This is a genomic window from Undibacterium sp. FW305-107, assembly GCF_058788535.1.
Map to the genome: position 1 here is coordinate 491240 of NZ_JBYTAV010000004.1, position 57671 is coordinate 548910.

The 57671-nt window shown below is 51.0% G+C and carries 47 protein-coding genes and 1 tRNA gene (1 of these 48 cut by a window edge); 23 read left to right on the forward strand and 25 right to left on the reverse strand.

Features of this window, described 5'->3' with window-relative positions; translation table 11 throughout:
• Both AC3WQT_RS11685 and AC3WQT_RS11690 read right to left on the reverse strand, forming a co-directional pair.
• On the reverse strand, window positions 1-1730 hold the 5' portion of the coding sequence (locus tag AC3WQT_RS11685) for a TonB-dependent receptor (protein WP_492704055.1). Its footprint begins 1057 nt before the window's first position; 1730 of the gene's 2787 nt are visible here — the first part of the coding sequence; it begins with the start codon at window positions 1728-1730; its stop codon lies beyond the left edge, outside the window.
• Window positions 1731-2315: 585 nt separating this feature from the next.
• A complete protein-coding gene (locus AC3WQT_RS11690) occupies window positions 2316-2861 on the reverse strand; it encodes a c-type cytochrome (RefSeq protein WP_492704057.1) in 546 nt (181 codons plus the stop codon).
• Between the two features lie 580 nt (window positions 2862-3441).
• Here AC3WQT_RS11690 and AC3WQT_RS11695 point away from each other — a divergent pair.
• The 3 genes from AC3WQT_RS11695 (at window position 3442) to AC3WQT_RS11705 (ending at window position 7356) form a co-directional block, all read left to right on the forward strand.
• Window positions 3442-3516, forward strand: a tRNA-Arg gene (locus tag AC3WQT_RS11695).
• Window positions 3517-3975: 459 nt separating this feature from the next.
• Window positions 3976-6750, forward strand: coding sequence for a M16 family metallopeptidase (locus AC3WQT_RS11700; protein WP_492704059.1), 2775 nt, complete (start codon window positions 3976-3978; stop codon window positions 6748-6750).
• A gap of 72 nt (window positions 6751-6822) precedes the next feature.
• On the forward strand, window positions 6823-7356 hold the full coding sequence (locus tag AC3WQT_RS11705; protein ID WP_492704061.1) for an HD domain-containing protein: 534 nt from the start codon (window positions 6823-6825) through the stop codon (window positions 7354-7356).
• Between the two features lie 33 nt (window positions 7357-7389).
• On the opposite strand, the gene AC3WQT_RS11710 is transcribed toward AC3WQT_RS11705, so the two are convergent.
• Window positions 7390-8547 carry a DNA polymerase Y family protein gene (locus AC3WQT_RS11710; RefSeq protein WP_492704063.1) on the reverse strand — a complete coding sequence of 386 codons (1158 nt, stop codon included), beginning with the start codon at window positions 8545-8547 and terminating at the stop codon, window positions 7390-7392.
• Window positions 8548-8834: 287 nt separating this feature from the next.
• Between AC3WQT_RS11710 and AC3WQT_RS11715 the strand changes: the two genes are divergently transcribed.
• Together AC3WQT_RS11715 and AC3WQT_RS11720 are read left to right on the forward strand one after the other, a co-directional pair.
• On the forward strand, window positions 8835-9305 hold the full coding sequence (locus AC3WQT_RS11715) for a thioredoxin family protein (protein ID WP_492704065.1): 471 nt from the start codon (window positions 8835-8837) through the stop codon (window positions 9303-9305).
• A 24-nt stretch (window positions 9306-9329) separates the two neighbouring features.
• A complete protein-coding gene (locus tag AC3WQT_RS11720; protein WP_492704067.1) occupies window positions 9330-11663 on the forward strand; it encodes a PAS domain-containing protein in 2334 nt (777 codons plus the stop codon).
• On the opposite strand, the gene AC3WQT_RS11725 is transcribed toward AC3WQT_RS11720, so the two are convergent.
• Window positions 11664-12683 (reverse strand): helix-turn-helix transcriptional regulator, encoded by a 1020-nt coding sequence (locus AC3WQT_RS11725; protein ID WP_492704069.1) that lies wholly within the window; start codon window positions 12681-12683, stop codon window positions 11664-11666.
• 130 nt (window positions 12684-12813) lie between these two features.
• On the opposite strand from AC3WQT_RS11725, the gene AC3WQT_RS11730 reads away from it, so the two are divergent.
• On the forward strand, window positions 12814-14412 hold the full coding sequence (locus AC3WQT_RS11730) for a GMC family oxidoreductase (RefSeq protein ID WP_492704071.1): 1599 nt from the start codon (window positions 12814-12816) through the stop codon (window positions 14410-14412).
• On the opposite strand, the gene AC3WQT_RS11735 is transcribed toward AC3WQT_RS11730, so the two are convergent.
• Window positions 14396-15970: an amidase gene (locus AC3WQT_RS11735; RefSeq protein WP_492704073.1), complete on the reverse strand. Its 1575-nt coding sequence runs from the start codon at window positions 15968-15970 to the stop codon at window positions 14396-14398. The two genes, AC3WQT_RS11730 and AC3WQT_RS11735, sit on opposite strands and share 17 nt — an antisense overlap.
• Before the next feature lie 26 nt (window positions 15971-15996).
• On the reverse strand, window positions 15997-16380 hold the full coding sequence (locus AC3WQT_RS11740; RefSeq protein ID WP_492704074.1) for a SirB2 family protein: 384 nt from the start codon (window positions 16378-16380) through the stop codon (window positions 15997-15999).
• Window positions 16381-16529: 149 nt separating this feature from the next.
• Here AC3WQT_RS11740 and AC3WQT_RS11745 point away from each other — a divergent pair, with 149 nt between their 5' ends.
• Together AC3WQT_RS11745 and AC3WQT_RS11750 are read left to right on the forward strand one after the other, a co-directional pair.
• Window positions 16530-17354, forward strand: coding sequence for a D-hexose-6-phosphate mutarotase (locus tag AC3WQT_RS11745; protein ID WP_492704076.1), 825 nt, complete (start codon window positions 16530-16532; stop codon window positions 17352-17354).
• Window positions 17355-17535: 181 nt separating this feature from the next.
• The gene (locus tag AC3WQT_RS11750) at window positions 17536-20292 is read left to right on the forward strand and encodes a M16 family metallopeptidase (RefSeq protein ID WP_492704078.1); all 2757 of its coding nucleotides are present in this window, start codon (window positions 17536-17538) and stop codon (window positions 20290-20292) included.
• 61 nt (window positions 20293-20353) lie between these two features.
• Here the strand turns inward: AC3WQT_RS11750 and AC3WQT_RS11755 are convergent, their stop codons facing one another.
• The gene (locus AC3WQT_RS11755; RefSeq protein ID WP_492704079.1) at window positions 20354-20998 is read right to left on the reverse strand and encodes a YcbK family protein; all 645 of its coding nucleotides are present in this window, start codon (window positions 20996-20998) and stop codon (window positions 20354-20356) included.
• A gap of 193 nt (window positions 20999-21191) precedes the next feature.
• Between AC3WQT_RS11755 and AC3WQT_RS11760 the strand changes: the two genes are divergently transcribed.
• Entirely contained in the window at window positions 21192-22400 is a 1209-nt protein-coding gene (locus AC3WQT_RS11760) for a GIN domain-containing protein (protein WP_492704081.1), read from the forward strand.
• A 195-nt stretch (window positions 22401-22595) separates the two neighbouring features.
• The gene (locus tag AC3WQT_RS11765; protein ID WP_492704083.1) at window positions 22596-23378 is read left to right on the forward strand and encodes a substrate-binding periplasmic protein; all 783 of its coding nucleotides are present in this window, start codon (window positions 22596-22598) and stop codon (window positions 23376-23378) included.
• A gap of 35 nt (window positions 23379-23413) precedes the next feature.
• Here the strand turns inward: AC3WQT_RS11765 and AC3WQT_RS11770 are convergent, their stop codons facing one another.
• Together AC3WQT_RS11770 and AC3WQT_RS11775 are read right to left on the reverse strand one after the other, a co-directional pair.
• A complete protein-coding gene (locus AC3WQT_RS11770) occupies window positions 23414-23830 on the reverse strand; it encodes a hypothetical protein (protein ID WP_492704084.1) in 417 nt (138 codons plus the stop codon).
• Window positions 23831-24240: 410 nt separating this feature from the next.
• On the reverse strand, window positions 24241-24579 hold the full coding sequence (locus AC3WQT_RS11775) for a TonB family protein (protein ID WP_492704085.1): 339 nt from the start codon (window positions 24577-24579) through the stop codon (window positions 24241-24243).
• A gap of 712 nt (window positions 24580-25291) precedes the next feature.
• On the opposite strand from AC3WQT_RS11775, the gene AC3WQT_RS11780 reads away from it, so the two are divergent.
• Window positions 25292-26839, forward strand: a complete 1548-nt coding sequence (locus AC3WQT_RS11780; RefSeq protein WP_492704087.1) for a DUF4214 domain-containing protein — start codon at window positions 25292-25294, stop codon at window positions 26837-26839.
• Window positions 26840-26909: 70 nt separating this feature from the next.
• Here AC3WQT_RS11780 and AC3WQT_RS11785 read toward each other — a convergent pair whose 3' ends face one another.
• The 4 genes from AC3WQT_RS11785 to AC3WQT_RS11800 form a co-directional block, all read right to left on the reverse strand.
• A complete protein-coding gene (locus AC3WQT_RS11785; RefSeq protein WP_492704088.1) occupies window positions 26910-27815 on the reverse strand; it encodes a TraB/GumN family protein in 906 nt (301 codons plus the stop codon).
• A 127-nt stretch (window positions 27816-27942) separates the two neighbouring features.
• Window positions 27943-28569: a pyridoxamine 5'-phosphate oxidase family protein gene (locus AC3WQT_RS11790; protein ID WP_492704089.1), complete on the reverse strand. Its 627-nt coding sequence runs from the start codon at window positions 28567-28569 to the stop codon at window positions 27943-27945.
• Between the two features lie 64 nt (window positions 28570-28633).
• Window positions 28634-29422: a substrate-binding periplasmic protein gene (locus AC3WQT_RS11795; RefSeq protein WP_492704090.1), complete on the reverse strand. Its 789-nt coding sequence runs from the start codon at window positions 29420-29422 to the stop codon at window positions 28634-28636.
• A 124-nt stretch (window positions 29423-29546) separates the two neighbouring features.
• Window positions 29547-31577, reverse strand: a complete 2031-nt coding sequence (locus tag AC3WQT_RS11800; RefSeq protein ID WP_492704091.1) for a UvrD-helicase domain-containing protein — start codon at window positions 31575-31577, stop codon at window positions 29547-29549.
• A 258-nt stretch (window positions 31578-31835) separates the two neighbouring features.
• Between AC3WQT_RS11800 and AC3WQT_RS11805 the strand changes: the two genes are divergently transcribed.
• The 6 genes from AC3WQT_RS11805 (at window position 31836) to AC3WQT_RS11830 (ending at window position 39086) form a co-directional block, all read left to right on the forward strand.
• The gene (locus AC3WQT_RS11805) at window positions 31836-32897 is read left to right on the forward strand and encodes a response regulator (RefSeq protein ID WP_492704092.1); all 1062 of its coding nucleotides are present in this window, start codon (window positions 31836-31838) and stop codon (window positions 32895-32897) included.
• Window positions 32884-33687 (forward strand): response regulator, encoded by an 804-nt coding sequence (locus AC3WQT_RS11810; RefSeq protein ID WP_492704094.1) that lies wholly within the window; start codon window positions 32884-32886, stop codon window positions 33685-33687. The genes AC3WQT_RS11805 and AC3WQT_RS11810 overlap by 14 nt, the downstream gene beginning before the upstream one ends.
• 76 nt (window positions 33688-33763) lie before the next feature.
• Window positions 33764-36979, forward strand: coding sequence for a response regulator (locus AC3WQT_RS11815; protein ID WP_492704095.1), 3216 nt, complete (start codon window positions 33764-33766; stop codon window positions 36977-36979).
• A gap of 1 nt (window position 36980) precedes the next feature.
• On the forward strand, window positions 36981-37346 hold the full coding sequence (locus AC3WQT_RS11820; protein WP_492704096.1) for a response regulator: 366 nt from the start codon (window positions 36981-36983) through the stop codon (window positions 37344-37346).
• Between the two features lie 61 nt (window positions 37347-37407).
• The gene (locus AC3WQT_RS11825; protein WP_492704097.1) at window positions 37408-37890 is read left to right on the forward strand and encodes an SRPBCC family protein; all 483 of its coding nucleotides are present in this window, start codon (window positions 37408-37410) and stop codon (window positions 37888-37890) included.
• 101 nt (window positions 37891-37991) lie between these two features.
• Window positions 37992-39086, forward strand: a complete 1095-nt coding sequence (locus AC3WQT_RS11830; protein ID WP_492704098.1) for a hypothetical protein — start codon at window positions 37992-37994, stop codon at window positions 39084-39086.
• Between the two features lie 67 nt (window positions 39087-39153).
• Here AC3WQT_RS11830 and AC3WQT_RS11835 read toward each other — a convergent pair whose 3' ends face one another.
• Complete coding sequence (locus AC3WQT_RS11835) at window positions 39154-39960, reverse strand: CPBP family intramembrane glutamic endopeptidase (protein WP_492704099.1); 807 nt, start codon at window positions 39958-39960, stop codon at window positions 39154-39156.
• A gap of 28 nt (window positions 39961-39988) precedes the next feature.
• Window positions 39989-40186 carry a DUF1737 domain-containing protein gene (locus AC3WQT_RS11840; protein ID WP_492704101.1) on the reverse strand — a complete coding sequence of 66 codons (198 nt, stop codon included), beginning with the start codon at window positions 40184-40186 and terminating at the stop codon, window positions 39989-39991.
• 254 nt (window positions 40187-40440) lie between these two features.
• Between AC3WQT_RS11840 and AC3WQT_RS11845 the strand changes: the two genes are divergently transcribed.
• Together AC3WQT_RS11845 and AC3WQT_RS11850 are read left to right on the forward strand one after the other, a co-directional pair.
• Complete coding sequence (locus tag AC3WQT_RS11845) at window positions 40441-43266, forward strand: bifunctional diguanylate cyclase/phosphodiesterase (protein WP_492704102.1); 2826 nt, start codon at window positions 40441-40443, stop codon at window positions 43264-43266.
• Between the two features lie 38 nt (window positions 43267-43304).
• Complete coding sequence (locus AC3WQT_RS11850; protein ID WP_492704103.1) at window positions 43305-43718, forward strand: GFA family protein; 414 nt, start codon at window positions 43305-43307, stop codon at window positions 43716-43718.
• A 55-nt stretch (window positions 43719-43773) separates the two neighbouring features.
• Here AC3WQT_RS11850 and AC3WQT_RS11855 read toward each other — a convergent pair whose 3' ends face one another.
• A complete protein-coding gene (locus AC3WQT_RS11855) occupies window positions 43774-45909 on the reverse strand; it encodes a S46 family peptidase (protein WP_492704104.1) in 2136 nt (711 codons plus the stop codon).
• A 348-nt stretch (window positions 45910-46257) separates the two neighbouring features.
• Between AC3WQT_RS11855 and AC3WQT_RS11860 the strand changes: the two genes are divergently transcribed.
• The gene (locus AC3WQT_RS11860) at window positions 46258-46839 is read left to right on the forward strand and encodes a pyridoxamine 5'-phosphate oxidase family protein (protein WP_492704105.1); all 582 of its coding nucleotides are present in this window, start codon (window positions 46258-46260) and stop codon (window positions 46837-46839) included.
• 8 nt (window positions 46840-46847) lie between these two features.
• Here AC3WQT_RS11860 and AC3WQT_RS11865 read toward each other — a convergent pair whose 3' ends face one another.
• The 3 genes from AC3WQT_RS11865 to AC3WQT_RS11875 form a co-directional block, all read right to left on the reverse strand.
• Complete coding sequence (locus tag AC3WQT_RS11865; RefSeq protein WP_492704106.1) at window positions 46848-47732, reverse strand: AraC family transcriptional regulator; 885 nt, start codon at window positions 47730-47732, stop codon at window positions 46848-46850.
• A gap of 92 nt (window positions 47733-47824) precedes the next feature.
• Window positions 47825-48115, reverse strand: a complete 291-nt coding sequence (locus AC3WQT_RS11870; RefSeq protein ID WP_492704107.1) for a hypothetical protein — start codon at window positions 48113-48115, stop codon at window positions 47825-47827.
• 53 nt (window positions 48116-48168) lie between these two features.
• Window positions 48169-48693 carry an SRPBCC family protein gene (locus tag AC3WQT_RS11875; RefSeq protein WP_492704108.1) on the reverse strand — a complete coding sequence of 175 codons (525 nt, stop codon included), beginning with the start codon at window positions 48691-48693 and terminating at the stop codon, window positions 48169-48171.
• Between the two features lie 417 nt (window positions 48694-49110).
• On the opposite strand from AC3WQT_RS11875, the gene AC3WQT_RS11880 reads away from it, so the two are divergent.
• Window positions 49111-50727 carry a DUF4214 domain-containing protein gene (locus AC3WQT_RS11880; RefSeq protein ID WP_492704109.1) on the forward strand — a complete coding sequence of 539 codons (1617 nt, stop codon included), beginning with the start codon at window positions 49111-49113 and terminating at the stop codon, window positions 50725-50727.
• 144 nt (window positions 50728-50871) lie between these two features.
• On the forward strand, window positions 50872-52257 hold the full coding sequence (dbpA, locus tag AC3WQT_RS11885) for an ATP-dependent RNA helicase DbpA (RefSeq protein ID WP_492704110.1): 1386 nt from the start codon (window positions 50872-50874) through the stop codon (window positions 52255-52257).
• Between the two features lie 234 nt (window positions 52258-52491).
• Here dbpA and AC3WQT_RS11890 read toward each other — a convergent pair whose 3' ends face one another.
• The 3 genes from AC3WQT_RS11890 to AC3WQT_RS11900 all read right to left on the reverse strand — a co-directional run bounded on the left by AC3WQT_RS11890 (window position 52492) and on the right by AC3WQT_RS11900 (window position 54301).
• Window positions 52492-53289 carry an arylamine N-acetyltransferase family protein gene (locus tag AC3WQT_RS11890; RefSeq protein WP_492704111.1) on the reverse strand — a complete coding sequence of 266 codons (798 nt, stop codon included), beginning with the start codon at window positions 53287-53289 and terminating at the stop codon, window positions 52492-52494.
• Complete coding sequence (locus AC3WQT_RS11895) at window positions 53279-53794, reverse strand: flavodoxin family protein (protein WP_492704112.1); 516 nt, start codon at window positions 53792-53794, stop codon at window positions 53279-53281. Before AC3WQT_RS11895 ends, AC3WQT_RS11890 begins: the two co-directional genes overlap by 11 nt.
• Before the next feature lie 75 nt (window positions 53795-53869).
• Window positions 53870-54301, reverse strand: a complete 432-nt coding sequence (locus AC3WQT_RS11900) for a PaaI family thioesterase (protein ID WP_492704113.1) — start codon at window positions 54299-54301, stop codon at window positions 53870-53872.
• Window positions 54302-54483: 182 nt separating this feature from the next.
• On the opposite strand from AC3WQT_RS11900, the gene AC3WQT_RS11905 reads away from it, so the two are divergent.
• Window positions 54484-55407, forward strand: a complete 924-nt coding sequence (locus AC3WQT_RS11905) for a LysR family transcriptional regulator (RefSeq protein ID WP_492704114.1) — start codon at window positions 54484-54486, stop codon at window positions 55405-55407.
• Here the strand turns inward: AC3WQT_RS11905 and AC3WQT_RS11910 are convergent.
• The 3 genes from AC3WQT_RS11910 to AC3WQT_RS11920 are packed head-to-tail and all read right to left on the reverse strand — an operon-like array spanning window position 55404 to window position 57634.
• Complete coding sequence (locus AC3WQT_RS11910; protein ID WP_492704115.1) at window positions 55404-56804, reverse strand: hypothetical protein; 1401 nt, start codon at window positions 56802-56804, stop codon at window positions 55404-55406. The genes AC3WQT_RS11905 and AC3WQT_RS11910 overlap by 4 nt on opposite strands.
• 7 nt (window positions 56805-56811) lie before the next feature.
• A complete protein-coding gene (locus tag AC3WQT_RS11915; RefSeq protein ID WP_492704116.1) occupies window positions 56812-57132 on the reverse strand; it encodes a hypothetical protein in 321 nt (106 codons plus the stop codon).
• Window positions 57133-57166: 34 nt separating this feature from the next.
• A complete protein-coding gene (locus AC3WQT_RS11920) occupies window positions 57167-57634 on the reverse strand; it encodes a GNAT family N-acetyltransferase (RefSeq protein ID WP_492704117.1) in 468 nt (155 codons plus the stop codon).
• Between the last annotated feature and the right edge of the window lie 37 nt (window positions 57635-57671).

The window sequence follows — 57671 nt, forward strand, 5'->3', positions numbered from 1 at the left end:
AATTGGAATTCCAGGGATTTCAATACCGGGATAGCCAATTCTGTGTAGATCGCTGTTACATTGCGTGAACCTTTAGCAGCAGAGTAACCCAGGCCAGCGATATCATTCGTGTTAGTGAATGGTGTTGCTTCGCTGTTGGTTTCTTCTTTACGGTACTCGGCACCAACCGCGATAGCCATTGCACCACCGGCCAATTGCGTCAATTCACGAGTTGCTTTGAAGTCTACCGATGTGCTCTTGGTCACGCCGGAGTTTTTCAAAGTTGGAGAAACCAGGGCCAGAACTTCAGGTGTATTCACACGGCCTTGACCGATACGGAATGTACCATTTGCTACTGCTGCTTTCAAAGCAGATTGACGATAGTAGCCATTTTGAGTCTTGTCTGTTTTGCTTTCAGCATACAGGAAGCCAGCATCGTAATCCCACTCAGCAACTGTACCTTTTACGCCAGCCAGGAAACGGGTAACTGTAGTTTCCAGATCAGCAGTGCGAGGACGTGCAGCATCAGCCCAACGTGGACGTGCGCGTGAGTCAGCAAATGGATTGTCTGGATGACCGATAGGCAGCAGCAACTGGTCAGGGCCTGTGCTTGTATTGTTAACACGGGCGTTCACCAGATCAAAACCAGCGCCGGTCAGGCCGGATGGTGTTGTTTGTGTTTTTGCCTTGCTGTTGAACAAGCCCAATTCTGTGTACGCTGTGGTTTTGTCATTGATGGCAAAAGTACCACGTGCATACAAATTCAGGTTTTGAGTTTCTGGCTGAATAGTTTGGTATGCCACTGGATCGAACAAGCAACCACCGCCGCCGTTGTCGAGTGATGTACCGCCAACTGGATCCAGATTTGCTGCAGAGCAAGTGCCTGGCAATTGTTTTACGTTACCCGCTGCACCAGCAATTGTGCCGCCAGCAGCGTTCACTGGACGTACTGTGCCCAGGAAGTTGGAACCGCCGCCGTTACCGGAAGTGATGAAGCCAGCGCGTTGATCGCGACCACCCCATGGACGTGCATCAGCTTGGCCAATGTAGTCGCTACGGTCTTTTTGCCAGATTTTTTCTTGCTTCTTGGCATCAATCGTCATGAAGAGATTGTATTTGTCTGTTTGCAGATTACCGAAACCGATCGCTGCGGAAGCGCTCAGGTTGCGGCCATCGCCACGGGAAGACTGGCCGATATTGGCGGCAACAGATTGACCTACATAGTTTTGACGCAGGATAACGTTAACCACGCCAGCGATAGCGTCAGAACCGTAAATCGCAGATGCGCCATCTTTCAGGATTTCGATACGATCAACTGCATCCAGTGGGATGGAGTTCAAATCGACGAAGCTGCGTTGACCGTCATCACCGAAACCATACGGTGCTGTACGGCGACCATTGATCAGAACGAGAGTCGAGCTAACGCTCAGACCACGCAGGGAAACACCCGAAGCGCTACCGGCAAAGCCGTTAGTGAAAGAACCACTGATACTGCCGTTATTGTCAGCAGAGATACTGCGGACTACGTCAGCAATGGAAGTTTTGCCTGTTTGTTCGATGTCTTTACGGCTCAGGATTTGAGTCGTTGCAACACCCTCTGTTTCAGTACGTTTAATACTGGAACCGGTAATTTCAACTTTCTGTACACCTTCTTGTGCGAAAGTCGGTTGAGCCAGCATACCCATGCCCAACAACAAACCACTTGAACAGATCAGTCGTACCGATCTCGAAATTGTTTTTTCTTTTATCACTATTGCGCTCCGTTCTTTATATGTTCTAAACAAAATCTGGCGAAAACCAAACAAACTTTGCCAAATTGCAAAACTGCCAAATAATATGGAAATTTTTTTTTACGCGTGGGAAATTTTGAGAAATTACTTTCAAAAAATTTGCCTCAGCATGAGAACATCTAAGAGATTCCATTGTCAATATTGATAGAATGCATGCGGCGGAAAAACAACAATATGCAGATATGACAACGAATAGACAGAGCAGAGCATCTGCTTTTGACTATGAAACTATAGAAAAGTTTCAAATAGAAGGGAGTTTTTTGTATCAATAATTCCAAATGGAAACATTAATACAAAAGAAATAATTTGCACCTGATTAATCCGGATTGAAAACCAGTTGCTGCGAGAAATTTTGCACCAAAATGTATCTAAATAAAACAGTTTGTATCGCTTAAAACCTTATTTTCACTATATTTAACTGAAATTTTGGTCTACTTTTAGCGTAATTTGCATCGAAATGCAGAAAAAACCAACAAAAAACCCCGGCGTACCGGGGTTTTTTGTTTACCTGAGTCTCGTGGAGACCCATATGAGTACAGCAAAGGCTTATTTTGCAGATGCCTCAGCAGAAGCTGCTGCCGGTGCCTTGACTTCAGGCTCCTTGAATTTGGCGCCACCTGCATTGGCCAGATGCACGACTGCGCGTGCAACTTCAATATCATCCAGATCAGGATTACCGCCTTTGGCTGGCATCCCACGCAAACCACCTATCGCATTGGCAACTACCTTGTCATAGCCTTGTGCAATGCGTGGTCCCCAGGCAGCAGCATCGCCGAATTTAGGGGCATTGGCTGCGCCAGTGTCATGGCAAGCTGAACAGATAGTTTTATAAACTGTTTCGCCAGATTGCAAAGTCTTTGGGCCATTGGCATCCTTGAAATTAAAACCTTGATCAGCTACCGGGCTGATACGGGCGGCAACCGCTTCTGGTGTCAATGCAGAAGAACCTGCGCCGACTTTTTTGTCATTCGATACAAACTGTACCAGCAAGACAATGGCGATAATGGGGACCAGGAATCCAGCGAGAACTGCAACGATAAGTTGCTTAGGGGTCTTGATCGCTGATTCGTGTTCGTCGTGCGCGTCGCTCATGGTTTCCTCAATGCAAATAAATTAGGTACAGAAAATTCTTAGTCTATGCTTGCAGGCAACTTTAACCGCAAGTGCCAAAGCTTGGGATTATAGTGCGAAAGCGCTTTGTTTGGAACGAAAAGCAAGCTCTGCGGCCCAAGAATCCGGGAAATCTATCCGGTTTAACGACAATTTCCCTTCTTTGATACGCAAGACCTTCCTAAAATTGAGGCTGTATATTGCTCGAACATTACTTATGCTACTCATGCATATCAGAGATAGGTTCCAAGTCCTCAAAATGGCAGTGTTCTTCTGCATACGCCTATGCAAGGTCCCTTGGCATTCAGGCTGAATTATCGACACCAGGATTTTTAAGACTCAAGTCAATTAATATGACTTCAAAGTTTGCATAAAATGCATTGTTCTTCCCACGGGTTTTACAAGTTTCTGACTTTTTTGCTCAAAACCCAAGTCGTCATCTGAATATAAATGTCATGACGGAGTAAAGAAGTCGCAAATCATTTATATGCGGAATTTGCCCGTTTCTTGCAGACATATTTGTAGCTAAACAGCTACAATAGCGGTCTGCAAATATTTGCACGTGACCGTCTTCCAACGGATAGGATGCTAGCCTCCGAAGCTGGCGATACAGGTTCGATTCCTGTCGGTCACACCAGTTTGCATCAAAAACTGCTTCAAATTCAATGCGAAAACCTGCGCCAGTTGTCGCTGCCTGCTTTTTGTCATATTTAAATCAGTGGATTAGGTTTATTACCAGAACTCATTTCATATGAATTCTGGCCAGGTATGGGCTATGTGGCAGCCCCCAGAGGGCTGGGGTGGCACGTTCGATTCCTGTCTGGCGCACTAAGATTTCATCCCGGTTCTCTTCTTGAATTTCTTTCCGATCTTCCTTCTCCCATTCTCGTTTCTTCCCATCGTTAGCATCTTTGCACGTTCTGGTTGCTTTTCTTGATATATTTGTACTAAGCTAGCCCGCTTTAGTTGACCAGAAGTTGAACCAGACTTCATCTTTACTGGTCTGAGCCCCAGCTCGTCCGTGACTTGTCGCGGCTGCACTGCTGACTAATTTGTCTTCATTACTTTGTATTTATTAATCCATAAAGGTCGCTACATGAAATCATCGCGCATGCAACTCAGCAGCTTGAGTCTGTCCCTGGCATTGGCTTTTACTACTCTGGTGCATATCCCGCCAGCCATCGCGGCTGAGAATGCAGCGGTGGCTAAAACCGCCCTGCCTGCCGGTGTGCAGTTCGTGCGCCAGGTCGAGGGTATAGATGAATACCAGTTGGCGAATGGCATGCGCGTCTTGCTGGTACAAGATGCCAGCAAACCGACGACGACTGTTAACATTACTTACCGGGTCGGCTCGCGTCATGAGAATTATGGCGAAACCGGCATGGCGCATTTGCTCGAGCATCTGATGTTCAAGGGTAGCAAGGCCCATCCGCGCCTGTGGGAAGAAATGTCACAGCGCGGCGTGCAATTCAATGGCACAACCTGGCTCGACCGCACCAATTACTATGAAACCTTTGCCGCCAAGCCTGAAACCCTGACCTGGGCCATCAGCATGGAAGCTGACCGCATGGTCAATTCCCGCATCTCTGGCGAAGACTTGAAGACAGAGTTCTCCGTCGTGCGCAATGAAATGGAAAAGAATGAGAATTCCGGTGTCGGCATCCTCATACAACGCATCATGTCCAGTGCCCATCAATGGCATAACTATGGCAAAGACACCATAGGCGCGCGCACTGACGTGGAAAACGTCAACATCCCGCACCTGCAAGCTTTCTGGCGTAAATACTACCAGCCTGACAATGCCACCCTGATCGTGGCCGGTGCCTTTGATGCCAAACAGGCTCTGCAACTGATCGCCACCCAGTTTGGCAAAATCCCCAAGCCCAAGCGTGCGCTGGAACCTACGTATACATTAGATCCTGTGCAAGATGGCGAGCGTGATGTCATCGTGCGCCGTGTTGGTGACTCTCAAGCCATCGCCGCCTTGTATCACACCGTGCCCGCGGCCCATCCCGATTACGCCGCGACTGAAGCACTGGCCCTGATCCTCGGTGATACACCGAATGGCCGCCTGTACAAGGCCCTGGTTGAAACCAAGAAAACTGCCGATGTTTTCCCATGGGCGGCGAATCTGGAAGAACCTGGCTTTTTGATGCTGGGGGCAAACTTGCGCACTGAGCAAAACCTGCCGGAAGCCAAGAAGATATTACTGGACACCATAGAAGGCTTTGACAAGGCCCCGGTGACGGAAGCAGAACTCGCGCGTGCCAAGGCCAAGCTGGATTCGGATATCGCCCAGGTTTTCAATGATCCAGAAAAATTTGCCGTGTCCCTGTCTGAAAGCATAGCCTCAGGCGACTGGCGTTTGTTTTTCCTGTTCCGCGACCGCGTCAAGGCACTCAAGGTGGAAGATGTACAGCGCGTCGCTACTACCTGGCTAAAATCCAGCAACCGTACAGCAGGCAGCTTTATCCCTACTGAAAAACCAGACCGTACACCGGCCCCAGCCAAGGTCGCCGTGGATGAACAAATCAAGCAATTCAAACCTGGCGCGGCCATCGCCCAGGCAGAGAATTTTGTCGCCTCGGCTGATAATATCGACAAACGTACACAGACTGGTGCGCTCAGCAATGGCATGAAGTATGCGCTGTTGCCCAAGACCACACGCGGCAATACCGTTGTGCTGTCCATGCATATCAATCTGGGTGATGAGAACAGTCTGAAAGGCAAAGCCGGAGCCGCCGAGCTGGCAGCCGCCATGCTCAGCCGTGGCACAGAAAAACTCAGTCACCAGCAATTTACTGAAGAACTGGACAAGCTCAAGGCCAAGTTGCAGATCAATGGCAATGTGACTTCTGCCAATATCCAGGTAGAAACCATACGCGATAATCTGCCACGGGTATTGGAACTGGTGCGCGATGCCCTGCGCCAACCGGCTTTCAATGAAGCCGAATTCACTCAGTTGTTGAACTCGCAACTGGCACAACTGGAAGAATCGCGCAAGGAGCCGCAATCCGTTGCCATCGACGCGGGCAAAAAAGCCCTGAATACCTGGACCGCAGATGATCCACGCTACTATCGCGGTATCGATGAGCAGATAGCTTATTTAAAAATCGCCAAACTGGCTGAGGTCAAGGCTTTCTGGAAAGAGTTCTACGGCGCCAACCAGGCAAACCAGGCGCAAATTGCCGTGGTTGGTGAGTTTGATGCCAACAAGCTGAAAACGGAATTGCAAGCTGCCTTTGGCGACTGGAATGCCCAGCAAAAATTCAGCCGTGTTGCCAAGCCTTACCATGCTACCAAAGCGGATGACAAACAAATCATCACACCGGACAAGGCCAATGCCTTCTTCTACGCTGGCATGCAACTGCCGCTGGGTATCAAGCATCCTGATTATCCTGCCCTGGTGATGGGCAACTACCTGCTGGGTGGCAGCGCCAACTCACGCATATTGAACCGCATCCGTCAAAAAGATGGTGTCAGCTATGGTGGCGGCTCGGGTTTCAATGCATCTCCTCTGGACGAAGTCGCCAGCTTTTCCATAGGTGCGATTTATGCGCCGCAAAACCGTAGCAAACTGGAAACCGGCATACGAGAAGAAATCACCCGCGCACTGACTGAGGGTTTCACAGCTGCTGAACTGGAAGACGGCAAGAAAAGCCTGATCCAGCAATACCAGCTGGAACGCAGCCAGGACGCCGTGCTGGCATCGACACTAGCAACCAACCTCTACCTGGGCCGCAATATGCAATACCGTGCTGAAGTAGAGAAAAAAATCCAGGCACTGACCGTGGCACAAGTAAAAGAAGCCATGGCCAAACACCTGGGCTATGAAAAAACCGTGCGCGTGTTTGCGGGTGACTTCAAGTAAATAACGCTACAAGGAAGGGCTTGCACACAAAGCTGTGCAAGCCCTTTTTATTTGGTTTTCTGATTGTTCACTATGATTACTACGACCACTGAAGCTTACCAACTGCTGTTGCAACTTGGCGCATCAGAACGCTTGCTTACCCATGTCAGACTGGTTGGCGAAGCGGCTGAAATGCTGATCGTCAGGCTTGAAGAGATGGGCTTGCAGTTCGATGTGAATCTGATACGTCTTGGTGCCGCCATCCATGACGCGGGAAAAATCCTGCACCCCAATGAACTGGATGGCCCTGGTTCCTTGCATGAGCCTGCTGGTGAAAAAATGCTGCTGGACCATGGCGTACAAAAGACCATCGCCCGGTGCTGCGTCACCCATGCACAATGGCAGGGAGATGGCCTGAGCCTGGAAGAATTAACTGTCGCCACAGCAGACAAGTTATGGAAGGGCAAACGCGAGGCCGAGCTGGAATTAAAACTCATCCACACCATCGCACAGCAAAAGCAAGTTGATCATTGGGATATCTTTACTTCACTGGACGATCTATTTGAAAGAATTGCCGCTGGGGGCAGCGAAAGACTGGAACGTAGCAGGTATGTAACTGGCTCTTAAAATTGCCTGGCCCTGAATTACTCTTCCCAAATATCAAGGATCATCAAACAGCATGCCCTGGCTGACCTGACGCTCGTTGCTGACATCTGCCTCTCTCATCAGGGCGCTGGCCCTGACACCCAGCAAGCGAAACCGGTTTTCCAGTGCCACTCTGCGCAGGCATTCTCCGGCAGCCCTGCGTATGATGGCTGGGTCAGCCGTTGCGACAGGAATGGTAATGTCGCGTGTCGATATGCGGAAATCCGTGTAACGTATCTTGATGCCCACAGTTTTGCAACGGTAACCCTTGACGGTTAAATCCCTTGCCAGACGAGTGCAGAGATCAGTGAAAATGTCGGTCAATACCGCCCTGTCGTGAACTGCATGCAAGTCGCGGTCAAATGTGGTCTCCCTGCTGATCACCTTGGGTTCTGACTCTGTAGAAATCTCCCTGTCATCAATGCCACGTGCAGTGTTATACAGCCAACCGGCATAATTGCTGCCGAAGGTATTTTGCAGCAGCCCTAAATCTGCATTTGCCAGCTCGCCCACTGTGTTGATACCCAGGCTTGCCAGGCGCTCGGTTGATTTTGGGCCTATCCCATTCACTTTTTTTACTGGCAGCGGCCATATACGGGTTGGCACGTCTTCCATCTCCAGGATGGTCAGACCATCAGGTTTATCCAGATCAGACCCGATTTTTGCCAGCAGCTTATTGGGGGCAACACAAATGGAGCAGGTAAGACCCGTTGCCTCGGAGACAGCCTGTTTCAAACTGCCTGCCAGGGCGCGCGTTTCTTGCGGATGGTCGGTCAGGTCGATATAGATTTCATCTATGCCGCGATTTTCAATTTTGGGGGCAATCTTGCCCACTGCTTCTTTAAAAAGACGCGAGTAATGGCGATAGGAGTCAAAATCGGTGGGAAGCAAAAAAACATCGGGGGCCAGCTTCGCCGCCTTCATGATGCCCATCGCGGAGAATATGCCAAGTGCCCGTGCTGCATAGGTCGAAGTGGTCGCGACACCACGCCCGACATAGTCCTTTATCCGTGAAAATTCATGCGTGCCATCGCCTTTTGGAATCGGGCGATGTGAAGAGCCGCCACCTATAAGCACTGCCTGCCCCCGCAGTTCTGGATAGCGCAAGAGTTCAACAGATGCATAAAAAGCATCCATGTCCAGATGAGCAATCCTACGTGGTTTATTACTCATGGCAATCAACCAGCACTTTGCAATAAATCATGATTCGCATGATGCATCTCATCATCGCATGCCGCCAGGGTAGCAAGCTGGATAAACATTTTCAAAAACTGACCCACTTAAAGGAATAAGATTAAAAGCTGGAATAAGCTATTTTATCCTGAATCCGGGAAATAACTGAATATACATACAGCAAAATAAAGTTTACGCAAAACAAGGAATTACAGCAACATGCTGTTTAAGCTAAGATAGACTCATCCTGCATCTCTTGCTTTTTTCCTGAATTCCCTGATGGATCAATGATGAAAAAACTGCTTTCCCTGATTTTTGCTCTCAGCCTGGCATGCGTTATCAACCCGGCCAGCGCCACGGCACCCCAGGCTTATGATGAAACTGCCGATGCCCAGGCGGCAATCAACAAGGCTCTGGCGGAAGCTAAAAAGACAGATAAAAAAGTCCTGGTCATCTTTGGTGCCAACTGGTGCAAGGATTGTCTGGAACTTGACAAATCCATGCATGGCAAGAACGAACCTCTGCTCGCCACCAAGTTCATCACAGTGAAAGTGAATGTAGGCCAGTTTGATAAAAACAAGGAGCTGGTGGATTTCTATGGCAATCCTACCAAGAAAGGCATCCCTGCGGCAGTCTTGCTGAGACCGGACAACAGCGTGCTGTTCGCTTCCAAAGGTGGCGAGCTATCGAATGCACGCAAGATGAGCGAGCAAGGCGTATTCGATTTTTTTGACGAAATCACCGCGCTGTACCGCTGACCAGCATGAAAAAGATCTTTGGGCATGTCTGAATTACCTGCAATGCCAGCCAATCAAACACCGTGTGAAACGGAGCTGGAAATATTGCAGCGCAGTCATGCCCTGTTATCCAATTTCTCACGCTGCCTGCCAGGCATGTTTTACCAATTCCGGCGCTACCCTGATGCCCGTTTTTGCCTGCCTTATGCCAGTGATGCCGTAGAAACTTTTTTTGGCGTCAAGGCAGAACAATTACGTGAAGATGCCAGCTTCATGTTTGCCAAAATCCATCCCGACGATCTGCCAAAAATGATCGCGGCAGTGCGCAAATCCTTTGCCGAACTCAGCCCCTGGCATCAGGAATACCGCATCATTTCTACCGGACAGCCAGACCGCTGGGTAGTCGGTGACGCCACCCCTGAACAACTGCCGGATGGCAGTGTGCTCTGGCATGGCTTTCTCAGTGACAATACCGAACGCAAACTGACCGAGCAAAGATTGCTGGCTGCTGAACGCCAGCGCAGCCTGGTCATGAAGGCCTCGAACCAGGGTCTGTATGACATCAATCTGCAAACTGGCGAAGGCAGCTTCAGCCCTGAATATTTGCAGATGCTGGGTTACGAACCTGGTGACTTTGGTCACCCCCAGCAATTCTGGGATTATTTTTGGGGCACGGGTGTCCATCCTGATGATGTGGTAAACCTGAAGCGCGCCTATAAGGCTCATGCAGCGGCACAAGGCGGCGCAGATTACCATGCCGAATTCAGGCAAAAAAACAAGACCGGTGAATGGCGCTGGATCATGTCACTCGGCAGTATTGTCGAGTGGGATAGCAAGGGCAAGCCTTTGCGCATGGTTGGTACCCATATCGATATCACCGAGCGCAAGCAAACCGAGGAAATGCTGAGGCACAATCAGGAACTGCTCAAGTCCAACAAGAACCGCTACAAGGAACTGGCCAGGGAACTGGAGATCCTGATCACCAATGCGCCGGTAGGCATCATGTTTGTCAGCGATGGTGTCATCGTCAGGGCCAACAAGGCACTGGCAGAATTATGCCGCTTCCCCAATGCTCAGGCCATGATAGGGGTGAAGACCAGCTTTCTGTATCAAGGGCCGGACGATTATGAGGCGTTCAGTGCCAAAGTTGCACCTGGCCTGCAGGCCGATGAACTGGTCGGGCTGGAATGGCAGTTACGCCGATTTAATGGTGAGTCTTTTACCGGCCGTGTGGCCGGACGCGCCTTGCCAACAGAAAGCTATGTGCGCGGTGCTGTCTGGATGATAGAAGATGTGACCGAGCAGAGAACGACGCTGGATGCCTTGCGCACCAGTGAACAACGCCTGCAAAGATTGATGAATTCCAGCCTGATCGGGATTATCCAGGGCAATGAAGCAGGCCAGATACTGGATGTGAATGATGTGTTTACCCAGTTCAGCGGCTATGACCGCGACTATCTGCTGACCCGCGATAATTTGTGGGACACCCTGTTATCACCGCAGGATTTGAAGATTTGCCAGCAAGCCTATAGAGACCTGATACAGACCGGCACCACCGCACCTTTCGAGATCATGTTATTGCAAGGCGGGAATATAGGCCTGCCTATTCTGGTCGGCCTCAGCCATCTGGAAAATTCAGAACGCGGCTGGGTTGCGTTTGCCATGGATATCAGCGACAGGTTGCGCATGAACCGCTTGAAGACGGAATTTATTTCCGTCGTCAGCCATGAGTTGCGTACCCCGCTGACTTCGATACGTGGTTCGCTGAGTTTGCTGGAATCCGGCGTCAGCGGCGTATTGCCCAAGCAGGCTGAGCACTTGATACGCATCGCCCACAACAACAGCAAACGCCTGATCACCCTGGTCAACGATATTCTGGACATGGACAAACTGGCCAGCGGCAAGATGATCTTCCGCTCAGAAGCACTGGATCTGGTGGCGCTGGTACAGAATGCGCTGGAGTTGCATATGTCGTATGCCAGCTCGCTCAAGGTCAGCCTGGTACTTGACCATCATCCACAACAAGCCTGGATACTGGCCGACCATGACAGGCTCATGCAGGTGATGGCAAACCTGATTTCCAATGCGGCCAAATTCTCGCGTGAAGGTGAGACTGTTTTATTGCGCGTGTTTGGCAAAGGCCCGCGGTATCGTGTCGAAGTCAGGGACAGGGGCGTAGGCATAGCACCAGAATTCCAGGAACATTTGTTTGAACCATTTACCCAGGCCGACGGCACGGATACACGACAAAAGGGCGGCACAGGTCTGGGCTTATCCATCACCAAGGCCATGCTGGAAAAAATGCATGGGCAAATCGGTTTTGTCAGCACGCCGGGTCAGGGTTCGACTTTCTGGTTTGAATTTGATGTGTATCGCTGACTAGACAAAATATTGCAGTCTGTATTCTGAAGGTGTCAGATTCACCGCCCGTTTGAATGCGCGGCGAAAACTGCGGCTGTCTGAATAATGTAATTGGGCAGCGATATCATCCAGACTCATGCTGGTCGTGCGTAAATAATGTCTGGCTTTTTCCATGCGCAGGCTTTCGGCAATTTGAAAGTAAGAACAACCTTCGCGCACCAGCAAGCGGTGCAGGGAGCGTTCACTGATGCCCAGTGCCTGTGCCAGTTCTGGCACGCTGCGGTAATCACATTGCAGGCTGACCAGTTTGTGCAAGAGGCTTTGCCTGCCCGTCAAACCGACTGACGCCAATTCTGCATCACAGCGCATTTTGCTGCTGGCTGCCAGGTCGGGATCGGGGTTGATCAATAAGGTATTGAGTGCGCTGTTATTGACGATGATGCAGCTGACATCGGCACCATAGACGACAGGGCAACCAAAAAAATCTTCGGCCACAGACCGGCTGGCCTGCCGGTTGCCACGCAACTCCACCCTTTCGATTTGCAGGGCAGCACCACACAGGGCACGGCTGACATTGATGGCGGTTGCCAGGTGATCTGCATCAAGAAAATCCTGCAGCTCAACATCATCAAACAGAGGGCGGGCTGTCAGCACCGATGTGCGTTCCCCAGGTTCCAGCTGCAATTGCACCATGGCACCGGCGATCAACTGGTATTCCAGACCAAAATGCATGGCATCTGACAATGTTGCCTGCGCCAGCATGCCGCTCGCCATCGCACCCAGTGCAGGCAGGGACTTGCGTGCACCGGACAATATCCCAAGGTCTGCGCCGCCGTGATAACGCGCCTGCAACAAACTTTCCCTTGCTTGTAGGTAGCTGATACGCACATCTTCAGGTGGGCGACCATCTGCATTCAGGCTCAATGCCGGGAACATATCCTGCAGATGCCAGTCACGCTCGCGGCCTATCGCCAGCAAACCCGAGAAAGGGTGAGCCGGGAATACTGCATCCTGTACTGAGAGCACTTTGTTGTTCATCTGCGCATTCGCTGCAAGGTGGCAGGATTTGTCCTTACGTTCCGGAGTCTGAAGATTTAATATCCTAAGCTACACCGAAACATAGAATTCGGCAATACTGTAAAAACCAATAATATTAAAGAGACAATATATGACAACAACTGTACCCGACTACATCGTCGTGGGTGGCGGTTCCGGCGCTTGTGCCGTTGCTGGCCGTCTGACGGAAGACCCTGCTCTGCACGTGACCTTACTCGAATCTGGTGGCAAGGGCGACAGCTGGGTGGTGAATACGCCGGCGGGTGTGGTCGCCATGTTGCCGACCAAACTGAATAACTGGGCATTTGAAACCGTGCCGCAACCCGGCCTGAATGGCAGGCGCGGTTATCAGCCTCGCGGCAAGATGCTGGGTGGCTCGTCGGGTATCAATGCCATGGTGTATATCCGTGGTCACAGGCAAGATTACGATCAGTGGGCAGCACTCGGCAATACAGGCTGGTCTTTTAATGAAGTCTTGCCCTACTTCAAGAAGTCAGAAAACAACGAGACCCATGGCGGCCATTATCATGGTCAGTCTGGTCCCTTGCATGTCAGTGAATTGCGTAGCGACAATCCCTACCAGCAAATTTATCTGGAAGCGGCCCGTCAGGCTGGCTTTAATATCAATACCGATTTCAACGGCGAAGAGCAGGAAGGTGTGGGCATCTACCAGGTCACCCAGCACAATGGCGAACGCTGGACAGCAGCACGCGGCTACCTGCATCCGCATATGGGTAAGCGCAATAATCTGCAGGTGGAAACCGGCTGTCATGTAACGCGCATATTGTTTGAAGGCAAACGCGCCATCGGTGTTGAATACAGGCAAGGCGGACAGTTGAAAACCCTGAAAGCAGGCAAGGAAGTTTTATTGGCAGCAGGTGCTTTCCAGACCCCGCAATTGCTGATGCTGTCTGGTGTGGGTGATGGTAAGGCCTTGCAGGCCATGGGTATACCGGTAGTACACGACTTGCCTGGCGTAGGCCAGAATTTGCAGGACCATCCTGACTTTGTTTTCAAATACCGTGCCAAGAGCCTTGATCTGCTAGGTGTATCCGCTGGTGGCAGCCTGCGTATGGTGAAAGAGTTCAGGCGTTATCAAAAGCAGCGGCGTGGCTTGCTGACTTCAAATGGTGCTGAAGGCGGCGGCTTCCTGAAGACCGATCCTGGTCTGAGCGCACCCGACATACAACTGCATTTTGTGCTGGCCATGCTGGACGACCATGCACGCAAGCTGCACCTGGGTCATGGCTATTCCTGCCACATGTGCCTGTTACGGCCTAAGAGTGTCGGTGAAGTGACGCTGGCCAGCAAAGACGCCATGGCGGCCCCCCTGATCAACCCGCGCTTCCTGGAGCACCCGGATGATATAGAAAGCATGGTCAAGGGTTTCAAACTCACGCGCAAACTGATGGATGCACCAGCGCTGGTGGCAGCACGCACCAGTGATTTCCAGACGGCGAATGTACATACTGATGATGAGATACGCGCCGTCTTGCGCCAGACCAGCGACACCGTGTATCACCCAATAGGCACTTGCAAGATGGGCGTGGATGCCATGGCCGTAGTCGATCCGCAATTGCGCGTGCATGGCATGACAGGTTTGCGTATCGTCGATGCCTCCATCATGCCTACCTTGATCGGTGGCAACACCAATGCCCCTACCATGATGATAGGGGAAAAGGCAGCGGATATGATCAGGGCTGCCTTGTAGTTGCAGCTGTCGCCGTTGTCGCCAGGCTGGGCGCTGACAAGGCTGGTCTGGCCTGTTCAAAGGCATAGCCCATGTTCAGCAATTTCGCATCTGACCAGGCACCTGCAAACAATGACAGACCAACAGGCAAACCCCTGACCTGGCCCATGGGCACGGTCAGGTGTGGGTAACCGGCAATCGCTGCCGGGCTGCTGGAACTGCCTTCAAGAACGTCACCGGCCTTATAGTCGATGAGCCAGGCTGTGCTGGTAGTGGGTGCAATCAAGGCATCAAGTTTGTATTTTTTCAGTACAGCATCGATACCTTGCTTGCCAGCCCGCAGCTTGATGCGGGCACTGGCCTGGCGATAGGCAGCATCGCTGAGCTTGCCCTTGGCTTGTGCCTGCTCCATCAATTCTTGCGCAAAATAAGGCATGACGGTATCTGCATGCTGCTTGTTGAAGGAGATCACGTCCGCCATCGTGCGGGTCTTGACTGAGGTTGGCGCCTTCGCCAGATAGGCGTTCAGGCCAGCCTTGAATTCATACAGCAAGACCGTCAATTCATCTTTATCCAGCTCTTCCAGATAAGGCAAATCTATCTGGTCAACGACGGTGGCACCTTGTGCAATCAGGATAGCCAGGCTCTGGTCAAACAAGGCCTTGGTCTCGGTATCGTAGCCATCCACCAGCTTGCGTACTATACCCAGGCGCTTACCCCGCAAGGCCGTGGTTTGCAAGCCCGCCGTATAGTCCTTGCTGCGGTGGCGATTGGCTGTGCGGGTGGCGGGGTCTTGCTCATCGCTGCCAGCCATGACATTCAATAACATGGCGGCATCGCGCACGTTCAGGGTCATGGGACCAGCCGTATCCTGGCTATGGCTGAGGGGGACTATGCCGGTGCGACTGACCAGGCCTATGGTGGGTTTCAAACCCACCAGGCCATTCACGGATGCGGGGCAAACGATGGAGCCATCGGTTTCTGTACCTATGGCGGCCGGTATCAGACGTGCGGCCACGGCGACTCCTGAGCCAGAGCTGGAACCGCAAGGGCTGCGCTCAGGTGCGTAGGGATTGCGGGTTTGTCCGGCTACACTGCTCCAGCCACTGGTGGACTGGGATGAACGCAGGTTCGCCCATTCACTGAGATTGGCTTTGCCAAGGATGATGGCACCGGCTGCACGCAGACGTGCGACCACGGGCGCATCCTGCGCTGCCAGGTTGTCTGCCAGTGCCAGCGAACCAGCCGTTGTTACCATGCCCTGCACGGCGATATTGTCTTTCAGGAGCAGGGGCAAACCCGCCAGGCTGCCACGCGGCTTTTGTTTTTGATCTGCGTGATCTGCAGCCAAAGCGTCTGCCCTGGCCTTGGGATTGCGCGTACTCACTGCCTGTAGACCAGGGTTATACATTTGTATGCGCGCATCATAGAGATCAAAGATTTGACTAGCAGTGGTTTTACCTGTCTGCAAATCTTGCGCCAGTTCATGCAGGGTTTCGCTGGCACTGGCGTACTGCCCGTGTAACAAAGGCAGAGCAACAAGAAGACTGAGCTTGCGTTTGCAAAAGTAGATAGCCATGAAAAATATCTCTTATATCTCTAATGTCAGAATGGAATAACTTGCCTGCTCAGGGCAACGCTGATGATATAGGCAAAAACCAGGATGGCGGCGATGAACGCAGCCGTACGTATGGCGGGTGTCTTGCCACGTTTGAGGGCTAACGTGCCGAGCACGATATACAGTATCAGGGCGAATAATTTGGCTGTCAGCCAGTTTTGCTGGAAGGGATACTGTCCGCTCAATACCGCCAGCGTCAGAGCGCTAGCCAGCAAGACCGTATCGATCACGTGCGGCAGGATTTTCACCCAGCGCTTGCCCAACATGGCAGAGTCGCGCATTTTCCAGAAGCCGCGTAGCAGGAACAGGCCGCCACTCAATCCCACGCAAGTCAGGTGCAGGTGTTTAATGGCGAGATAGCTGATGGACATGGTGGATTTCGTTTCCGTGACAGATTTTGTGTCTGCCATACTAACCGAAAGCCGTCTTTTTTGTCGCAGGATGCGGTGGCAAAGCGATACCGTCTGCACAACTATCCATTACACTGATGCATATCAACATTTACTGAAAGAAAGCCTGCATGAATTTCCTCAGCCTTACATCCCAAGATGGTGCCACTGCAAAAATTGCCAGTCAGGGCGCGCATATATGTTCCTGGATACCTGCAGGCGGGGTTGAGCAATTATTCATGAGCGAGACTTCGGCTTTTCAGGATGGGGTTGCCATCCGTGGCGGCGTACCTGTGGTGTTCCCGCAGTTTTCCAATCAGGGGACTTTACCCAAACATGGTTTCGCCCGTACTTCTGAATGGAAACTTTTGCAGTCCGGCCTTCTGGAAAACGGTGCCGCCCAAGCCGTGTATGAACTGAAGGAAAACATTGCCCGTCTGACTATCTGGCCCTATGTATTTCGCGCAGAACTGCGGGTCAGCATACTTGGTAATAGCCTGCAAATAGCGCTGGAAATACACAATACCGGTGACACCAATTTCAGTTTCAGCACCGCCCTGCATACCTACCTGGCCGTGCAGGATATCGCGGATGTCAGCCTGCATGGTCTGCAAGGCCTGCATTATCGCGACACTGTCACGGGCACCGATAATTGTCTGGAAGCTGATCCCTGCCTGCGCATCAGCGGTGAAACCGACCGTATCTATGGCCATGTCCCGGCACTGCTGGAATTACGCCAGCCACAGCAAAACACCCTCATACGCAGCAGCGGCTTTGCCGATGCCGTGGTCTGGAACCCCGGCGCAGGCGCGGTCAAGATCAATGACCTGCACACTGGTGGTGAAAAAAATATGCTGTGTGTAGAGGCGGCGACGATATTGCGCCCCATCATCCTGGCGCCGGGTGATAGCTGGAGCGGCAGCCAGACGCTGACAGTCGCTGCAGTGCACAATTGACAAGCGATTACATTTAACACATAGTTAGAATCGAACAGGTTTACTGTAGTTCGCTTCAAATGTCGCCTATCTTTATTACAAAATAGCTGCAACTTTATCTATTTCCATAAATCATATCCGTCAGGTGTAATCCGCCCGGCGGATTTATTATTTTTGTACCCCGAAATCATAGAAGGATTTTATGCATCAACTACGCTCTGGCATGCAGCTTTCACTCAAACCTGTTTTGCGCGCCTTGATACTGGGGGGTGTCTTCCTGTTCACCGCCCCTGCTGCGCTGGCAGACAATCTGCCGAAAGGCGTCAGCCAGGTCAGCAGCGTGGAAGGGATTACCGAATACCGTTTGCCAAATGGCTTGCGCGTATTGCTGATGCCGGATGCATCCAAGCCTACCGTCACTGTCAATGTCACTTACCTGGTTGGTTCACGTCATGAAAACTATGGCGAAACCGGCATGGCGCATTTGCTGGAACACTTGATGTTCAAGGGCACGCCGACCAACCCCAAAATCACCGATGACTTCAATAAGCGTGGCATGCGCATCAATGGCACCACTTCCCTGGACCGCACGAATTATTTTGAACTGTTCCAGGCCAGCGATGAGAATCTGAAATGGGCGCTGGAAATGGAAGCCGACCGCATGGTTAATTCCAATATCGCCAAAAAAGATCTCGACACCGAGATGACGGTAGTGCGTAATGAATATGAACGTGGTGAAAATTCACCCGGCGCAGTGCTGATGAAACGCATGCAAAGCATCGCCTTTGACTGGCATAACTATGGCAATTCCACCATAGGTAACCGCAGTGACATAGAAAACGTCAAGATAGAAAACCTGCAAGCCTTTTACCGTAACTACTACCAGCCAGACAATGCCGTGCTATTGGTGGCGGGTAAATTTGAAGCTGAAAAAGCCTTGCAATGGATCAATGCATCCTTTGGCAAAATCGCCAAACCTACCCGCAGCCTGCCACAGTTCTGGACCACAGAGCCGACACAGGATGGTGAACGCAGCTTTGTCGTACGCCGCAAAGGTGACAGCCAGATGGTAATGATCGCCTATAAAGTACCAGCCGGCTTGCACCATGACCGCGATGCCCTGAGTTATGCCGGCAGCATACTGGCCAGTGCCCCGCATGGCCGCCTGCACAAGCAACTGGTGGAAACTGGCAAGCTGGTACAAGTATTTTCAAGCAGCATGGGCCAGGTTGAACCTGGTCTGAGCATCATCGGTGCCATCGTCAAGAAAGGTGAATCTGTCGATGCCGCCAGGGATGCGCTGCTGGCCAGCATAGAAGACTTCAAAAACAACCCACCGACCAAGGAAGAGCTGGAGCGCCAGAAACGCGACAATGCCAACTTCTATGAGAAACTGCTGAACAACCATGAATCCATAGGCGTCAGCATGTCTGAATACATCGCTGCGGGTGACTGGCGTTATCTGTTCAAGGACAGGGATGATGCTGGCAAAGTTACCTCTGAAGAAGTCACTGCCGCTGTGAAAAAGTATCTGGTGCGCGACAACCGTACCGTCGGCACGTTTATCCCGGAAGACAATCCACAACGTGCCGAAATACCGGTGGCACCAAGTATGGCTGAAGTCATGAAAGACTTCAAACCCAAGGCCGCGACACTGACTGGTGAAGTATTTGACCCATCGCCAGCAAACATCGACAAGCGCACACAGCTAAGCAATATCGGCAATCTGCAAGTGGCACTACTGCCTAAAAAGACCCGTGGCGAAACGGTGAATGTCTCCCTGAATTTGCATTGGGGTGACGAAAAAACCCTGTTTGGCAAAGCAACGGCCATGGGTTTTACAGGCGGCTTGTTGTCAACCGGCACCAGCAAATATTCACGCGCCCAGTTAACCGATGAAATGTCCAAACTGAAAATGAGTGGTGGCCTGTATTCATTCCAGACCACCAGGGCTAATTTACCAGCGGCACTGGAACTGGTGGCACATGTCTTGAAAGAAGCCAACTTCCCGGAAAGCGAATTCAAACAATTGAAAGAAAGAGCCCTGGTAGGTGCCGAGGCTGCGCGCAATGAGCCTTCCGCCGTTGCCAGCCGCGCCCTGGCGCAGCATTTCAATACCTATCCCAAAGGCGATGTGCGCGCTGCCCTGACACTGGATGAAACACTGGAAGCCATACGCAATGTCAAGCTGGAAGACATCAAGGCTTTCCATAAGGATTTCTATGGCGTCTCCAAAGGTGAATTGTCCATCGTCGGTGATTTTGATGTGGACAGCACCAAACAGACCGTCGCCAAGGTATTTGATGGCTGGACAAGCAAGACTCCTTACAGTCGCCTGGTCAGCAAACGCGAAGAAATACCTGCGGTACGCAAGACTTTCAACACGCCTGACAAGGAAAACGGCGTCTATTCCAGCCGCATGAATCTGAGTCTGCGTGAAGATGATGCTGACTTCGCGGCACTACGCGTGGCCAATTATATTTTTGGTGGCGGCGCTGGCATGAACTCGCGCGTCATGGAACGTATACGTCAAAAAGATGGTCTGTCTTATGGTGGCGGTTCCAGCCTGACTGCAGGTGAAATTGACCCGGTAGGTAGCTTCAGTATCAGCGCCACGGCAGCACCACAGAATCTGGAAAAACTGGAAATCGCCGTCAAGGAAGAACTGACACGCGCCCTCAAGGATGGCTTCACAGCCGACGAACTGGCCAAGGCCAAATCCGGACTCTTGCAACAGCGGGTACAGGGACGCAGCAGCGATGGCGCAGTAGCCAGCGGCTGGAATAGCAATCTGTATCTGAAACGCACCTGGGCCTGGTCACAAGCCATGGACGACAAGATACAGGCGTTGACGGTGGAACAGGTGAACGATGCCTTCCGCCGTTATATAGATCCGGCCAAAATGAGTGTCTTTATTGCTGCGGATGAAGCCAAGGCCAAGGCGGCTGTCGCTAAATAAGTTTTTCTTTGCCTTTCAAGCGGAAGTATTAAATTTCCACTTGAAAGGCCTTTAAGAAAGCTTAGCCCTTCCAGCTTCTTTGCAAGCCAGTATCAGTATGTATCCAGCCGCCCTGTGCGGTCTGGCGGTAATAAAAGCCGACGCCACCCTGGCGGAAACTTTGTATCAGTTCGCCCAGGATTTCTTCATGTAGCTGGGGGATGCGGATGTCGGCAGCTTTACCGTCCATATGCAGGGATTTGCGGGCTGCCGGTACGCCTTGCTCAATCAGACGCGTATTGGAAGCCTGGGTACGGTAGCCAGACAGTATTTCCAATGGCCTGGTCATGCCGAAACGGGCAATATAGGCCTGGGTTGCCCACAGGGTTTCCAGCAGTTTGGGGTCGATAGGGGCAGTTTCCTTGCCATTGACGTCGCGCAACAGGTGGCATAGTTGCTGGTAGGCAGATTCCAGCACTTCGCCGTCTTTCCAGTAAAGTATCTTGCTGCGCTCGCCGGTGGCAGGGCGGATCAGGTCCATGGTGCGGGGTTTGACCCAGAACTCTATGTCCAGCGCCTGTGAATCAAACAAGTCAGGTGGTGGGGTTGGCTGCGCGTGTTTTTCAGTACCGCTGTCGGCTGCATGCAGGACGGTATGCGTGCCGGTCAATCCGGCGGTACCGAGCAAAAGCCCTTTCTTTAATAACTGGCGGCGTGTAAGTGTCATTCTTGGATTCTTGATTGATAAAATAAAAACCAGCTTAGTGCATATCGTCATGATAATCAAAACCTCGCGCTTTATCCGGCAAATTTACGCTTGGTCACACAGAAATTGCATTCTGTCTTTTTGGACAGTGATCTCCATACAAAACAACATTACACTAGAACTCATCCAATAACTCTTATTACAAAACGATATCATGATCAAATCTTTAGGATGTCTGACGCTGTTGGCAGTCTTGCTTGGCGGCTGTGAAGTCAGGGTCAAGGGCGATGCCATCAAGGGCAGTGGCAAGCTGATCACCGAACAACGTGCGGTCACTGAATTCAGTGCCATCGAAAATTCCGGCTTCTTTGATGTCATCGTCACCAATGGTGCGGCTGGTACGGCGGCAGCAGTTGAGGTCAGTGGTGACGACAATCTGGTGCCGGAAATTGAAACTGTGGTCGAGAACAAGGTCCTGATCATACGCAGCAAGCGTAAATCCTACAGTTTTACCTGGACTAACCGTCCGGGAACGATCAGAGTCACCGCCGCTGGTTTGAACCGCATTAATAATAGCGGCAGTGGTGATATGGAAGTACGCGACTTGCAGACAGACAGCCTGGCATTGAACCTGAACGGTTCTGGTGACCTGAAAATCAGTGGCAAGGTCAATTCCTTGAAGCTGATTGCGAATGGCAGTGGCGATATGGACTTGCAGCAATTGCAAACCGGCAAGGCCGAAGTAGAAATTCATGGTTCGGGTGATGCTCATATGAGCACTGTCAGCCAGTCGCTGGATGCCAATCTGAACGGCAGTGGCGAACTGAGCGTGGACAATCTGCAATCTGTTCCCGTCAAGCTGGTACAGCACGGTTCATCCGATGTGAAGCTGGGCGGCACGATCAAGGCGCTGGAACTGGACATGTCTGGCTCTGGCGATGTGCAGATCCAGGACATCAAGGCGGAGCAGGCCACCATACGCAGCAATGGCCCGGGTGAATTAAACCTGAGTGGCGAAATTGGGTCCCTGACGCTGACCAGCAGTGGCTCTGGCGATATCAATGCCGACCATTTGAAAATCAAGGATTTGCAGATCGTCAACAATGGCCCATCGAACCAGAGCTATCGCAGCATCACAGGTGTATTCAAATTGGAAAATTCCGGTTCTGGTGACTTTGATGTGGAATTGCAATCTGAAGCAGCGCTGGAAGTGATGATGAACGGCCCGGGAGAAACCCGTCTGAAGGGCACAGCAAAAAGCCTGAGTGCCAGACTGACTGGCAGCGGCGACTTGCATGCCCGTGACTTATTGCTCGACAGTGCCAGCATCAAGGTGACTGGCCCTGGTGAAGCCGAAGTGAATGTCAAGAAAGCTGGCGGCTCCCGCGTTGTCAAGATAGATAGAAATGGTGTAGCGAATTAAACAAGGCTGCACAAAACAACGCAGCCGCAGATAACAAAGGGTTCATGCATGAACCCTTTTTTGCGTCTTTCATCATCGTTGTGTTTGCCATATTTAACATGGATTGTGGGCTGCAAACCCTAATCAGGACTCGGGTCAACAGTCAAAGCAGGTAATTTGCGCTAAGATAAAGCGAGTGATTCCAGCCCAGATACCATGCCAAGTTATTCGCGCTTCCTGTCCTGCATCCTGCTGGTCTGTGCTGGCTGGGTCAGTGTGGCGAATGCACAAGCCAGGCCCGACGTCGTGTTGTTGATGAGTGAAGAACTCGATGGCAAAGGGGCCGTCATCCCATTGTCTGGCGAAGTCATGGAATTGCTACGCTATCTGGAGCAACATACGAAGTTGAAATTTGAAGTGCGACGCTACCCCTGGAAAAGGGCGGTGGAAAACGCCGCCATGGGCGAAGGCCTGATCTTTGGTATTTCCAAAACCCGCGAACGTCTGCGCAGTTTCAAATTCAGTACCCCCATCTTTACCGACCAGGCTTTGCTGGTGACATTGTGCCGTGCAAAATTCAATTTCAATACGATCAATGATTTGAAAGGCAAGACCATAGGGATAGTACGCGGCACCAGCTATGGAGAAGAATTTGACAGGCTCAGCAATGTCTTGTTCAAGGTCGAGGACGACACCAGTAATAACCTGGGGCGTTTCAAAAAATTGAGCATGCGCCGCATGGATGCATTTTTGCTGTACAGCTCCAGTGCCCATATTGGCCGGCTGGAAAACTATTTCAATCAGCAATATGCGGCTGAGTTTGGCGACAAACAGGCAGACGGTAAATTATTTTGCATACTGCCCAAGCCGGTATCCTCGATGGATATCCATATTGCCATGCGACCTGACGGTGATGCCAGCCTGCTGCAAAAAATAGACAAGGCTATTTTGCAGGGACATCAGGATGGTGAACTGGCGCGCATTTACTCGCCCAAATAAACGATGCTGAAACTCAGCTCGGGTCAAGCACAGACTCAAATTATGCGGCCACCCTTGTATTGATGCCGTAATACCAGGCGGCTGCTCGCGACCAGGGTATTCAAGCCCAGTATCAGCTGTATCAAAACATGTCCTGGTAAACCCCAGACTTGCCCCTTGGGCGGCGTGCTGCGGGTCACAGCAGTCAGCACCGGCGCCACCCATTGCGCCTCTTCTGTCAAATCCAGCAAGACATCCCCATCGGAATTGGTATGCAGGTAAAGCTCACCGCCATGAACCAGGGTCAGACAGATACCTTGCCCGGTGGTTGGCTTATCACCCAGGGCTTGCTGCAATTCGCGGTGTTGCAAGTCCATCCATGCTTCTACATCAAGCGCGGTTTCCAGGGATATCCACGGATGCTCTTGCAAATCAGGAGCTGGATCAGATTGCTGGTTTTCATTAAACATCATCTTGCTTCTTTAATACTTTCTTTGCCGCCGTTTTCGTGCACATGCAATTTGCCTGGCTATTGGGCTCAAGCCGCATTCTGACACAAATATCCGCGATTCATCGTAATCAGGAATCTACCGGATTTCAAAGAAAATAAAAACGTATTCTTGGCACCTGAAGTGTAATGCCAGTACTTCGCCGATGCTATTGACCAGTTATTTGATCATGAAGATGAGAGATACAACAGCCAGGTTTATCGAAAGAGGCAGTGTCAGCTTGTTGAAATGAACGCACGATTGCGTCGTGAGCGGAGAAATTATTCAGGCAAGATTTGATGCACTGTCAAAGGGAGGTGCTAACAGGCAGTTTATGAATGTTCAAGCTGAGCCTTCCGCAAGCTAGAGATGCACTTGCGGAAGCCAGCGAACAATTACTTCAAGGTCCAGGCAAACGCCAGCGTATTCCAGCCTGGCGTGGCACCGACCTGGAAGCGGCATGCCTTCAGGGCACGCAAGGATGCCTTGTCGAGTTTACGGAAACCGCTGGAGTCAATAATTTTTACATCGATCACTGTACCTTTGTCATTGAGCAGGTAGTTGAGCTTGACCAGACCCTGCTCTTCATCATTCAATGTACGTTCATCATAACTTGGGGCCTCGCAACCAGATGCGGCAAATGCCTCGTTGGCTTCCATGGCAAAAGCAGGCACGGTGACCAGGGCAAAAGCCAGCGTGGTGACTAAGGCATACAGACGGAAATGTGGGGACATAATAAACTCCTCGGGTTATATCAATAAATTAGCGGCTGCGCCATGGTATTTGCTACGTATTCGCTATGATTTGTGCATCGATGAATTGAGCTAATCACGGGCAGATGGATGCAATATACGTCGCAAGCACTTCGCTAAAAAATCAATAATTCGTATAGGCATTATTTCCAAAATACATAATGCTCACGATGCATTTATTTGGTGCGGTAAGCTGATTTGCTTTACTCAAAAAAATCTCTATGCTTGTGCAAATTCTGCCGAAAGGCCCGCCAATATTGCGTTTTCTCTTCATGTTGGTGCAAAAAATATTGCCTGATCCCGGAGAAATATTTTTCATATTTTTTTGTAACAGATCGACATTTGCGTGACTTTTTTCATTTCCCGGCAACTGAGATATCACGCAGACATGCCTCATGCCTTAGAACTCATTTCATAAAAAGGGGAAAATGCGTTCTAGTATTTATTTTCCCAACTGTGCAGAAAAACTGCTCTTACGAAATTCTTACGCAGGTGCGATAAATTCACTTTTTTTAACATCCCTTGCGCTTTCAATTTCAGGGTGGTGAGCTATTCTGCATATTGGCGTCATACGATGCCTGCTCAAAGATGTAGCCTCCAGACGTTCCCACATTTGACACCCGGTCTTTATTAAAACCGGGTGCTAACCTGACCGCAACGATGATTTTTTATTCAAACTTTAAGGAATAACATCATGGCCGGCACTGTCTCAACACAAGCAAATACCGTCATCGTCAACCCATATAGTGGTGACTACAGAATAGATGTGCTGCTGCCATCTGCAACGGCACGCTGGAATAATGGCAGCGCCGTAGGCACGGCAATCGAAGTCAGCTACAGCTTCATGAGCAGCGCACCAGATTATGCGCAAGACTCTGATAAAAAGGGTTTCAGTACCTTTACCGATGAGCAAAAAATCGCTGCTCGCAAAATCTTTGATTTGATTTCCCAGCAATTTGGTATTACCTTCAAAGAAGTGACAGACACCGCCAGCAGCTATGGCTTTATACGACTGGGCAATAATGCCCAGGGTGCCACCAGTGCCGGTTATGCGACTTACCCGGATACTGCGGACACCAAGGCCAGCGGCGATATTTATCTCAACAATGAAGTCAGCGACAATCTCAGCAATATCAATCCCGGCACCAATAGCTGGGCCACACTGGTTCATGAAATTGGCCATGCCATAGGACTCAAGCATCCGGGCAATTACAATGCCGGTGAACCAGCATCAACGACGGCAGATAATTTTCTGGCAGCGGCTGAAGACAGTGAAATGAATACCGTGATGTCGTATGTGAAGGCACCGCAAGGCCAGGAAAGGGATTTCTTCGGAAAGTTTGATTACCTCGCCCTGAAATACCTGTATGGCGGCAAGGCTTACAATGCCGATGCGACGACTTACAATCTGACTGACACTGATGGCCGCCTGCTCAAGATCATCAATGACACAGGTGGTGTGGATACCATCAACCTGTCTGCCCTGACCGTTGCTGCCAGCATCAACCTTACCCCCGGTGCCAGCAGTTCTGTTGGCAGGTTGGCCAGTGACACGGTGTCGCAAAATAATTTGTCGATCGCCTTCGATACCATCATAGAAAATGTCGTTGGCACGCGCTTCAGTGATGTCATGACGGGTAACAGCGTTAACAACCGCTTTGAAAGCAATGGCGGTGGTGACACAGTCGATGGCGGTGCCGGCTTTGACCTGCTCATCATCAAGGAAAACCGCGCCACGTTCACCATACAAAAAACTGCGACAGATGTCAGCTTTCGCAATACCAGCACCAGCGATATCACCTCTATCATCAATGTGGAAAGAGTACAACTGAACGACAAGATGGTGGCCTTTGATCTGGAAGGCAATGCAGGTCAGATGTACCGGCTGTACCAGGCTGCATTTGACCGCAAACCCGATGCAGCAGGACTGGGTTACTGGATCGCTGATATGGACAAGGGGTCCAGTCTGCTGACGGTAGCAGCTGGTTTTTTCCTGTCACCCGAATTTCAGAAACTGTATGGTGCCAGCCCGTCAACCACGACACTGATTACCAATTTTTACCAGAACGTTTTACACCGTGCACCAGACCAGGCTGGCTTTGATTACTGGAACAAGGAACTCAGTTCCGGCGTCAGTACCCCTGCCAGCGCACTCGCCAGTTTTTGCGAAAGTGCAGAAAACAAGGCACAGGTATTGGGCTCCATACAAAACGGGATTGAATATAATCTGTGGCTGGGCTAAGCCTGCACAAAAACAAAAGGCGCAGAGTTCAACAACTCTGCGCCTTGTGGATAAGCTTCAGATTAGCGGCTTATTTGATTTGCTTCACTTCCAGACCTTGTTTTTCCAGCAATTCGATAATGCTATTGGTGCCAGATAAATGTCCTGCACCCACCACGATAAAGAGTTTTTTACCTTCGGATAGTAAGCCCAGGATTTTTTTGGTCATGCCCTGATTGCGGTCATCCAGCAATAATTTCATGAGTTTTTTAGAGCCGGCATCCTTGCTGGCTGCTTCTTGCAGGATTCTTGCCAGGCCTTCGGCATCGCCGGTCTTCCACGCGCTGATCATGCCTGCGGTTTCACGTAGGGTATCACCGCTCTTTAATCCTTCCAGCGTTTGTGCCAGCATGGCGTCCGCGTCTTCATCGGCCAGACCACCCAGCACACTGGCTTGAAATGCCGTGCTTTCCAGTTCGATGATATCTTTCTTATCCTGCTTGGCCCGCAAGACATAGTGCAAGTCCACACCCTTGGAAGCATCATAACCTTGCTGCCTGAAAACACCAATACTGAGCGCGGTCGCGACGATGGTAGGTTTCAGGCTCTGGAATTGTGCGGCAGCCGGGCCTACCATGGATTGCAGGCTTTCCCAGGTGGTTTTCTTGATGTGGTTTTCCAGTTTGTCTGGTGCCGCATAGGTAAAGAAAGGCATGGCTTTTTCAGCGGCTTTGGTATCGGTTGTATCAACTTCAACTACCAGGGTGTCTGCCTGCTTATAGGCAGCTTCTACTGCTTCCGGCAGGGGATAGAAACTGGCTTTGGCGAGATGGATGGAACCAAACAGATAGGCAGTATTTTTTTCTGATTTAACTTCCCAGAAAACGCCTTTGGCCGGAGTTTCTGCCTGGGCCTGAGCATTGCTGGCGGCAATCACCAGTCCAAATGTGGCCAGACATCTGAGCGTTAGCTGAGCAAGTGTAGTCTTGAATTTCATCTTCATTATTTCCATGTAATTATCTGGTCTGGTTCTGATCTGGTTCTGGTATCGCGCCAGGCGGCACAGGATACCAGAAAGTACGCGCGCTGCTCATAAACGGCAGTGGGCGTCAGGCTGTATCCGTTTAATATAAGCTCGCACGCTGCCTGGCTGGCAGCTCGCTATCGTACTTTTGACCATCGACCTCGGCATTGGTCAGCGCGGCCAGTATGCTGCCAGGACTAGGTATATCAGGTGCAATGTCAGCCCCAAGGCGTTGCCACAATTTTGAACGTAGAATGGCACGCGCACATTGAAAATAGACGGTATCAACGTCTATGCGCAGCACGCATTTGGGTGGCTTGCCGTCAACCGCCAGTCTGCTCAGCAAGGCAGGATCAACCGAAATTGCAGCCTTGCCATTGACACGCAAAGTCTCACCTACACCGGGGATCAGGAACAAGAGGCCGACTTGCGGATCAAACAGGATATTGCGCAAACTATCAACCCGGTTATTGCCACGCCGTTCAGGCAGCAATAAAGTCTTTTCATTTTCGACCACGACAAAGCCAGGTGCATCGCCTCTGGGTGAAGCATCAAGACCATCGGGGCCACGTGTGGCAAGTACCGCAAAAGGCGAAGCCTCTATCATGGCACGGTAATGGGGATGGATATAAGGTACTTCTTTTTTGATGGAAGCGGCACCGACTGTATCAAACAGGGCTTCCAATTGTTCGCTGCTGGTGATCTGGTGAGGGGATAAATTCGACATGGAGATGAGAAGTAAGTAAAGGTAAGCTGTATCAATTAAATGTGAATTGAAGAAATATCAGTCATCAATTTTTTCCTATGACTGGTGCTTTGCGCCAGTCGGCGCGGGCCTGCAATAATGCGCGCTCTATGAAGCCTTCTTTATGCAATTTCTCCAGTTGTTTATTGAATGCTGGCAGATGAATGGCACATGGGCTTTGCGCGACAAAACCAAACAGGTTTTGTGAGTCGATCAAGAAAGGTTGCAGAGGGATGAGCTTGTCATCGATATTCGCCGATGCCATATAAGCCTGACCGGCATGATAGCCGGTGATCACGTAATCAAAACGATTCGCCAGCAACATATTGAATGCGGTTTCCAGATTATCAGCCTCGCTGACATTCAGGCGATTGTCCATGAATTCATCAAACATGGAGCCAAAGCGATTGCCGCGTGCGATGCCGCCACGCAAGCCTATCAAATCTTCCCATTTGGCAAATGGCGGAGGGCGGTCTTTTTTAACAAAGGCGGCCACAGGATTGTTCAGCACCAGTTCACTGAATAGCAAAAAACTGCGGCGCTCCGGTGTGATTTTGAGAGTGGTGATGATGTCTATGTTACCGCTTTGGGCGGCATTCAACACACGCTTCCACGGTCCCAGATAGCGCAGTTCATAGGGCAAACCCAGGTCAGTCAGGATGCGGGTAATAATGACGATACTGGCACCACGCAACTGCTTGCCATCATACCAATGCAAAGGAGGGTAGGCAGGATCTGCCGAAACTATCACACGCTCGCAACTGCCACGTGCCATTGCTGGCAGCGTGAGCATGGTGCAGAATATGAAAATAAGCAGGCTAAGCAAACGGTGCATAAATCACTTTTGCAAAATATCTGGCTAATTAGTTCTAGCTATTGGGGTAATCAAAATACATACCTCATGAGCAATATTAGCATTTTTGCTTGGTCAACAGCTCAAAATGCACCAATTCAGACCATTATTCCCTGGGTTTGCTCAATAAGGCCTTTAAACCTGCCAGTCTTTCCTTGGGTGTCATGACTTCACCTTCGGCAGGCACAGCGTCGCCTTCATCAAGTTTCATTTCCTTGATAAAGCGGGAAGGGTCGCAATGTACCTGCACACCAGCACGCTTGCGTTTTTTGCACCAGGTAATATGCAGGCTGCGCTGGGCACGGGTAATGCCTACGTACATCAGACGGCGCTCTTCTTCTATACGTGCGGCATAGGTCTCTACCGGCGCATCAGGGTCACCCTTGTGCGGCAAGATACCTTCTTCCACGCCGACCAGAAATACATGGGGATATTCCAGCCCCTTGGAGGCATGCAGGGTGGACATGCGTACTGCATCCGGTTCTTCATCCTTGCCTTCCATCATGGTCATCAGGGCCACCATCTGGGTCAGGTCGAGCAGGCTGCGGTGATCGTCGTTACCATCCTTGCCGCCACTGCCCTTGGTTTTCAACCACTGTGTAAAGTCGAGCACGTTCTGCCATTTATTTTGTGCGGCACGGTCTTCAAAACTATCGTAGAGATAGCCTTCGTAATTGATTTCTTTCATGAGGTCATCCAGCAATTCGCTGGCATGGCCTTCCCTGTGGGCATGGGCCTCGACCTGGTTGATGAAAGTACAGAAATTGCGCAATGGCCGTAACTGCTTGTCAGGCAGCTTGGCTTCTATGCCACCTTTGAAAACGGCGGCAAACAGCGAGCATTGCCATTGCCCGGCAAACTCGCCCAGCACTTCCAGCGTGGCCAGACCAACGCCGCGTTTGGGTGTGGTAATGGCGCGGATGAAAGCCGGGTCATCATCTTCATTGGCGATCAGGCGCAGATAGGCAATGATGTCCTTGATCTCGGCGCGGTCAAAGAAACTCTGGCCACCGGAGATGGTGTAAGGAATACGCTCACGCCGCAATGCCTGCTCAATGACGCGCGCCTGGTGATTGCCGCGATACAAAATCGCGTAATCAGAATACTTGGCCTGGCGCTCGAAGCGGTGGGCAGAGATCATGATGGCGACTTGCTCAGCCTCTTGTTCATCATCCTGCATGCCCAATACCTTGACCGGATCACCGAGGCCATGTTCAGACCACAGCGACTTTTCAAACAGCTTGGGATTATTGCCGATGACGGAATTGGCAGCCTGCAGGATGCGGGTGCTGGAGCGATAATTCTGTTCCAGCTTGATGATTTCCAGATTCGGGAAATCCACTTGTAGGGTCGTCAGGTTTTCTATGGTGGCCCCGCGCCAGGCATAGATAGCCTGGTCGTCATCACCCACGGCAGTAAACATGGGCTTTTTGCCCACGCCTGTGACCAGCAATTTTACCAGTTCATACTGGCAGGTATTGGTGTCCTGGTATTCATCGACGAGCAGGTAACGCAGGCGACGCTGCCATTTGTCGCGCACCTGTTCATTACTGCGGAACAGCTCTACCGGCAAACGTATCAAATCATCAAAATCGACAGCCTGATAAGCAGACAGGGTGGCGACATAGCTGCGGTAAACTCTGGCGGCAATTGCCTCGTCTTCATCCTGTGCCTGCTTCAATGCAAGCTCAGGGTCGACCAGGCCATTCTTCCACAAAGACATGGCAGTCTGTATGCGCCGTATCAATTGCTTGTCGGTGGTGATTGCCAGATCCTGCACCAGTGAAAAACAGTCATCGCTGTCCATGATGGAAAAACGGTCTTTCAAGCCCAAAGCCTGTGCTTCCTGCCTGAGTATCTTCACCCCCAGCGAGTGAAAGGTCGAAACCGTCAACTGCCTGGCCTGACGCGGCTCAGCCAGCAGCTTGGCGATACGTTCCTGCATTTCCAGCGCGGCCTTGTTGGTAAAGGTCAGGGCGGCGATATGTTTTGGATCATAGCCATGCAGTTCTATCAGATTAACGATTTTCTGGGTAATCACCCGCGTCTTGCCCGAGCCCGCCCCGGCCAGCACCAGGCAAGGGCCGTCCATATAATTGACTGCATTACGTTGGGGGGTATTCAGACCATGAGACATAAGGGGAAACGGAGCTTATCCGCAAAAACTTGCAGGCGCTATTGTAGCCTGCAATAGCAATGGAACCTTCTTCAACTCAAGCAATTAGCTTGCGCTCTATGTGAGCATACGTACAGATGAACCAGCGACACTTGAGCAACAATGTATATCTTTGTGAATTCGCTATGAGAATAGCGCTTTTGTTGCCAAAAAGATAGAAATAAAGGCTAGACAATTGGATAAGCTAAGACTATTCTCTAACTCAGGAGGATGCCTTTTATGAAAGACCAAAAATCTGCTCGTATCCTGCTGGTGGATGATGAAGAAAGAAATATTCGCCTGCTTGAAGTACTCTTGCATGCTGAGGGTTATTCTACCCTGAGTGCGAATAATGGGCGCGATGCACTTAAAGTTGCAGCGTTCGCGCAACCTGATCTTATCCTGCTCGACATCATGATGCCGGGCATGGATGGTTTTGCCACCGTTGCAGAACTCAAGGCCAATCCCCTTACCCAGCCCGTGCCTGTCATCATGCTGACTGCACTCGATGACCGTACATCCAAACTGCGCGCCCTCGAAGCCGGTGCCGAAGAATTTTTAACCAAGCCCATAGACCGGGCTGATCTCAGCGTGCGCGTGCGTAATCTCTTGCGTCTCAAGGAGTATGGTGATTTCCTGACCGACCATAACCGCATACTGGAAAGCCAGGTGGTAGAACGCACTGCCCAATTGGAAGACGCTTATCGCGATACTGTATTCACGCTGGTGCGTGCTGCCGAGCACAAGGATGAAGAAACCGGTCATCATGTGCGTCGTATCAGCTATTATTGCCGCGCCCTGTCAGAAGCCATGGATTTGCCTGGCGAATTTCATGATGCGATTTTCCAGGCCAGCCCCATGCATGACATAGGCAAGATAGGCATACCAGATCATGTCTTGCTGAAACCCGGCAGCTTCAACCACGATGAGTGGAATATCATGCGCACCCATTGCGCACTGGGTGCCAGCATACTGGCCAGTGGTACTTCACCGTATACTGAAATGGGTGCAGAAATCGCCCTGAATCATCATGAACGCTGGGATGGCACAGGTTATCCAAATGGACTCAAGGGTGAAGCCATCCCCATCGCTGCCAGGGTCATGCAAATTTGCGATGTGTATGATGCCTTGCGCAGCCGCCGTCCCTACAAACCCGCACTTGATCATGAACGCGCCATGAGCATCATTATCGAAGGTGATAGCCGCACCCGGCCCGAACATTTTGATCCAGACGTATTGTCTTGCTTTGTGACAGAGGCAGGGCGCTTTGCCGCCATTTACGACAAGCATGCCGATGCCTGAAGCGCAACGTCCTGCCATTCTTCTGATCGACGATGATGTCGATCTTTTGCAAGCTTTATTACGATTGCTCAGGCCTTTGCAACACCCCATGCTAAGCGCCAAAGATGCCAGTGAAGCACAAGGCATTATGGCGCAACACCATGTCGGCGTATTGATCTGCGAACCGCGCGATCAGCGTGCTGCCGCATTCCTGATTGCTGCCAGGGAAAAACATCCTGATGTCGTACGTTTGATATTGACTGGTTACCCGGATCTGGACAGCGTGCTAAGAGCCGTCAACCAGGCACATCCTTTCAAGCTATTGGTGAAACCTTGGCTCAATGAAGAATTGCTGGCGACAGTCAATCAGGCGCTGACGCAATATGTAGTGAACCGTGAACGCGAGCGCTTGTTGAAAGAATACAACGGTATACTCAGCAACGCAGAAACAGCCCATGCTTTTCGCACGCTGGAAGCACTCATGCACTCCATACACAAGGACATGGCCATAGATGCCATAGATAATCTGCCCATGGGCGCATGCCTGCTGGTCAATGGTGTGGTCAGCAGACTTAACCGTACTGCCATCCGCGTTCTCAAAGAACTTGATCAAGTACAGATTAATGTAGGTACGCTGGCAGAAGAGTTACCGGCAGCATTGCAGGAAGCTTATGGCGCAGTGCGCAAGCAACGCTTGCAAACACGTCTGGCTGATCAGCAGAGACTGGATTATTTCGTGCTGGACCTCAGCGCAGGTACACTCATTGCATTTGCCCCGGAACCCAGACTGGGCAGGCCGCCTGATTATTAAGCCTTATTGAATATTATTGACAAGAAGTTTGACAGGTAGTTTTGCACACGCATGTGTTCACCACGGAAAATGCATCATGAAAAAACTCAGTACCGAATTCAGACTGCTTGCAGGGCTTATGTTCGGGCTGGCCTTACTTTTATCGGCTGGTTGGCAATTGTACCGATCACTGCAAGACTATCGTGAAAACTCCTTATGGGTCAGTCATACCTATCAGGTGCTGGACCAGTTAAATGAAGTCAAGTCAGGCGTATTGGAACTGGAGAGCATACAGCGCCTGTTTTTTATTACCGGTGACGATGTATTCACCAGCCAGCGTGACAGCAAAGCTATACAAATACATCAGTCATCAAAAAAGATTTCAGAGTTGACTGCGGATAATCCACGCCAGCAACTCCTGTATAAAAATCTGGCGCAAAAACTGGAAGAAAGGCTGAATGCCCTCGACAAAACGCTGCAGGTGTATCAGGCAGAAGGCTATCCTGCAGTACGCAAACATCTGATCAGCGGTACGCCACGTATTATCATGGAAGCCTTGCTGGTACAGATCAACAGCATGGAAGAAGAAGAACGTGTCTTGCTGCAGCAACGCAAGATTCAGGTCGAAAGCAATTTTGTCCAGGCACGGAATATAGGCATACTGGTTTTATTCATCACACTGGCTGGTGGCGCCTGGTTGTGGTGGCAATTCAAACGCGACGTCGATCAGCGTGTCAAGGCAGAAACCGCCGTGCGCGACAGCGAATCCCTGCTCAAACAGGTACTGGATATCCTGCCCATCGGTGTCTTCATTTGTGACCGCAACGGTGTGCTGAACCAGATCAACCCTGGCGGCAAGGCGATCTGGGGCGGTGTACGCCATATAGGCCCGGACCAGTATGGCGAATATGCGGGCTGGTGGCCAGATAGTGGCAAGCGCATAGCGGCAGACGAATGGGCGCTGGCACGCACCCTGAAGTCCGGTGAAACCATACTCAATGAACTGGCAGATATACGCTGCTTTGATGGCAGCCGCAAAACCATCTCAAATAGCACAGCCCCCTTGCGTGACGATACCGGCCACATGATTGGCGGCTTGTCAGTGAATGTGGACGTTACCGAATTCACCCTGACTGAGCGCAAACTGCGCACTGCCGCACATTATGACGATACCCAGGTCAAGGCGCAAAACCTGTTTGCCTCCAGCTTTGAACGGCATAAAATTTTCGACGGCCTGTTAAACCTGCTGGCCGAACGACATGGTTACCTGATGTCAGCGCTGTATAGCTATGATGAATGGTATGCACGTTTCCGTTGCGAAGCCAGCTATGGACTAGGTCATGATATCCCGCGTGAATTTGAACTGGGTGAAGGCATGCTGGGTCAGGCTGCCCTCACCGGCAAAAGCAATTCACTCGATGCCAGCCGCCTGACCCTGCAAACCGGCCTGGCAGATTTCAACCCCAAGCATGTGCTGATGATACCCGTGTTGTACCAGGAACATCGCCTGGCCATTATGGTGCTGGCAACGACCAATAATGTGATTACCGGCGAACAGGCTTTTCTGGAAAGACTGGCCGGTCAACTGGGCGTTGCCCTGCACAATCTGCGCCAGTACAGTGATCTCAAACTGCTGGCAGATCAATTGCGCAGCAGCAGTGAAGAAATCGCTGCCAAGAATCAGCAACTGGAGCAAGCCAGCCGCATGAAGTCTGAATTTCTGGCGAACATGTCGCATGAATTGCGTACTCCACTAAATGCCATCGTCGGTTTTTCCGAGATACTCAAGGATGGTCTGATGGGCAGTTTGTCTACCCAGCAAAAAGATGCATCGGTAGATATTTTCAATAGCGGCAAGCATTTGCTGGCACTGATCAATGACATCCTTGACTTGTCCAAGATAGAAGCTGGCAAGATGCAGATCAATCTGGAGTCCACCGATATCAGCGCACTGGTGCAATCCAGCATACAGGTAGTGCGCGAGCAAGCCAGCTTGCAGGGCTTGCAAGTCTCGGCCAAGATCCAGGAAAACCTGGGCGATATCTGGCTTGATGAAGTCAAGGTCAAGCAAATCATTTATAACCTTTTATCGAATGCCGTCAAATTTACCCCCGAGGGTGGCCGCGTGCATATCTCGGCACGCCGGGTGGACGGCTATCAGGTAACAGGCGGGCGCTTCGAGCATTATCTGGAAATCATGGTCAGTGACAGCGGTATAGGTATACCGGCGGATGCCCAGCCCGAGTTGTTCAAGCCCTTTACCCAGATAGACAATAGTTTGTCACGCAAGCATCAGGGTACGGGTCTGGGTCTGGCCATGGTTAAACGCATGGCCGAGCTACATGAAGGCAGCGTCAGCATGAGCAGTATCACTGACAAGGGTTCCACGTTTACCGTCTTGCTGCCTTGGCGTACTGCCAATCTGCCCTTGAAAATCAAAGGGCAGGCTACCAGCCACGCAAGTACCACTACCCATGCCAACTCTCACACTCACGCGCAGACTCACGTCTCAGTTACAACCACGGCCACGACCACAAACAACAGCAATCACCATGCCAATGGGGAGTTGCTGGCCCTGATCATAGAAGATGATGATCAGGCAGCCGAAGTCTTGCGGGTGCAGCTGGAAAGCGAGGGCTTTCGCATAGTGCGCGCCAACACGGCAGAAGCTGCGCTGACCATGGCAGAGCAGGAACACCCTGATCTTATTACCCTGGATATTTTATTGCCCGGCATGGATGGCTGGGAATTTCTCGAGCATTTCAAACAACACCCCCTATTTGCATCCACCCCGGTGGTCATCATCTCTATCGTGGCTGACCGCGGCCGTGGCCTGTCTTTGGGCGCGGCCCATGTCATGCAAAAACCGATAGCGCGGGAAAACCTGACCACTGCCCTGAGTGTACTGGGCTTTTGCAATGACCCGACGGCGGTGCAAAAAACTGCGCTGATCATCGATGACGACCCCAAGGCCGTGAAACTGGTAACTACCCAGCTCGATTCCTTCGGTTATAAAACCCTGGCTGCCCTGGGTGGACAGGAAGGCATCAACATGGCGCATCAACACAAGCCCGACCTCATCGTGCTGGACTTGATGATGCCTGAAATTAATGGCTTTGATGTGGTGGAAGCCCTGAAAAGTGATACAGTCACAGCAAGTATTCCGATTATTGTCCTGACCGCCAAGCAAGTTACCGCCGACGACAGGATACGTCTGAGTGGTGATGTCAAAAAAGTCATGGAAAAATCTGATTTCAATCACGGCCGCTTCATCGGTGAAGTGAGACGTGCCATGGCAGGCAGGGGTAAGTAAGATGGCGCGTGTACTGATCATTGAAGATAACCCGGTCAATATGAAACTGGCTGCATTCTTGTTACAGAATGCCGGCTACGAAGTGCTGCAAGCGGTAGATGCGGAGATCGGCTTGCAGGTTGCCAGAATAGAACTGCCCGACCTGATACTGATGGACATGCAGTTGCCAGGCATAGATGGCATGACCGCTACCCGCCAGCTAAAAAGTGCCGCTGCGACTGCCCATATCAAGATAGTCGCCCTGACTGCCTTTGCCATGAGTGGCGATGAAGACCGCTTCCGCGCCGCTGGCTGTGATGCCTATATGGCAAAACCAATACGCTACCAGGCATTTTTGTCTCTGGTTGATTCCATACTCAAGGCTTGAAATCACGTTCACAGGCCGGGGCAAGCAGAGTAAACTGGCGGCATCAGAAAAAAGGTGCTCCATGAAATTTGAACATTTAGTTGAAATCAATGACCTCGGCAATCCCGCTGTCGAGGTCATCAGCCGCGAACAATTATGGCGTGGTCTGGTATTGCGGGCAGAAATGCCGAAGCTGTTTGTCTCTTACCTTGATGATGCCAGCATCATGGACCACAATGAAGTCAGCATGACGCGCACCCTGAAATATGGCACGCTGGAAATCACCGACCGCGTCAGCCTCGTCCATCTTGAGCATGTGCATTATGATGTGGCGGCCCAGAAAGACATTCCCCAATCCTCATTACGCATGAGCATAGAAGAGCCGCAACCACAGGCGCTGTTTGTCCGTTTTGCCTATGACAGCGGCAACGCTGAGCCAGAAGATGCCGAAGCTAAAATGTATAACGAATACCGCAAATCAGCTTATCAGGAAGCCGATGTGGAAACCGTGCGGATTATTCGCGAACTGGCAGAAAGCGGGCGGCTGGATGCCCTGCCTTCCTGACCTATATTGAAAACAGTATATGAATTGCTGAGCCGCTGGCATTTCGGGGATAATGCGGCTCTGTAATCTCCATTCTTTCTTTACTCTATTCCAAGGTACCCATGACCAAGCGCACCACTCCTGCAACCAAGAAGCCTGTCCTGGCTGCTATGGACTTACCTGCTCCGGTACAAACCACACGCTTGAAACGCAAGCAATTTGCCAGCACCGGTGACGTGCACATCCAGGGTGATGCCGTGATTGCCACCCAGTTCATCGTCGGTGGTGATTGCCTGATTGACGGTGATTTAGAGGCTGAAGAAGTGTTTTGCCTGGGCAAGCTGACGGTCACTGGTGATATCCGCGTGCAATCCCTGTATGTAGGTCATGCCCTCGATGCTGGTGGCAATATCGATGTGGAATACCTCATCAAAACCGGTTGCAGTGCCGACTGGATGGCGCGCATGCTGGAACTGGACCAGCGCAAACCGGCTGCCGATGGCAGCAGCTATATGGATATCCTGGTGCATCCTGCCATCCTGGCACGCTATGACCATCATGATGCTTTTGGTGGCTTCGGCGATATCCAGGCATTGGGTTATGTCGCCTGTGCCGACCTTGATTGCCATGGCAATGTGCAGTTGGATGATGTGCTGGAAGTTGGCGAGATCCAGTTTGTTGGCGGCCATTTGTCGGCAGCAGCCATCCATGTTGCGGGCGATTGCAATTGCCAGGGCGAGTTGTTTAGTGAAACGGATATCCAGGTCGAAGGTGCCTTGTTTGCTGCCAACCTGATTTGCCAGGGCAACCTTGATGTGGCCAGCATCCACAGTCAGGGCGACATCAGTTGCTGGGGTTATCTGCGCGCCACCGGCGAAATCAGCAGCCTGCGTGGTGAAATCCACAGTGGCCGCTGGATTGCTACCAAGGGCAGCATCTATGCCGCCAAATACATCAAGTCTGGCGAATCCCTTGTCGCTGAAAAAGGTATCAGTTGCGGCGCTGATTACGGCATCCTGGCTGCCACCAGCCTGCCACGCTCACGCTGGGCCACGCATGGCCTTGTGTCTGCCGTCAGTAAACCACGCCTGCTCTTGTCTGGCCAGTTTGTCGAAGGCAAGAAGCTCAAGCATATCGATGCGTTGGAAAAAAAGCGTGAAACCGAACTCGACTGGGAAGTGCCGCGCCGTTTGAAGCGTGAATTGCTGCCAGCATAAATTGCGTATTGCTGTAATGATTACTGAAATGCAGAGCTGTAGCTTCATAAGCTACGGCTCTGCATTTTTATAAACCTGCTGCATTCTCACTGACCAGCATGCGCCTCAAAAGATAGACACCCAGGCTGGCAGAAATCAAAGCCGCCACACACAGAGTCGCTGAAGGTTGCCAGGTGGTGCTGATGCCCCTGAGCGTCGCCCACCTGTATGCATAAATGGCAACGCCATTCGAACTCGCATGCAAAAAAATGCCGGGCCACAGGGAGCGGGTTTTCTCATATAGCCATGCGCAGATCACACCTAATACCGAGGCGCAAAGAAACTGATAGATATTCATATGGGCCAGGCCAAAAAGGCTGGCAGAACCAAGAATTGCCAGCCTGCGTGAATATTGTTGCAAGAAACTGCGCAAGACCACACCACGAAACAACATCTCTTCCAGCACAGGGGCTACCAGGCAAGCGACGATGACGGAGTGCACTCCGTTTGACATCATCTCTTCGAATACTTTTTGCTGGTTCTCTGATACAGGTTGCCACTCTTCCAGCAAACCACCGAGAAAATTCAGTGATAATTCCAGGCCAGGGACCAAAAGAAATATCGGCACCAATAGTAACAACAGACGGGCAAACGAAGTACCTGCAGAGGAATGGAAGAGTTCGCTATAACTTAAACCCTTGTATTGCAACACAGCTGTGAACAGGATGCCATAGGCCAACACCATGATGACACCATCTACCTCATCCATGCCTATGCCTGTCCACGACATGCTGTCATGTACCAGCATGTTCAGCAGCATTTCTATACCGAGCAAAAAAACAATCAGAAAGAAAGCTTCCAGGCCAGATGGGAAACGCTCAAGTTTTTGATTCATTACAGTCGTCGCTCAATTCTGACCCGCTCTAGAAGAGCGACAAGTCCAGGTCGTGCGAAAATTCACCATCGACTTCCTTGATGATGGCTTGCCCTGCAATGGTCTGCTGCCCATTAAAGCTCAGCGTCGGGCCACCATACAGGACCCAGCCCTGATTCAGTGCAGCAGAGACACGCATGCAAAATGTCTTGTCGTCAGGGCCGGTCAGATAACGATAGAGTTTCATGATGCGTGCAGTCCAAACGGTAGGATCAAAGAAGTTGGCACATTATATTCGATGATGCCGGCCAGACTGGCCTGCGTAAAAAAGCAGCGTGACTTATTTATGTATTTCTTTTGTGCATTGCTTTTGCGTATTACTTTTCTTTAAATTATTTTTTCAATACGGCAATATTAATCTTCAGGTTACAATTACTCACAATTAGCTTTCCTCTCCCTCCTTGATCACACTGCTTTACTTCACTGAAATTTGTTGAATTTGTGCAAACATTACAAAAATTTTTACAGCGATGGCAACAGCGAGGAATCTATACCCGTTTATTTGTACCTATTTTTGTATTGATTATTGCTGTCAGTGGTCTGCGCTACTACCTGATGATCAACGGCGAAGTCGCCGATGCCAGACAAAGGATGACGGCAGAGCTAAGGCATAGCGCCCATTATCTGATCCCCACACTCAGCGGCTTGTCTGAACGCAGCGATAACCAGGCCATACGGCAGCTGTTGATACAGGAAGTACAGTCCAGCCCGGTACTCTGGCGCATCACCTGGCAATATAAAAAAGAACAGATTCAAGGCCAGGATCAAACATCACCCGCAGCAAGTTCACCAGCATGGTTTAACCGTCTCATAGCACTGCAGGCAGAAAGCACGGCCAGCCAGGTCAGACTGGCAAATGGCGATATCGGTGTGCTACGTCTGGAAACATCCATCGCGGCTGAAAACACCCATATCTGGGAAAAGGTCATGAGCCAGGCCAAAATCTCGCTGACCATCATTTTCACTATTTATTTTTTGCTGGCTCTGATCCTGCGCGCCAACGTCAAGACCTTGCGCAGACTGGCAGATGCCACGGATAAATTCAAGAAGGGCCAGCATTCCATACGCATGTCGGTCACCGGCACTGCAGAAGCGCGTGCCCTGGCAACAACCTTCAATAGCATGGCTAATGAAGTACAGACCCTGCTGATGACCCTGCAACGCAGCCAGCGTGCCAATAGCGAGCAATTGCACTTCACCTGGCAATTGCTGCATGCCTTGCCCATCCCGATTTTTTTCCAGGACCAGTACGGCATCTGTCAACGTATCAACCGCGCATGGGAAGAACTGTTTTCCCTCAATGCCGGTGATGTAGTCGGCAGGCCCATGCCCATGCTGGCACTGGACAATGACCCCAGGCCATCGATAGAAAATGAACATGGCAAGCTGGTCAGGGAAATACAGATACAGGCTGCCGGGCAAATTCTGGATGTGATCTACTATCAGGCCAGTTTCACAAATGTTGATGGCGAAGCCATAGGCAGCATAGGTGCACTTATCGACATCAGTGAACGCAACCAGGCGCAGGCAACACTGGCAGCAGAAAATGAAAGAGTGGAAACCACTCTGGCATCTATCGGTGATGCGGTCATCAGTACTGATGTTGCAGGACGCATACTGATGCTGAACAAGGCAGCGCAGCAAATTTGCGGCTGGAACAGAAAAGAAGCACAGACGCTGAAACTGGCTGACGTTTTTTCTCTGAGTGATGCCTTGCAGCGCGATCAACTGGAAGATTTTTTGCAGAAAATTTTTCAGAGCGCAGATATCTTGCAAGCGAATAATCAGCTATTGACTGCACGCAGTGGTCAGCAATTTGAAGTCGATTATACGGCAGCCCCCATCCGGCAAAAAGATGGCACGGTCATGGGCTGTGTGCTGGTATTCCGTGATGTCAGTGAAAAACATCAACTGATGCAGCAACTCAGCTGGCAGGCGGGGCACGATATCCTGACCGGCCTGGAAAATCGCGCCGCTCTGGCAGAGCGTTTCAGCACAGCGATACAAACTGCCCACGACCAGGAAACCTGGCTGGCAGTTTGCCTGCTGGATCTCGATCATTTCCAGGCCATCAATGAAAGTCATGGTCAGGAATTTGCCAACAAATTATTGCAGCAAGTCGCGCGCCGCCTGGAAGACAATGCAGGCAGCGAACATCACGTGGCGCGCCTGGGTGGTGATGAGTTTGTCGTACTGCTGCAAAACCAGCGTGACATCGCCGGCGTTGAATTGAACCTGGCACTGTTGCTGGCTGTACTCGCGCAACCGTATGAAATAGAGCAGCAAAGCATCAGCCTGTCGGCCAGCATAGGCGTGGCAATTTATCCGCGTGATGATGTGAATGCCGATACCCTGCTGCGTTGCGCCGACCAGGCCATGTACCAGGCCAAGCTGAATGGCCGCAATCAATTTCATTTATTCGACGCTGAGCAAGACCAGCAATTGCGCACGCACCACAATCAGCGCGCCCGCGTACGCCAGGCCTTGCAACAGGGCGAGATGCGTCTGTACTTTCAGCCCAAGGTGAATATGCGCCAGGGCCGTATCGTCGGCATGGAAGCGCTGCTGCGCTGGCAACATCCTGAGCAGGGGATAGTGGGCCCGCTGAATTTTTTGCCGCTCATAGAGCATACAGATCTGATCATCGATGTCGGTGATTTTGTCTTGCAACAGGCCATGGAGCAATTGCGCATATGGACACATCTGCATGTGGACTGGGTGATCAGCGTGAATATCGCGGCCCGCCATTTCCAGTGCAAGGATTTTGTCGAGCGCCTGCGTGCGGTGCTGGCCGCCTACCCAGATGTTGCCCCTGAGCGCCTGGAAATAGAAATACTCGAATCTGCCGCCATCAAGGATATACAACATGTGCGCGAAGTCATGCTGGCTTGTCAGCAAATCGGCGTCAGCTTTGCGCTTGATGATTTTGGTACCGGTTATTCTTCATTGTCTTACCTGAAACGCCTGCCCGCCGATACCCTGAAAATTGACCAGAGCTTTGTCCGTGATATGCTGGAAGACAAGGACGACCTGGCCGTCATCAGCGCCGTCATCGGCCTGGCACGCGCCTTCAACCGTGGCGTGATTGCAGAAGGCGTGGAGAGCGCTGAACATGGCGTGGCCCTGATGCGCCTGGGTTGCGAACTGGCACAAGGTTACGGCGTCGCCCGTCCCATGCCAGCCGGACAGGTTGAAGCTTGGGCTGACAACTATGTCGCCCCTCTGATCTGGGGAGCAGGTAAAGGCCTGGAGTGGGAAGGTGCATGAACATAAAGCGTGTAAATGAACAAGATCATGGAGACATTATGCAAACAATCAGCGGTCAATGCAGTTGCGGAAAAATAAGCTATCACTATCCTGCCCCCGCATTGCAGATCGTGGCCTGCCATTGTGGCTTGTGCCGCCGTATGACGGGAGCAGCATTGTCTTCCTATGTCGTCGTAAAAGCTGTTGACCTGGTATTCACCCAAGGACAGGAATTACTGAAAAGCTATACCGTCACATCACGTACCCAGCGTCACTTTTGTACTGACTGCGGCACTCCCCTGTATAACTCCAATCGGGAAACTTATGCAGGCTTGAGCATGCTGTATCTGGGTACAGTCAATCAACATGAAAGTCTGTCACCGCGCATGGATATTTATTGTGAGAACAAACTGTCCTGGTTAAGCACAGCGGACAGTAGCAGACATTTTGAGCAAACACCACGAAAACCCTGAGGTAAAAAAAGCGCGTCCCATTTTCAGGAACGCGCTTTGACATCAATCCAACAGCTTATTTCGCCGGATATCTGATCGTCATTTCTTTCAGCAAATTATCGGCATGGTCAACCTCTTTCATGACCCATAACATGTAACGTATATCGACATGGATAGCACGGGTGATCGCAGTATCGAAGTACCAATCCTTGGTAATCGATTCATAGGTTGAATCAAAATTCAAACCCACCAGTTCACCATTTTTATTCAAGACGGCGGAGCCAGAATTGCCACCCGTCGTATCAGCACTGGACAGGAAATTGACAGGTACAGTCTGCAGGACATTGTCCTTGAATGCGCCATAGTGTTTTTCCTTGACTGCAGCGAGTAAATTTTCCTGCATATTGAAAGGCGCTTTGCCCGTGTGTTTTTCTACTATGCCTTCGACTGTCGTGAACGGGCCTTTGATGACGCCATCACGCGGCGAGTAAGGTGCTACCGTGCCATAGGTCACGCGCAGGGTGGAGTTGGCATCTGGATAAACTGGCTTGCCCTGGGATTTTTTCCATTCTATGACGGCTTGCATGTATTGCGGGATTACCCGTTCCAGATTGCCATCCAGCTCTTTGCGGCGGTCTTCGAGTGACATGGCAGTATCATGCAGCTTCACGGCCAGGCGCACGAAAGCATCGTCGGATTGCTCAAAGGCCTTGCGGTCCTTGCCCATCCAGGCCAGACGCTTGGAGGTTTCACCCATGCTGCTTTGCTGATATATGCTGGCGACACTTTCAGGTGTCGGTAACAATACATCCAACCCCTGTGGATGGGATTTGGCGGGCAATTTATTATATCTTTGCAGCGCTGCGGTGAACCTGGCCTGATCGACATTTTGCAGATAGGATTGTTCCAGACGGCTGAGCTTGCCGGCAATGATATTCATGTCGCGTAGCTGGTAGCCGGGCTGGCGCTCTGCATCCGGTTTTGTGCTTTCCACCGCAAGGCGGTAGAGCGTGCGTGCGCTCTTCAGCATTTCACTGGTGCTGGCGACCGACCAGGCAAATTCTTCTTCTGACATCGCCATGTCGGCAGCAATGACAGCATCAAGTTCTTTCAGCAAATTCTTGTCGCTGCCATGTTGCGCATACCAGCGACGGAATTCTGCATCTTGCCCGTCCTTGATGGCTGCAATGTCCTTGCGGGCAAAACCTTCGAGCAAACCTTCCGTCTTTTTCAAACCATTATTGAGACCTTTGGCCACACTGGCATAACGTACACCGGCGCCGGCATTGCCGGACGTTGCAGCAGCAATGACGGCCAGGTCGGCTTGGGATTCTGCCACTTTGGCAGGGTAACTGACATCACGGGCATAGCGTATTTCTGCCGGCAATTTGTAGCGGCTGGTGCGGCCAGGGTAACCTGCCAACAAGATAGGGTCACCATTTTTCAGACCCTGGGCAGATACGACGAGGAAGTCTTTTGACTGATACGGCACATTGTCGGCAGACAGGTCGGCAGGGCGGCCATCCCTGCCTACATAGGCGCGTAGGAAGGCGTAGTCACCGGTATGACGCGGCCATTCAAAGTTATCGACCTCGCCACCAAAATTACCTATCTTGTCTGAGGGTGCATAGACCAGGCGCACATCGCGTATCATGATCTGGCGTATGCGGTAATACTCCAGGCCGCGATGGAAACTGGGGACGGAACAACGATATGCCTTGTCTTGTTCACATTCAGCAATCAGGGCCTTGATGCGGTTTTCTACATGCTCAGCCCTGGTGCGGCCCGACATGGCAGCAGTCAGCCCCTTGTTAATCTGATCTGTCACATTCTCGACCTTGTCGGTGATGTACATGCGTGCGTCCGGGCCCGCCGGTAATTCATCTGCCAGGGTTTTCGCCAAAAATCCATTCGCAATATAGTTTTTTTCCGCCGTTGAATTTCTTTGTACGGCACCGTAAGCACAATGATGGTTAGTTACCGCCAGGCCAGTATTCGACACAAAAGAAGCCGAGCAACCACCCAGGGACACCATCGCTGACATGGGGTGCTTTTGCAAATCCGCCAATTTTTCTGCTGGTACGTTGATGCCTATGCGTTTTAATTCAGACTTCAGTTGTGGCAATTGATAGGGTTGCCACTGACCTTCATCAGCATAAGCAGTTGAAAAAATACCGGCCAGGGCCAACGGAAAAGCGATGGTTTTAAACAAAATACACTCCAAAATGAGTTCTTACGGTACAGATCTTACCTCTCGCTGCAGTATAGCCGCGAGCGCTACCGGGTTAGGGCAGCGGCCAGGGATTTTCTGAAATTTTCTTGAAAATCATGCAGATTTATTGGTTATTTATCATGAAATCAGCACAATTAGACGTAGTTACAGACAAATCCCTGAGTAATTAGTTCCAGTTTTTCCGGATTTGAATATGCGAACCTGTTTTCATTATTCCATTTATTGGAATAACCAATTCAGCATAAAGACTATTCTTGTAAATCAAAGAAGAGTTCAAACTGATACCTGTGCAATAAGTTTGCATCGAACCACAATCAGGAGAACATCATGTCACGCGCATTTGCCGATATCACTTTTACCCCGAGCGTAAAAACCGCACAAAGCCTGTATGGCAGCCGTGAAGCCAATCGTGGTTTTGAAATGGTAGAAGAAAAACGTGATTCCCTGCTGGACAGGGATGCCGGGTTCATTGCTGCCCGTGACAGTTTTTATCAGGCGACGATATCGGAAAATGGCTGGCCCTATGTACAGCACCGTGGCGGGCCAATTGGTTTTCTCAAAGTTATCGATGCAAAAACCATCGCTTATGCCGACTTTTATGGCAACGCCCAATACCTGAGTGTGGGTAATCTGCTGGCGAATGACAAGGTATCCCTGATCATCATGGATTATGCGAACCGCCGTCGTTTAAAACTATGGGGGCATGCCAAAATCGTTCATGAAGTAGATGATCCCCATCTCTTGGCCAGTCTGGAAATGCCCGGTTACCCCGCCCGCGTTGAACGCGCTATCGTGATCACGATAGCCGCAGTGGAATGGAATTGTCCGCAGCACATCACACGCCGGTTTACCGAAAAGGAAATCGAAGAAATGCTGGCAAATGCACGCGGGACCAGGCCGCGTGCATAGCAAAAATTTTATGCCTGCAAGGGCAAAAATACATCGGTCACCATCAAGTGTTCAGGTACGTCCGGGAAGAAACTGATACGTTGAAAGAACAAAGGAAAATCGCGCAAATTGCGCTCGCTTTGTGGCAGCCAGTTGTTATACAAAAACCGCACGACACTACCCAGTTGTGCGTCTGTGCCGGTATGTCTTAACACTGCGCATTCCCCGCCAGGGATAATTTTGTTGACGATGCCATGCTTATTCTCTGCCACTGGCGCAACTACGGCGGCAGCAAGACCGAAGCGATAGTCCTCAGCCGGCGTTTGCTCAGGATCATCATAGATGAGATTAAAAGTCGCGCTGACGCTGGGCGGTAATTTGTTGAGCTTGCGCCAGGCGATGAATTGCTGGATGCTGTTTGGCAGCAAAGCGGGTGCACCGCGATGCTCCAGCACGGCGATACGGGTTTCCGGGAAGCTGACGATGCGTACATCGCTGTTTTGGTAAGTAATAGGCATATGCTGTTCTCTCAATTGGTCTATGGTCAGATTGCTGTCCTGCCAGTTGTCCCACTGAGGCTGCTTTCTGAATTGTGCCGGACTGAGACCCAGGCTTTTTTTAAAAGCGCGGGAAAAAGCCTCACTGCTTTCATAGCCATTATCCAGTGCGATATTAATCACCTGTTTATGGCTGCGAAATGCCAGTTCATACATGGCTTTTTTAAGTCTCAGCAATTGAACATAGCGAAATGCCGCCAAGCCAAAGTATTCAGAAAACTGCCGGTGAAAATGAAATTTTGAGAAAGCCGCGATTTCACTTAAACGCTCAACCGATAAATCCTCATCCAGGTGGACATCGATGTACTGCAAGACGCGCAGCATTCTGGCGTAGTAGTTGATATGGCGCTCACTCAATGATTTCTCCCTGACAGGCTGCAGAATAGCCAGCGCCCGGATTTACCGCATGATAGTTCTTGCTCTGTTTTGCCTGGTTTGACTTACATTATTTACTCAGCCCGGTGTCGCATGCGCTCCAGCAAAGCCTGCTCACACAATTTGAAGACCATATAGGCTGCCATGGCAGCGCAGGCTGACAATATGAGTTCAAGCAACTGCTGCAGGCCGCCTTCTATCAGGCCTATCCAGCCATTGTCGAGCAGGTATTCAGCATTCGCACTGAACAGGTGGACGATATCAAAAGACAGTTTGCCGAATACGACAAAACTCAAGGTCAGTAACAGAAAACAGGCAAGACTATGCTGGCATAGCCAGATATAGAATTTTCGTTGTCTTGCCATTTTCCATCCTTTCAAGAATTCTGTTTTTTTCGTGCATAGTCCTGCAAATAAGCTCAGGTTTTCTCGACGATATTTTTCAGGTTATGCAAGCCTTCATCAAACTTGCCACCAACCATTTTATCCATGCTGAAAAACAGGCTCATGAGCTTGGACATGAAATTACTGGGGCCAAACATGGCATGGCTGACGACTGTGCTGCCATCCTTTTCTTCCAGGCGGAATTCTATGGTGTTTTGTGCCGCAAAGGGTTTGTAAAAATTGATTTGCAGACGCAGGTAATTGAAAGGCTGGGTATCAAGGATTTCCATCTTGCCCTCGCCAAGTTGCTTGTTACCCTTCCAAGCATATACCGCTCCCTTGCCTGACTCAGCACCGCTATAAGTACGCTGGACAGCAGGATCGACCTTTTCCCAGGGCGACCAGGCTTCCCATTCATGAAAGTCATTGATCAAGGGGAAAATCTGTTCAGGGCTGGCACGCATGGTCAGCGCACGTTCTACCCTGAAATTGTCAGGTCTGGCGGCGACAAACAAAACAAAGGCAATCAGCAAAAGGATGGCTATGGCTGCTAATATCATGATACGACTCCTGAATTGTCAATGTTGGTCGATGATTGCTGTTTTTTAATGATGAATGGATGGCAAGTTGTGTGTCATGTCAGCCATCCTACAGTGACTATTTTCTGAATTGTACAGGGCTCACGCTCTTATTGAAGATGCGGAAAAACACCCCGCTGCTGTCATAGCCAATATCAAGTGTAATGCTGATCACCTGTTGAAAAATCTATGCGGGCAAAACCAGGCATACTATTTTTTGTTTAGCGATGCCCTCGCCCACTATCCAGCATTGCGCATTGCTAATACCTCATAAAAATTCACATTTTATGATATTGGCCTTATTTCACTTTACAATACTGGCAATCCAATTGCATTTTTTAAAAATACTTTTTAATTTTCACCATGCCAACACCTTCCAGCACTTCCCCAGTAATCAGCGTGCCACTTACCGGAATCACCGGACTTGATGCCCTGTTGACCGGCGTAAAATGGGGCACTTCATTACATAGCGGTGTAACGCTGACATATAGCTTTCCCTGGACCTATGGCAGCTCGACTTTTGTCGGGCGCAATAATTCGGGCACCTATTCCAGCACCAATGAACCTGACGCGACTTATCATTTTGCCTTGAATTCAGCCCAGCAGCAGGCCACAAGGACAGCCATGCAAGCCTGGTCCAACGTTGCGAACGTACAATTTGCGGAAGTACCGGATACCGCCACCAGCGCTGGCGACATACGTGTAGGCTGGACTTCAGCAAGCGACAGCACCAGTGCCGGTAGTAAAGCCTGGGGCTGGGCTTATGATCCATCTGGCAATTATCCACGTGGTGGCGATATCTGGATATCCAGTGACAGTTCGGCAGCCAAGGATACCGACTGGTCCGTGGGTTCTTATAATTATCAGGGAATCATGCATGAGATAGGACACAGTCTGGGTTTGAAACACCCGTTTGAAGACGGTGTAACCTTGCCAAGTGAAGTTGACACACGCAAATACACCATCATGTCCTATACCGACATCAGCAATGATGTGTTCCGCACTATTACTTACGGTGCCAACGGTAAGCCTGATTTCCATTATATCGACGTCGTGCCCGAGACTCCCATGGTTCTCGACATCGCCGCCATGCAGTTCTTGTATGGTGTCAACATGTCCTATAAAACCGGGAATGATGTTTACACCTTTGATCCGAACAAGCCTTTCCTGAAAACCATCTGGGATGCAGGTGGCAATGATACGATTTCCGTTGTCAATTTCACCCTGGGCTGCAAGGTTGATCTGATTGATGGGCATTATTCTGATATCAGGATGTTGTCTGAACCAAATCCTCCGGGTTATACAGGTGGGTTTGTGCCGAATTACAATGGTGTAGGAAATCTAGGTATCGCCATAGGTGCCTACATAGAAAATGCCGTGGGCGGTGCAGGCGACGATACTCTGATAGGAAACGCACTCAGTAATGTCCTGACCGGTAACAGTGGCAACGACAGCATTGATGGCGGTGCGGGAATGGACATGGCCATGTACGGCGGTGTGCACACTAATTACACTGTCACCAGCAGCAGCGGTACCACCCTCGTCAAAGCCAGGTCCGGCACCGAAGGGACAGACAACCTGATCAATGTAGAGCGCCTGCATTTCACCGACGAAAACATCGCTCTCGATATCAACGGCATAGCCGGGCAAGCTTACCGCCTGTACCAGGCCGCCTTTGACCGCAAACCCGACTTGAAGGGGCTGGGCTACTGGATCAATGACATGGACCATGGTTCCAGCCTGACGACTGTGGCGGCGGGCTTCATGCTGTCGGCTGAATTCCAGAAACTGTATGGCACCAAGCCCACGAATACCGTGCTTGTCACCAATTTTTATCAGAATGTCTTGCACCGCGCACCCGACCAGGCCGGTTTCAATTACTGGCTGGATCAGCTTAATACCAATAAAATTACTGCCGCCGGTGCGCTTGCCAGCTTTTGTGAGAGTGCCGAAAACCAGGCTCTGGTCATAGGTTCTATACAAAATGGCATTGAATACCTGGTCTGGCCTGCATAAACACACAGTAATAGCCACTTTCAGTCTTTCATACCTCAAAGCCCGCCACGCTGGCGACAGCTTACCCTACAATGACGACATATCCGCCGGGCTGCTCTTGAAAGAGCGGCCTGCTGTCGTCGTCTTCATACAGAAATACACCCCATGTCAGAATCCACCGCCTTCAATACGCTGCCGCTATCCGCCCCCATGCTCGCCAATCTGGACAGCCTGGGCTACAAGGAAATGACAGCGATACAGGCAGCCAGCCTGCCCGTGATCCTGCAACAGCAAGACCTGATCGCCCAGGCCAAGACCGGTAGCGGCAAGACCGCCGCCTTTGGGCTGGGCATACTGGCCAAGCTCAATCCCACTTATTTTGCCGTGCAGGGCCTGGTGATATGCCCGACGCGTGAACTGGCTGACCAGGTCGCCAATGAATTGCGCCGCCTGGCCAGGACCATGCCGAACGTCAAGATCGTCACCCTGTGCGGTGGCACCGCCATGCGCCCACAGATTGCCTCGCTCGAATATGGCGCGCATATCGTGGTCGGCACACCTGGCCGCCTGATCGACCACATCAGCCGTGGCACGATCAACCTGAAAACCGTGCAAACCCTGGTGCTGGATGAAGCCGACCGCATGGTAGACATGGGCTTTTATGACGATATCTACGATATCGTCGCCGCCACACCAACACGCCGGCAAACCCTGCTGTTCTCGGCCACCTACCCGGACGATATACGCCAGGCCAGCGAGCAACTGCTGCGCGACCCGGTAGAGATCAAGGTTGAATCCCAGCATGCCGCCAATCATATCGAGCAATTGTTTTACCTGGTCACGCCAGAAGGGCGCAATACCGCTGTCGCCACCCTGCTGCATCATTACCAGCCGACTTCCACCATTGCTTTTTGCAACACCAAGATCCATTGTCGCGAACTGACAGAAGAATTGCACGCCCAGGGTATCAGCGCCCTGGCCTTGCATGGCGACCTGGAACAACGCGATCGTGATGAAGTGCTGATACGTTTCGCCAACCAGAGTTGCTCCGTCCTGGTCGCCACCGACGTCGCCGCTCGCGGTCTCGATATACAAACCCTGGGTGCAGTCATCAACGTCGATGTATCCAAAGATACTGAAGTCCACATCCACCGCATAGGCCGCACTGGCCGTGCCGGCGAAAAAGGCCTGGCACTGAGCCTGGCCACCCCGGGTGAAAAGAAGTGGGTAAAACTGATAGAAGAATATCAGGGCGAGCCAGCCAACTGGGGCGACATCCACGCCCTCGAAGCTGGCCCGGAAAGAGACTTGCAAGCCCCGATGATGACCATCTGCATCATGGGCGGTAAAAAAGACAAACTCCGCCCCGGCGATTTACTCGGTGCGCTGACTGCTGACCTCGGTTTGAAAAAAGAACAGGTAGGTAAAATCAATGTCTCGGAATTTGTGACTTATGTCGCCATCGACAGGCAGGTCGCTGAAAAAACTGTGGACAGGCTGAGCCGTACCAATATCAAGGGCAGGCAATTCAGGATGCGGATTATTGATTGATTGCGACGGAGACAAGAAAAGGGAGTAGCTGCCGGGCTACCCCCGGCCAGCATTAGTAAATTACCAAATGCCGGTATTTGAAAATCAGGTACATAAGAAACACAAACCTGAAATTAATTAACTCCACGACGTGCCAGGAGTGCCGCTGGAGCGCCAGCCCGGTGGATTCCTGCCAAAAGCACGCAGAATGACGTTAATGAGATTGTAAGTGGGCTAAGAGATGACTCCCTACGTCTACCTCACCAATAACTTCCCAATATCCACATCCCCCGCCAAGCTCATCCCAAAATACTCGAGCAACAAAGCCCTGTATTCATCCTCCCCATGTATTGTATGCACGTGCCGCCCGATACTATCTGTGACTATGCATTTGTTATTCGACATGCTGACACGCCCCCCTAAAGTCGCGATCGAACAAATCGATTTCTGCGTAAAATGCGATAAAGCTGAAGTCTGCTGGTATTCACACATTTCAAAAAAATCTTCTATCGCATGAGCCTGCAAGCTGAAGCGATATTGCGCATGTCCAGCACCACCATCCTTAGCCTGCATGAGGACATAATGATGCTCGCCATCTGCAAGCAGATAATAATGCAGACCAAGTTCATGCACACCCTCGCCACCTAATTGCAGGGGCGTACGGAAGCAATCACCAAAACCCACATCGGCCAGATAATCCTGTCCATCCACACGCACCAGCAACAGCATGTGATCAAAGTCTGGTCCGTAGTCTTTGCCATTATGCACACGCGCAGACAAGCGGCTGACGGTAAATCCCAGTGTCTCCAGTAACAGGGCAAAAGCCTGGTTCAGCTCATAGCAAAAACCGCCACGGCCCTGCTGCAATAATTTATCCAGCAAGGCATCCGTCGATAAATCCAGTTTCTTGCCCAGGCTGATATCAAGGTTTTCAAATGCAATCTGTTGCAGATGTGCGTGATGCAAAGCTGTCAGCGTCGCCAGGCTGACAGCGCGTGGTCCCTGATATGCCAGTCTGTGCAGATAGGCATTGACTTGCGTTTCATTCAGCATGCAAAGTCTCCGTAAATCTTTCTATGGCCAGCATATGCTCGGCATGGATGAATCCATCTTCACAACTCGCATACAACATGCCCTGATATGCCATACCCAGATAATCGAAAGTAAGCTGGAAGACTTGCTCAAAGCAAGCTGCAGGGGTGGCATCACAACCTGTGCCAAGCAAGGCTGCCTTCTTGCTACGTAATTGCCGTCCCAGGTCTTTTTCGATTTTCAGCAAGTCAGAAATCCTGTCCATGAAGGTTTTCATGATGGCGCTGGGGGCATACCAGTACATGGGGGTCGCCAGTATGATGCGGTCAAAGCTGAGTACCTGCCTCATCAAGCTCATGAAATCATCGCCCTGGTTTTTGAATTCATAATCAAAGGGCGCGATCTGATATTGATTGAGATCGATGACGCTGGCCCGGAGTTTGCTGGCAACGGCAATCGCCAGTTCAGCAGTATTACCTGTGCTTCTGGAACTGCCAACGATGATGACGGTGCGGGTTTCAGACATGGATGTGAAGAGCCAGGGGCAGGGAAGAAAGTCTTTAATATACTCCGCTACGGTAATTCTTGCATTTCTTGCAGATCAGGCCTGCACCGCCATATTGCGCACCATGGCTGTTGCCGTTGCAGTAGCGATCAAGTGACCATCCTGATATAACTCGCCAGCTAGAAAGCAAATGTCCTTGCCGTGTTTGACCACGCGTGCCTTGCCCTGTATCAGGCCAACCTTGGCTGCCCGCAGGTAAGACACATTCAGATTCAGGGTAGGGGCAAATTCCCCTGCGGCTAAAGTCGCTGCCAGCGCCGGGCCCATGCTATCGTCCAGCATGGCTGCCAGAAAACCTCCCTGGATATTGCCAGCCGGATTGGTAAATTCCGGCCTGGCCTGGAACTCGGTTTCTATCGTTCCCGCCGCTGCATCTATCTGCGTGAAACGTATGCCCAGCGTTTTTGCAGCCGCTGGAGTTGGCAGCTCACCTGCCTGTATCTGCCAAAAGAAGTTTTGCTTGTTCATATCGTTACCTGGAGAAAAGATGAACGCAGTATAAACCCGGATTCATGCATTTGCTGATCATGCCTTGACTACCTTAAAACCAGGACATCATGGCGATGTTTTCAATTAAGATCATGCATCTGCGATCCATATAAGAGCATGGATCGTATGCAAACTTGCCTATTTTAAAAACTGGAATAAACATGTCCAAGCCTGCATTCGATCCAACCCAGACTGACTGGAACCTGATACGCAGTTTTGTCGCTGTGGTCGAACAGGGCTCGCTGACACGGGCAGCAGAGGTGTTGGGCTTGAGCCAGCCCACATTGTCGCGCCAGATCGCCGAGCTGGAAAGCAGTATAGGTGCCGCCTTGTTTGAAAGGGTGGCACGTGGCTTGAAGCTGACACCCACAGGTGAAAACCTGGTCGAACCTGCACGCCATATGATGGCAGCAGCACGATCACTGGGCATGGCCGCCGCAACGCAAAATCACGATATGCAAGGTACGGTCAGGATCACGGCCAGTGAAATGGTGTCAGGCTTTGTCTTGCCAGCCTTACTGCACCAGTTGGCGCAACAGCATCCGGAAATCCAGATAGAACTGGTGGCGAGCAATCAGATCAGTAACCTGCTGGAACGTGAGGCCGACATCGCCATACGCATGGTCATGCCAGCGCAGTCAGCTCTGATTACCCGGCATCTGACGGATTGGCCGATAGGTTTTTATGGACGTAGAGATTATCTGGCGGGCCTGCCCAGCTTGCTGACGTCTGGTCAGAATACTCCACTGGCGCTGATGAAAAAATTTCGCTGGCTGGGTCTGGATCAGTCTGACCAGTTTATCAGCGGCTTCCGTGCAGCAGGCATACCAATAGACCGCAGTTTCTTTGATTTCCGTTGCGATAACCATCTGGTCAACTGGCAAGCACTAAAGCAAGGTCTGGGCATAGGGGTTGCCATGCGCTGGCTGGCAGAACGACATACGGATCTGGAGCAAGTACTGGTCGAACAGGAACTGCCATCCCTGCCAATATGGCTGACCACGCACCGCGAACTCAAATCCAGCAAACGCATAAGGACGGTATTTGATTTTCTGGCAGAGGGACTGCTACAACACCGGTTTTAACATCCACACATGAAGTACTGATCAATATCAAACAAATACCAGCGCCCGCCTGCATTGACAAATATCACTCTGTAAGCAGGTTGATGGACGGCACTTTCCAGCATGGCCCCGCGATGCCACGCTTCTGCGATGGCAAAGTCAGCGATGCCATCCTTGTCAATATCTATGCTGGTGATGCTGGCCTGCGAAAAATGCTCGAAGGTATTCGACTTCGCCTTACTATCGTATTGCAGCCTGACAGGTGCTTGCGTCGTTACTTTTGCCGGACCATGCAAGGTTGACAGTTCGCTGCGGGTATAAAAATACAGCATTGCTTCATCTTTGGCCTTGGCTTGCAAACTTTCCAGTCTTCTTTGCTCCAGGCTCTTTACAGGTTCAGGTTGATCTTCAGATCCTATGAAACGAAAACCCTGTTTGCAACTATCCACTCCCAAACTGTATTTCAAATCCGAGCTTACCGATTTGATGCGGCCATTCAACATCAACATATTTTTGACAACAGGCTTTTGCAGGAATACATCGACCTTACCCAGGTCCCACCAACCTATCACATTGATGCCTGAAGGCTCATAGTTATCCCAATAAGGACCGCTGACAGGCTTGATCGCATACGGTACCTGGTATTGCCTGGATATTTCTTCGGGATTGGCAGAAGGCCTGCCCAGTTCATCCAGTGATTTGAAATATGAGGGTACCGCTGCAGGTAAAGTCAGTTGTCGTAACATGACCAGCACGCCAGTATAAAACAGGGACGAATGCAAACGGATAGTGGCATCTGCTGTCTTTTTTCCCGGTATTTCTTCTGACTTGGCCAGCTTCAATAACTCTTCCCAAGGAGCCGGTGGTTTGAAATGGGGTGAAGCTGGTTCGATGACACCGGCCATCATGTGCTGCTTCATCGCTTCAAATTCAGGTATGGGGAAACGCTTGAGCACTGGCCGTTTTTCCCAGACAAATTTGCTGTCTACAGTTTCCAGTGCTTTTTGCTGTGGACTGAGCATGGTTTCCTGGAAGTAGGAACCGGCATCTTGCAAACGCCTGAAGCTGGGGGCCATCCAGAAAGCGCGCGTCGGGAAATAATTCGTGCTTTCACTGGTGCGGTCATAGCTATCGACAAAGTCTTCCAATCGCAAAGCCTTGTCACCCAATAAATTACAGGCAATAAAACCCTGCTGCCCTTCGCCCCAGGCAATGGCACAGAATTTGGCAGTGGATGTAGCGGCATCCATTTGCACCTGGGTATTTGCCACCAGATGCGTCAGCACTTCTGCATTGGCTTCAGGTCTGGCGCGGACATTGACCCAGGAGCCATGAACCCAACGCGTCTCACAGGCATACCCATTATCACAGAGCAGACCAGCGGCAAGTAACAAAAATGGAGTTAGAGATTTTTTCATTGTCACTTCAGGCCAGGGACTGCACATACTCAAGCGCGGCTTGTGCGAGCGCAGGGAATTTCTTGCCATGCGTTGTATTCAGTACCACCCATTCTTTCATGGGGCGACCTTTGCCTGATGGGTCCCACAAAACCGCATCCTTCAGTGCAATCGCCTTCGCATGAGCATCCCCTGTCAATTTGAATACCACCGTCTCTTTATGCAATGCGACAAAAGCTTTGCCATTGATTTTGAGACAGGCCTTGCCAAACATCTGGCCAGGTTCTGCCAAGGCTGTTGTCGTCAGTTTATTGATCAGTTTGCCATATTCGGCCTGTGCATCGCTCATGTTTCACCTCATCGCATAATCTGCTCATGCTAACTCAACTGATAGTAAAAACATAGGATCGGTTTGCCCCTGATTCAGGCGCAGGGTCAGGGGCTGGCATCCAGCCCAGAGACTCATAAAGACGGATGGCGCTGTGCATGTTGTCCCAGGTATCGAGATACAGGGTTTTCAAACCCCTTTGTTTCGCTTCCGACATCAATGCTGTCAACAAGCTGCGCCCTATGCCTTTGCCACGATAACGGCGATCGACATGAAAACCAAACACTTTTGCTTCTTGCGCATTTACCATTGCTATGGCTTCCAAGGCGATGCAGCCGCAAACCTGCTGATCAAATTCGGCAACCAGTTCGATGAGATTTTTACTGACAGGCAAACCCGCTGAACCTATGGCGGCATCAAGACCATCAAACTCAACCACCAGATTGAAATCTGCAAGTGATGCCTGTACCAGCTTGCGTATCTGCAGGTTATCTGCGTCACCCGCACGTCTTACGACTACCATGTTTACTCCATTCCTGGTCCTCTCGCTACAATATGAT

Bases quoted from the DNA above. Each gene is read 5' to 3' on its own strand.
- AC3WQT_RS11690 (WP_492704057.1), bottom strand. From the start codon at position 2,861: ATGAGCGACGCGCACGACGAACACGAATCAGCGATCAAGACCCCTAAG.
- AC3WQT_RS11700 (WP_492704059.1), top strand. From the start codon at position 3,976: ATGAAATCATCGCGCATGCAACTCAGCAGCTTGAGTCTGTCCCTGGCA.
- AC3WQT_RS11705 (WP_492704061.1), top strand. From the start codon at position 6,823: ATGATTACTACGACCACTGAAGCTTACCAACTGCTGTTGCAACTTGGC.
- AC3WQT_RS11710 (WP_492704063.1), bottom strand. From the start codon at position 8,547: ATGAGTAATAAACCACGTAGGATTGCTCATCTGGACATGGATGCTTTT.
- AC3WQT_RS11715 (WP_492704065.1), top strand. From the start codon at position 8,835: ATGATGAAAAAACTGCTTTCCCTGATTTTTGCTCTCAGCCTGGCATGC.
- AC3WQT_RS11720 (WP_492704067.1), top strand. From the start codon at position 9,330: ATGTCTGAATTACCTGCAATGCCAGCCAATCAAACACCGTGTGAAACG.
- AC3WQT_RS11725 (WP_492704069.1), bottom strand. From the start codon at position 12,683: ATGAACAACAAAGTGCTCTCAGTACAGGATGCAGTATTCCCGGCTCAC.
- AC3WQT_RS11730 (WP_492704071.1), top strand. From the start codon at position 12,814: ATGACAACAACTGTACCCGACTACATCGTCGTGGGTGGCGGTTCCGGC.
- AC3WQT_RS11735 (WP_492704073.1), bottom strand. From the start codon at position 15,970: ATGGCTATCTACTTTTGCAAACGCAAGCTCAGTCTTCTTGTTGCTCTG.
- AC3WQT_RS11740 (WP_492704074.1), bottom strand. From the start codon at position 16,380: ATGTCCATCAGCTATCTCGCCATTAAACACCTGCACCTGACTTGCGTG.
- AC3WQT_RS11745 (WP_492704076.1), top strand. From the start codon at position 16,530: ATGAATTTCCTCAGCCTTACATCCCAAGATGGTGCCACTGCAAAAATT.
- AC3WQT_RS11750 (WP_492704078.1), top strand. From the start codon at position 17,536: ATGCATCAACTACGCTCTGGCATGCAGCTTTCACTCAAACCTGTTTTG.
- AC3WQT_RS11755 (WP_492704079.1), bottom strand. From the start codon at position 20,998: ATGACACTTACACGCCGCCAGTTATTAAAGAAAGGGCTTTTGCTCGGT.
- AC3WQT_RS11760 (WP_492704081.1), top strand. From the start codon at position 21,192: ATGATCAAATCTTTAGGATGTCTGACGCTGTTGGCAGTCTTGCTTGGC.
- AC3WQT_RS11765 (WP_492704083.1), top strand. From the start codon at position 22,596: ATGCCAAGTTATTCGCGCTTCCTGTCCTGCATCCTGCTGGTCTGTGCT.
- AC3WQT_RS11770 (WP_492704084.1), bottom strand. From the start codon at position 23,830: ATGATGTTTAATGAAAACCAGCAATCTGATCCAGCTCCTGATTTGCAA.
- AC3WQT_RS11775 (WP_492704085.1), bottom strand. From the start codon at position 24,579: ATGTCCCCACATTTCCGTCTGTATGCCTTAGTCACCACGCTGGCTTTT.
- AC3WQT_RS11780 (WP_492704087.1), top strand. From the start codon at position 25,292: ATGGCCGGCACTGTCTCAACACAAGCAAATACCGTCATCGTCAACCCA.
- AC3WQT_RS11785 (WP_492704088.1), bottom strand. From the start codon at position 27,815: ATGAAATTCAAGACTACACTTGCTCAGCTAACGCTCAGATGTCTGGCC.
- AC3WQT_RS11790 (WP_492704089.1), bottom strand. From the start codon at position 28,569: ATGTCGAATTTATCCCCTCACCAGATCACCAGCAGCGAACAATTGGAA.
- AC3WQT_RS11795 (WP_492704090.1), bottom strand. From the start codon at position 29,422: ATGCACCGTTTGCTTAGCCTGCTTATTTTCATATTCTGCACCATGCTC.
- AC3WQT_RS11800 (WP_492704091.1), bottom strand. From the start codon at position 31,577: ATGTCTCATGGTCTGAATACCCCCCAACGTAATGCAGTCAATTATATG.
- AC3WQT_RS11805 (WP_492704092.1), top strand. From the start codon at position 31,836: ATGAAAGACCAAAAATCTGCTCGTATCCTGCTGGTGGATGATGAAGAA.
- AC3WQT_RS11810 (WP_492704094.1), top strand. From the start codon at position 32,884: ATGCCGATGCCTGAAGCGCAACGTCCTGCCATTCTTCTGATCGACGAT.
- AC3WQT_RS11815 (WP_492704095.1), top strand. From the start codon at position 33,764: ATGAAAAAACTCAGTACCGAATTCAGACTGCTTGCAGGGCTTATGTTC.
- AC3WQT_RS11820 (WP_492704096.1), top strand. From the start codon at position 36,981: ATGGCGCGTGTACTGATCATTGAAGATAACCCGGTCAATATGAAACTG.
- AC3WQT_RS11825 (WP_492704097.1), top strand. From the start codon at position 37,408: ATGAAATTTGAACATTTAGTTGAAATCAATGACCTCGGCAATCCCGCT.
- AC3WQT_RS11830 (WP_492704098.1), top strand. From the start codon at position 37,992: ATGACCAAGCGCACCACTCCTGCAACCAAGAAGCCTGTCCTGGCTGCT.
- AC3WQT_RS11835 (WP_492704099.1), bottom strand. From the start codon at position 39,960: ATGAATCAAAAACTTGAGCGTTTCCCATCTGGCCTGGAAGCTTTCTTT.
- AC3WQT_RS11840 (WP_492704101.1), bottom strand. From the start codon at position 40,186: ATGAAACTCTATCGTTATCTGACCGGCCCTGACGACAAGACATTTTGC.
- AC3WQT_RS11850 (WP_492704103.1), top strand. From the start codon at position 43,305: ATGCAAACAATCAGCGGTCAATGCAGTTGCGGAAAAATAAGCTATCAC.
- AC3WQT_RS11860 (WP_492704105.1), top strand. From the start codon at position 46,258: ATGTCACGCGCATTTGCCGATATCACTTTTACCCCGAGCGTAAAAACC.
- AC3WQT_RS11870 (WP_492704107.1), bottom strand. From the start codon at position 48,115: ATGGCAAGACAACGAAAATTCTATATCTGGCTATGCCAGCATAGTCTT.
- AC3WQT_RS11875 (WP_492704108.1), bottom strand. From the start codon at position 48,693: ATGATATTAGCAGCCATAGCCATCCTTTTGCTGATTGCCTTTGTTTTG.
- dbpA (WP_492704110.1), top strand. From the start codon at position 50,872: ATGTCAGAATCCACCGCCTTCAATACGCTGCCGCTATCCGCCCCCATG.
- AC3WQT_RS11890 (WP_492704111.1), bottom strand. From the start codon at position 53,289: ATGCTGAATGAAACGCAAGTCAATGCCTATCTGCACAGACTGGCATAT.
- AC3WQT_RS11895 (WP_492704112.1), bottom strand. From the start codon at position 53,794: ATGTCTGAAACCCGCACCGTCATCATCGTTGGCAGTTCCAGAAGCACA.
- AC3WQT_RS11900 (WP_492704113.1), bottom strand. From the start codon at position 54,301: ATGAACAAGCAAAACTTCTTTTGGCAGATACAGGCAGGTGAGCTGCCA.
- AC3WQT_RS11905 (WP_492704114.1), top strand. From the start codon at position 54,484: ATGTCCAAGCCTGCATTCGATCCAACCCAGACTGACTGGAACCTGATA.
- AC3WQT_RS11910 (WP_492704115.1), bottom strand. From the start codon at position 56,804: ATGAAAAAATCTCTAACTCCATTTTTGTTACTTGCCGCTGGTCTGCTC.
- AC3WQT_RS11915 (WP_492704116.1), bottom strand. From the start codon at position 57,132: ATGAGCGATGCACAGGCCGAATATGGCAAACTGATCAATAAACTGACG.
- AC3WQT_RS11920 (WP_492704117.1), bottom strand. From the start codon at position 57,634: ATGGTAGTCGTAAGACGTGCGGGTGACGCAGATAACCTGCAGATACGC.